At 66.4% G+C, this 55,459-nt stretch carries 56 protein-coding genes and 1 tRNA gene (1 of these 57 cut by a window edge); 30 read left to right on the forward strand and 27 right to left on the reverse strand.

Features of this window, described 5'->3' with window-relative positions:
* Nucleotides 1–905 (reverse strand): LysR family transcriptional regulator (locus AC0IW9_RS22400; RefSeq protein WP_471650526.1); only part of this gene is annotated, 905 nt, incomplete at its 3' end.
* A 134-nt stretch (nt 906–1,039) separates the two neighbouring features.
* Between AC0IW9_RS22400 and AC0IW9_RS22405 the strand changes: the two genes are divergently transcribed.
* Nucleotides 1,040–2,209 (forward strand): acyl-CoA dehydrogenase family protein, encoded by a 1,170-nt coding sequence (locus AC0IW9_RS22405; protein WP_471650527.1) that lies wholly within the window; start codon nt 1,040–1,042, stop codon nt 2,207–2,209.
* 3 nt (nt 2,210–2,212) lie between these two features.
* The gene (locus AC0IW9_RS22410) at nt 2,213–3,340 is read left to right on the forward strand and encodes a CaiB/BaiF CoA transferase family protein (protein ID WP_471650528.1); all 1,128 of its coding nucleotides are present in this window, start codon (nt 2,213–2,215) and stop codon (nt 3,338–3,340) included.
* A 235-nt stretch (nt 3,341–3,575) separates the two neighbouring features.
* On the opposite strand, the gene AC0IW9_RS22415 is transcribed toward AC0IW9_RS22410, so the two are convergent.
* Complete coding sequence (locus tag AC0IW9_RS22415; protein ID WP_471650529.1) at nt 3,576–4,460, reverse strand: N-formylglutamate amidohydrolase; 885 nt, start codon at nt 4,458–4,460, stop codon at nt 3,576–3,578.
* A 104-nt stretch (nt 4,461–4,564) separates the two neighbouring features.
* Here AC0IW9_RS22415 and AC0IW9_RS22420 point away from each other — a divergent pair.
* A tRNA-Val gene (locus AC0IW9_RS22420) sits at nt 4,565–4,639 on the forward strand.
* Nucleotides 4,640–4,870: 231 nt separating this feature from the next.
* On the opposite strand, the gene AC0IW9_RS22425 is transcribed toward AC0IW9_RS22420, so the two are convergent.
* The 4 genes from AC0IW9_RS22425 to AC0IW9_RS22440 form a co-directional block, all read right to left on the reverse strand.
* Nucleotides 4,871–6,019, reverse strand: a complete 1,149-nt coding sequence (locus AC0IW9_RS22425) for a thiolase C-terminal domain-containing protein (RefSeq protein WP_471650530.1) — start codon at nt 6,017–6,019, stop codon at nt 4,871–4,873.
* Entirely contained in the window at nt 6,019–6,435 is a 417-nt protein-coding gene (locus AC0IW9_RS22430; protein ID WP_471650531.1) for a Zn-ribbon domain-containing OB-fold protein, read from the reverse strand. The genes AC0IW9_RS22425 and AC0IW9_RS22430 overlap by 1 nt, the downstream gene beginning before the upstream one ends.
* A gap of 114 nt (nt 6,436–6,549) precedes the next feature.
* The gene (locus AC0IW9_RS22435; RefSeq protein WP_471650532.1) at nt 6,550–7,422 is read right to left on the reverse strand and encodes an MBL fold metallo-hydrolase; all 873 of its coding nucleotides are present in this window, start codon (nt 7,420–7,422) and stop codon (nt 6,550–6,552) included.
* 57 nt (nt 7,423–7,479) lie between these two features.
* Nucleotides 7,480–9,798, reverse strand: a complete 2,319-nt coding sequence (locus tag AC0IW9_RS22440) for a methyl-accepting chemotaxis protein (protein ID WP_471650533.1) — start codon at nt 9,796–9,798, stop codon at nt 7,480–7,482.
* 138 nt (nt 9,799–9,936) lie between these two features.
* On the opposite strand from AC0IW9_RS22440, the gene AC0IW9_RS22445 reads away from it, so the two are divergent.
* The 4 genes from AC0IW9_RS22445 (at nt 9,937) to AC0IW9_RS22460 (ending at nt 14,492) form a co-directional block, all read left to right on the forward strand.
* Nucleotides 9,937–10,575 (forward strand): flavin reductase family protein, encoded by a 639-nt coding sequence (locus AC0IW9_RS22445; protein WP_471650534.1) that lies wholly within the window; start codon nt 9,937–9,939, stop codon nt 10,573–10,575.
* 164 nt (nt 10,576–10,739) lie between these two features.
* The gene (locus tag AC0IW9_RS22450; RefSeq protein ID WP_471650535.1) at nt 10,740–12,335 is read left to right on the forward strand and encodes an ABC transporter permease; all 1,596 of its coding nucleotides are present in this window, start codon (nt 10,740–10,742) and stop codon (nt 12,333–12,335) included.
* A 232-nt stretch (nt 12,336–12,567) separates the two neighbouring features.
* Nucleotides 12,568–14,118 carry a sensor histidine kinase gene (locus tag AC0IW9_RS22455; RefSeq protein WP_471650536.1) on the forward strand — a complete coding sequence of 517 codons (1,551 nt, stop codon included), beginning with the start codon at nt 12,568–12,570 and terminating at the stop codon, nt 14,116–14,118.
* Nucleotides 14,115–14,492: a response regulator gene (locus AC0IW9_RS22460; protein WP_471650537.1), complete on the forward strand. Its 378-nt coding sequence runs from the start codon at nt 14,115–14,117 to the stop codon at nt 14,490–14,492. Before AC0IW9_RS22455 ends, AC0IW9_RS22460 begins: the two co-directional genes overlap by 4 nt.
* Before the next feature lie 7 nt (nt 14,493–14,499).
* On the opposite strand, the gene bfr is transcribed toward AC0IW9_RS22460, so the two are convergent.
* The 6 genes from bfr to def all read right to left on the reverse strand — a co-directional run bounded on the left by bfr (nt 14,500) and on the right by def (nt 18,380).
* Entirely contained in the window at nt 14,500–14,985 is a 486-nt protein-coding gene (bfr, locus tag AC0IW9_RS22465) for a bacterioferritin (RefSeq protein WP_471650538.1), read from the reverse strand.
* An 88-nt stretch (nt 14,986–15,073) separates the two neighbouring features.
* On the reverse strand, nt 15,074–15,268 hold the full coding sequence (locus tag AC0IW9_RS22470) for a (2Fe-2S)-binding protein (protein ID WP_471650539.1): 195 nt from the start codon (nt 15,266–15,268) through the stop codon (nt 15,074–15,076).
* A 19-nt stretch (nt 15,269–15,287) separates the two neighbouring features.
* Nucleotides 15,288–16,328, reverse strand: coding sequence for an extracellular solute-binding protein (locus AC0IW9_RS22475; RefSeq protein WP_471650540.1), 1,041 nt, complete (start codon nt 16,326–16,328; stop codon nt 15,288–15,290).
* 131 nt (nt 16,329–16,459) lie between these two features.
* Nucleotides 16,460–17,248, reverse strand: coding sequence for an HpcH/HpaI aldolase family protein (locus AC0IW9_RS22480; protein WP_471650541.1), 789 nt, complete (start codon nt 17,246–17,248; stop codon nt 16,460–16,462).
* 53 nt (nt 17,249–17,301) lie between these two features.
* Nucleotides 17,302–17,880, reverse strand: coding sequence for a COQ9 family protein (locus AC0IW9_RS22485; RefSeq protein WP_471650542.1), 579 nt, complete (start codon nt 17,878–17,880; stop codon nt 17,302–17,304).
* The gene (gene def, locus AC0IW9_RS22490; protein ID WP_471650543.1) at nt 17,877–18,380 is read right to left on the reverse strand and encodes a peptide deformylase; all 504 of its coding nucleotides are present in this window, start codon (nt 18,378–18,380) and stop codon (nt 17,877–17,879) included. The genes AC0IW9_RS22485 and def overlap by 4 nt, the downstream gene beginning before the upstream one ends.
* Nucleotides 18,381–18,597: 217 nt before the next feature.
* On the opposite strand from def, the gene rpsU reads away from it, so the two are divergent.
* The 6 genes from rpsU (at nt 18,598) to AC0IW9_RS22520 (ending at nt 23,816) form a co-directional block, all read left to right on the forward strand.
* Entirely contained in the window at nt 18,598–18,801 is a 204-nt protein-coding gene (gene rpsU, locus AC0IW9_RS22495; protein WP_007006360.1) for a 30S ribosomal protein S21, read from the forward strand.
* 79 nt (nt 18,802–18,880) lie between these two features.
* Nucleotides 18,881–19,813 (forward strand): hypothetical protein, encoded by a 933-nt coding sequence (locus AC0IW9_RS22500; RefSeq protein WP_471650544.1) that lies wholly within the window; start codon nt 18,881–18,883, stop codon nt 19,811–19,813.
* Nucleotides 19,814–19,891: 78 nt separating this feature from the next.
* Entirely contained in the window at nt 19,892–20,518 is a 627-nt protein-coding gene (locus AC0IW9_RS22505) for a glutathione S-transferase family protein (protein WP_471650545.1), read from the forward strand.
* A 30-nt stretch (nt 20,519–20,548) separates the two neighbouring features.
* Entirely contained in the window at nt 20,549–21,424 is an 876-nt protein-coding gene (locus AC0IW9_RS22510) for an MBL fold metallo-hydrolase (RefSeq protein ID WP_471650546.1), read from the forward strand.
* 13 nt (nt 21,425–21,437) lie between these two features.
* Nucleotides 21,438–21,986 (forward strand): carboxymuconolactone decarboxylase family protein, encoded by a 549-nt coding sequence (locus AC0IW9_RS22515; protein WP_471650547.1) that lies wholly within the window; start codon nt 21,438–21,440, stop codon nt 21,984–21,986.
* A gap of 636 nt (nt 21,987–22,622) precedes the next feature.
* Complete coding sequence (locus AC0IW9_RS22520; RefSeq protein WP_471650548.1) at nt 22,623–23,816, forward strand: pyridoxal-phosphate-dependent aminotransferase family protein; 1,194 nt, start codon at nt 22,623–22,625, stop codon at nt 23,814–23,816.
* Between the two features lie 40 nt (nt 23,817–23,856).
* Here the strand turns inward: AC0IW9_RS22520 and AC0IW9_RS22525 are convergent, their stop codons facing one another.
* Both AC0IW9_RS22525 and AC0IW9_RS22530 read right to left on the reverse strand, forming a co-directional pair.
* Nucleotides 23,857–24,954 (reverse strand): mandelate racemase/muconate lactonizing enzyme family protein, encoded by a 1,098-nt coding sequence (locus tag AC0IW9_RS22525; protein WP_471650549.1) that lies wholly within the window; start codon nt 24,952–24,954, stop codon nt 23,857–23,859.
* Nucleotides 24,951–26,174 (reverse strand): MFS transporter, encoded by a 1,224-nt coding sequence (locus tag AC0IW9_RS22530; protein ID WP_471650550.1) that lies wholly within the window; start codon nt 26,172–26,174, stop codon nt 24,951–24,953. Before AC0IW9_RS22530 ends, AC0IW9_RS22525 begins: the two co-directional genes overlap by 4 nt.
* A gap of 91 nt (nt 26,175–26,265) precedes the next feature.
* On the opposite strand from AC0IW9_RS22530, the gene AC0IW9_RS22535 reads away from it, so the two are divergent.
* Nucleotides 26,266–27,453: a CaiB/BaiF CoA transferase family protein gene (locus AC0IW9_RS22535; RefSeq protein ID WP_471650551.1), complete on the forward strand. Its 1,188-nt coding sequence runs from the start codon at nt 26,266–26,268 to the stop codon at nt 27,451–27,453.
* A gap of 18 nt (nt 27,454–27,471) precedes the next feature.
* On the opposite strand, the gene AC0IW9_RS22540 is transcribed toward AC0IW9_RS22535, so the two are convergent.
* From AC0IW9_RS22540 to gloB, 4 genes are read right to left on the reverse strand one after another with little or no spacing between them, the layout of a single operon-like run.
* Nucleotides 27,472–27,636, reverse strand: a complete 165-nt coding sequence (locus AC0IW9_RS22540; protein ID WP_471650552.1) for a hypothetical protein — start codon at nt 27,634–27,636, stop codon at nt 27,472–27,474.
* Between the two features lie 53 nt (nt 27,637–27,689).
* Entirely contained in the window at nt 27,690–28,658 is a 969-nt protein-coding gene (locus AC0IW9_RS22545) for a Bug family tripartite tricarboxylate transporter substrate binding protein (RefSeq protein WP_471650553.1), read from the reverse strand.
* A 57-nt stretch (nt 28,659–28,715) separates the two neighbouring features.
* Entirely contained in the window at nt 28,716–29,120 is a 405-nt protein-coding gene (locus AC0IW9_RS22550) for a cupin domain-containing protein (protein ID WP_471650554.1), read from the reverse strand.
* A 32-nt stretch (nt 29,121–29,152) separates the two neighbouring features.
* Nucleotides 29,153–29,881 carry a hydroxyacylglutathione hydrolase gene (gloB, locus tag AC0IW9_RS22555; RefSeq protein WP_471650555.1) on the reverse strand — a complete coding sequence of 243 codons (729 nt, stop codon included), beginning with the start codon at nt 29,879–29,881 and terminating at the stop codon, nt 29,153–29,155.
* Between the two features lie 79 nt (nt 29,882–29,960).
* On the opposite strand from gloB, the gene AC0IW9_RS22560 reads away from it, so the two are divergent.
* The 4 genes from AC0IW9_RS22560 (at nt 29,961) to AC0IW9_RS22575 (ending at nt 35,042) form a co-directional block, all read left to right on the forward strand.
* Complete coding sequence (locus AC0IW9_RS22560) at nt 29,961–30,731, forward strand: class I SAM-dependent methyltransferase (protein WP_471650556.1); 771 nt, start codon at nt 29,961–29,963, stop codon at nt 30,729–30,731.
* A gap of 51 nt (nt 30,732–30,782) precedes the next feature.
* Nucleotides 30,783–32,177, forward strand: a complete 1,395-nt coding sequence (locus AC0IW9_RS22565; RefSeq protein WP_471650557.1) for a dipeptidase — start codon at nt 30,783–30,785, stop codon at nt 32,175–32,177.
* Nucleotides 32,178–32,236: 59 nt separating this feature from the next.
* On the forward strand, nt 32,237–33,853 hold the full coding sequence (locus AC0IW9_RS22570) for an ABC transporter substrate-binding protein (protein WP_471650558.1): 1,617 nt from the start codon (nt 32,237–32,239) through the stop codon (nt 33,851–33,853).
* Between the two features lie 106 nt (nt 33,854–33,959).
* On the forward strand, nt 33,960–35,042 hold the full coding sequence (locus AC0IW9_RS22575; RefSeq protein WP_471650559.1) for an SMP-30/gluconolactonase/LRE family protein: 1,083 nt from the start codon (nt 33,960–33,962) through the stop codon (nt 35,040–35,042).
* A gap of 74 nt (nt 35,043–35,116) precedes the next feature.
* Here AC0IW9_RS22575 and AC0IW9_RS22580 read toward each other — a convergent pair whose 3' ends face one another.
* Together AC0IW9_RS22580 and AC0IW9_RS22585 are read right to left on the reverse strand one after the other, a co-directional pair.
* Nucleotides 35,117–36,292: an acetyl-CoA C-acetyltransferase gene (locus AC0IW9_RS22580; protein WP_471650560.1), complete on the reverse strand. Its 1,176-nt coding sequence runs from the start codon at nt 36,290–36,292 to the stop codon at nt 35,117–35,119.
* Nucleotides 36,293–36,371: 79 nt separating this feature from the next.
* Nucleotides 36,372–37,211 carry an alpha/beta fold hydrolase gene (locus AC0IW9_RS22585; protein WP_471650561.1) on the reverse strand — a complete coding sequence of 280 codons (840 nt, stop codon included), beginning with the start codon at nt 37,209–37,211 and terminating at the stop codon, nt 36,372–36,374.
* A 705-nt stretch (nt 37,212–37,916) separates the two neighbouring features.
* Between AC0IW9_RS22585 and phaR the strand changes: the two genes are divergently transcribed.
* The 3 genes from phaR (at nt 37,917) to AC0IW9_RS22600 (ending at nt 39,845) form a co-directional block, all read left to right on the forward strand.
* Nucleotides 37,917–38,522 (forward strand): polyhydroxyalkanoate synthesis repressor PhaR, encoded by a 606-nt coding sequence (gene phaR / locus AC0IW9_RS22590; RefSeq protein ID WP_471650562.1) that lies wholly within the window; start codon nt 37,917–37,919, stop codon nt 38,520–38,522.
* Between the two features lie 109 nt (nt 38,523–38,631).
* Nucleotides 38,632–39,093 carry a helix-turn-helix domain-containing protein gene (locus AC0IW9_RS22595; protein WP_471650563.1) on the forward strand — a complete coding sequence of 154 codons (462 nt, stop codon included), beginning with the start codon at nt 38,632–38,634 and terminating at the stop codon, nt 39,091–39,093.
* 452 nt (nt 39,094–39,545) lie between these two features.
* Nucleotides 39,546–39,845 carry a LytR C-terminal domain-containing protein gene (locus AC0IW9_RS22600; protein ID WP_471650564.1) on the forward strand — a complete coding sequence of 100 codons (300 nt, stop codon included), beginning with the start codon at nt 39,546–39,548 and terminating at the stop codon, nt 39,843–39,845.
* A 17-nt stretch (nt 39,846–39,862) separates the two neighbouring features.
* On the opposite strand, the gene mltG is transcribed toward AC0IW9_RS22600, so the two are convergent.
* The 6 genes from mltG to fabD all read right to left on the reverse strand — a co-directional run bounded on the left by mltG (nt 39,863) and on the right by fabD (nt 46,166).
* The gene (gene mltG, locus AC0IW9_RS22605) at nt 39,863–40,768 is read right to left on the reverse strand and encodes an endolytic transglycosylase MltG (RefSeq protein WP_471650599.1); all 906 of its coding nucleotides are present in this window, start codon (nt 40,766–40,768) and stop codon (nt 39,863–39,865) included.
* 109 nt (nt 40,769–40,877) lie between these two features.
* Nucleotides 40,878–42,161, reverse strand: coding sequence for a beta-ketoacyl-ACP synthase II (gene fabF, locus AC0IW9_RS22610; protein WP_471650565.1), 1,284 nt, complete (start codon nt 42,159–42,161; stop codon nt 40,878–40,880).
* Nucleotides 42,162–42,204: 43 nt separating this feature from the next.
* Entirely contained in the window at nt 42,205–42,441 is a 237-nt protein-coding gene (locus AC0IW9_RS22615) for an acyl carrier protein (protein WP_471650566.1), read from the reverse strand.
* Nucleotides 42,442–43,007: 566 nt separating this feature from the next.
* On the reverse strand, nt 43,008–44,399 hold the full coding sequence (locus AC0IW9_RS22620) for a tetratricopeptide repeat protein (RefSeq protein ID WP_471650567.1): 1,392 nt from the start codon (nt 44,397–44,399) through the stop codon (nt 43,008–43,010).
* Between the two features lie 60 nt (nt 44,400–44,459).
* Nucleotides 44,460–45,197 carry a 3-oxoacyl-[acyl-carrier-protein] reductase gene (gene fabG / locus AC0IW9_RS22625; RefSeq protein WP_471650568.1) on the reverse strand — a complete coding sequence of 246 codons (738 nt, stop codon included), beginning with the start codon at nt 45,195–45,197 and terminating at the stop codon, nt 44,460–44,462.
* A 9-nt stretch (nt 45,198–45,206) separates the two neighbouring features.
* Nucleotides 45,207–46,166: an ACP S-malonyltransferase gene (fabD, locus tag AC0IW9_RS22630; RefSeq protein ID WP_471650569.1), complete on the reverse strand. Its 960-nt coding sequence runs from the start codon at nt 46,164–46,166 to the stop codon at nt 45,207–45,209.
* A gap of 196 nt (nt 46,167–46,362) precedes the next feature.
* On the opposite strand from fabD, the gene AC0IW9_RS22635 reads away from it, so the two are divergent.
* The 9 genes from AC0IW9_RS22635 (at nt 46,363) to yghU (ending at nt 55,276) form a co-directional block, all read left to right on the forward strand.
* Nucleotides 46,363–47,871, forward strand: coding sequence for a sensor histidine kinase (locus tag AC0IW9_RS22635; RefSeq protein ID WP_471650570.1), 1,509 nt, complete (start codon nt 46,363–46,365; stop codon nt 47,869–47,871).
* Nucleotides 47,868–48,239: a response regulator gene (locus tag AC0IW9_RS22640; protein ID WP_471650571.1), complete on the forward strand. Its 372-nt coding sequence runs from the start codon at nt 47,868–47,870 to the stop codon at nt 48,237–48,239. Before AC0IW9_RS22635 ends, AC0IW9_RS22640 begins: the two co-directional genes overlap by 4 nt.
* Nucleotides 48,240–48,386: 147 nt before the next feature.
* A complete protein-coding gene (locus tag AC0IW9_RS22645; RefSeq protein WP_471650572.1) occupies nt 48,387–49,631 on the forward strand; it encodes an MFS transporter in 1,245 nt (414 codons plus the stop codon).
* A complete protein-coding gene (locus tag AC0IW9_RS22650; protein ID WP_471650573.1) occupies nt 49,632–50,660 on the forward strand; it encodes a PepSY-associated TM helix domain-containing protein in 1,029 nt (342 codons plus the stop codon). It begins immediately after the preceding gene.
* A complete protein-coding gene (locus AC0IW9_RS22655) occupies nt 50,657–51,304 on the forward strand; it encodes a trimeric intracellular cation channel family protein (RefSeq protein ID WP_471650574.1) in 648 nt (215 codons plus the stop codon). Before AC0IW9_RS22650 ends, AC0IW9_RS22655 begins: the two co-directional genes overlap by 4 nt.
* 109 nt (nt 51,305–51,413) lie before the next feature.
* Entirely contained in the window at nt 51,414–52,415 is a 1,002-nt protein-coding gene (locus AC0IW9_RS22660; protein WP_471650575.1) for a Bug family tripartite tricarboxylate transporter substrate binding protein, read from the forward strand.
* A 5-nt stretch (nt 52,416–52,420) separates the two neighbouring features.
* Nucleotides 52,421–53,380, forward strand: coding sequence for a tripartite tricarboxylate transporter substrate binding protein (locus tag AC0IW9_RS22665; protein ID WP_471650576.1), 960 nt, complete (start codon nt 52,421–52,423; stop codon nt 53,378–53,380).
* 1 nt (nt 53,381) lies between these two features.
* The gene (locus AC0IW9_RS22670; RefSeq protein ID WP_471650577.1) at nt 53,382–54,350 is read left to right on the forward strand and encodes a Bug family tripartite tricarboxylate transporter substrate binding protein; all 969 of its coding nucleotides are present in this window, start codon (nt 53,382–53,384) and stop codon (nt 54,348–54,350) included.
* Between the two features lie 56 nt (nt 54,351–54,406).
* Nucleotides 54,407–55,276 (forward strand): glutathione-dependent disulfide-bond oxidoreductase, encoded by an 870-nt coding sequence (yghU, locus tag AC0IW9_RS22675; RefSeq protein WP_471650578.1) that lies wholly within the window; start codon nt 54,407–54,409, stop codon nt 55,274–55,276.
* Between the two features lie 59 nt (nt 55,277–55,335).
* On the opposite strand, the gene AC0IW9_RS22680 is transcribed toward yghU, so the two are convergent.
* Nucleotides 55,336–55,459, reverse strand: the 3' portion of a protein-coding gene (locus AC0IW9_RS22680; protein ID WP_471650579.1) for a heterodisulfide reductase-related iron-sulfur binding cluster. 719 nt of this gene lie beyond the right edge of the window; only the last 124 of its 843 coding nucleotides appear in the window; its start codon lies beyond the right edge, outside the window; the stop codon is at nt 55,336–55,338.

Below are 55,459 nucleotides of genomic sequence, written 5' to 3' on the forward strand. Positions count from 1 at the left end.
CGCCAATCCCCCGCCGCCGCCCGCAACCCCACCTCCTGCTCCAGCAGCCCCAAAACCACGGTCACGGCGCGCGATGCCACCCGGTCCGGCGGCAGCGCCAGCACCACCTCCCGCCGTGGCACTGGCCGGACCAGTGGCGCCACCCGCAGCCGTCTGGCCGCTTCCTCCGCCCGGATGGCCGAGCGCGGCAGCACTGCCTGGCCCAGGCCGCTTTCCACCAACTCTTTCAGCACCCCGAAGCTGTCGGCCTCGAAGGCGACGTTCAGGGCGATGCCGGCCCGTCCAGCCGCCGCTTCGACGATGCGGCGCAGGCCATGCTGGCGGCTCGGCAGCACCAGTCGCTGGCCGGCAAGATCGGCAAAGGGCACCGGTTGCGGCCCGATTCCGCTCTCCTTTGCGCCGACCAGCACCATCTCCTCGATCAGCAGCGGCGTGACCCGCAGGTGCAGCGCCGGTGCCGGGCCATAGAGCAAGGTCGCGTCGGTCACCCCGCGCTGGACCCATTCGATCAGGTGGCCGGTATAGCCCTCGACGATCCGCAGCGAGATGCCGGCATGTTCCAGCGCCACCCGCCGTGCCAGCGGCCCGGCCAGGACCGAGGCGATGGTCGGCATCATCCCGAGTGCCACCTGACCACTGACGGCGCCGGCCAGGCTGCGGACCTCGGCGATGGCCCCCTCAAGCTGGCGAACCGGGCCGTCGATGCGGTCCAGCAGCGCGATGCCGGCCTCGGTCAGTTGCATCCCACGGCCGTGCCGGGCGAACAACGGCACGCCGACCTCCTCCTCCAGCAGCCGGATCTGCCGGGACAGCGCGGGCTGCGCCAGATGCAGCCGGTCCGCCGCCCGGCTGAGCGAGCCGGCCTCGGCCACTTCGCGGAAGGTGCGGAGCTGCTTCAGGTCCATGGGGCCAAGGTATAGCAACCTGTTATGGGTGGTATCGGTGTTTTCGAATTCCTCGATGCCTGCGAAGGGCCCAAGGTGCGCCGCCTTGCCACCAGGGTGGCCCCGCCCTAATCCCGAGTCCCGGAGGACACACCATGGACCAGCAAATCGTCACCGCCGATCCGCATGCCGAGATCCGCGAGGAAGTCGGCAAGCTCTGCGCCCGCTTCCCCGGCGAGTATTGGCGCCAAGTGGACCGTGACCGTGCCTATCCGACCGCCTTCGTCACCGCCCTGACCGAAGCCGGCTATTTGGGTGCGCTGATCCCCGAGGAGTTCGGCGGCGCCGGTCTGCCGCTCTCGGCGGCCGCGGCGATCCTCGAGGAGATCCATCGCTCCGGCGGCAATGCCGGCGCCTGCCACGCCCAGATGTACATCATGGGCACCATCCTGAAGCACGGCAGCCCGGACCAGAAGAAGCGCTACCTGCCGAAGATCGCCACCGGCGAGCTTCGCCTGCAGGCCTTCGGCGTGACCGAGCCGACCAGCGGCACCGATACCACCGCGCTGCGCACCTTCGCCAAGAAGGAAGGCGACAAGTACATCGTCAACGGCCAGAAGATCTGGACCTCCCGCGCCGAGCATTCCGACCTGATGCTGCTGCTGGCCCGCACCACGCCGCGCGGCGAGGTGGCGAAGAAGACCGATGGGCTCTCGACCTTCATCGTCGACATGAAGTCGGCGCTGGGCCGCGGCCTTACCATCCGCCCCATCCGCACGATGATGAACCACAACACCACCGAGGTCTTCTTCGACAACATGGAGGTCCCGGCCGAGAACCTGGTCGGCATCGAAGGCAAGGGCTTCCGCTACATCCTGGACGGCATGAACGCCGAGCGGCTGCTGATCTCCTCCGAGAGCATCGGCGACGCCAAGTGGTTCATCAAGAAGGCGGTGGACTACAGCAAGGAGCGCGTGCTCTTCGGCCGGCCGATCGGGCAGAACCAGGGCGTCCAGTTCCCCATCGCCAAGGCCTATGCCCAGATGCGCGCCGCCGAGGCGCTGCTGCGGCTGGGCCTCGCCAAGTTCGAGGCCGGCCAGCCCTGCGGCGAGGAGGCCAACATGGGCAAGATGCTCTGCGCCGATGCCGCCTGGGCCGCCGGCGAGGCCGCCATCCAGACCTTCGGCGGCTTCGGCTTCGCCGAGGAATACGACGTCGAGCGCAAGTACCGCGAGGCGCGGCTCTATCAGGTGGCACCGATCAGCACCAACCTCATCCTCTCCTACGTCGGCGAGCACGTGCTCGGCATGCCGCGGAGCTACTGAGCCATGGCGAGCCAACCGCTGAAGGGCCTGCTCGTCGTCTCGATGGAGCAGGCGGTTGCCGCGCCCTATTGCGCCAGCCGCCTCGCCGATGCCGGCGCCCGGGTCATCAAGATCGAGCGGCCGGAGGGTGACTTCGCCCGCGCCTATGATGCCGTCGCCCTCGGCCAGTCCAGCTACTTCGTCTGGCTGAACCGCGGCAAGGAAAGCGTCTGCCTGGATATCAAGGCGCCCGGCGACAAGGCGATCCTGGAGGCGCTGGTCGCCAAGGCCGACGTTTTCATCCAGAACCTTGCCCCCGGCGCCATGGGCCGGGCCGGCTTCGGCAGCGCCCAGCTGCGGGAGAAATATCCGCGGCTGATCACCGTCGACATCTCCGGCTACGGCGATGAGGGCGAATACGCCTCGATGAAGGCCTATGACCTGCTGGTCCAGGCCGAAACCGGCCTCGCCGCCATCACCGGCCGGGCCGAAGGGCCGGGCCGCGTCGGCGTCTCCGCCTGTGACATCGCCTGCGGCATGCACAGCCACGCAGCGGTGCTGGAGGCGCTGATCGAGCGCGGCATCACCGGCCGCGGCAAGGGCATCGCCGTCTCGCTGTTTGACGGCATGGCCGATTGGATGACGGTGCCGTTGCTGCAATACGAGGGCACGGGCAAGACGCCGCCGCGCATCGGCTTGGCGCATCCTTCCATTTGCCCCTATGGCGCCTTCGAGACCAAGGACGCCCAGCTCGTCCTCATCGCCATCCAGAACGAGCGCGAATGGGCCAGCTTCTCCGAGCATTTCCTGGATGAACGGGACTTGCCGAAGCAGGAAGGCTTCCGCTCGAACAACGAGCGGGTGGCGCACCGGCCGATGGTCGATGCGCATATCGGCCGGATGTTTGCCAAGCTGGATCGCGATGCCTGTGCCGCCAAGTTGCGGCGGGCCAATGTCGCCTATGGCTTCGTGAACGATTGCGAAGGGCTGCGGGACCACCCAGCTCTCCGACGCGTCACAGTTGAGACGGAGAAAGGCCCGATCGCCATTGGCGCGCCGCCTGCCCGGCTTTCGGATGGTGCCCGTAACCTGGGGCCGGTGCCCTCCCTCGGCCAGCATAGCGCCGCCATCCGTGCCGAATTCGGGGCCTGAGCGTCCGGTGCAGCCTTACGGGACCCATGCGCTCAAGGAAATGCTGCACTGCAAAATAGCACTTGCCAAACGTCCGCGCCGGACCTAGATTGTGCATCGCAGCAACACGGCGGTTGCCGGGTTGTCTGTCTTTCTTGGACGTTTCCTCCCTAAACTCGGCGGTGGCGCAAGCCACCGCCCTTTTTTTGTCTGCCGTCCAAGGTGGCTGGCGGCGATGCCATTCAACTAGCGCGGCTCAGCGCAGGAAACGCCAATCCGCTGCGGCCAGGGTTGCGATGAGCCTGGTTAGATCCGCTTGCAAATGTGCCATGCGCGGCAGTCGTTCGATCCTGGCCTCGTCCATGTACAGCGGCCGGGCGATTTCGATCTGGAGGGCATGCACGCCTTCGCGCGGCCGGCCGTAATGCCGGGTGACATATCCGCCGGCATACGGGTCGTTCCGCCGCACCCGGTACCCCATGCCCAGCAGGACTTCCTCGACCAGTCGCGTCGCCTTGGGCGCGCAGGCGGTGCCATGTGCGTCCCCCAGCACGAAATCGGGCGGTGCGGCTGCTTGTGCCGGATGGGTCGGCATGGAATGGCAGTCGATCAGCAGACAGGTACCGAATTCGGCCCGGGTTTCCGCGATCAGGGCTGCCAGCGCCGCATGATAGGGCTGCCAATACCGACGGATGCGGTCCTCCGCTTCCTCGAAGCGCAATTTGTGCCGATAGACCGGCTCGCCTGTCGCCACCACGCGGGCGATGGTGCCAAGCCCGGCACCGACCCGTGGGCTGGCCGTATTGACCCAGGGGGGCAGCGGCCCGTCGAACATCCCAGGGTCGAGTTCCCAAGGCTCCCGGTTCACGTCGCAGAAAACCCGTGGGAAGGTGGCTGCCAGCAATGGCGTCCCATGCTCGGGTGCGGCAGCGAAGAGTTCGTCCACGAAGCCATCCTCCGACTTTCGCAACGCGACCGGGTCCAGGCGGGCGGTGGCAACGAAATCGGCAGGATAGGCACGCCCCGAATGTGGTGAGGCGAAGATGACCGGTACCCCATGGACCTCAGGCCTGGCCAGCCAATAGGGCGGAGGCATGGCATCGAGCGGCGGCACGGCATTGAGGTTCAAGGGAAGATCCATCGGCGCCCCGATCAAGCCACAGGTGCCGATAACTGTCACCTTTTCTCGGCGAGAGTGGCTTGCCCCGGAGCGACGGGCGGGCTAAACAGCCGCTCCGCGAGCGTGGGCGCATAGCTCAGCGGTAGAGCACTACCTTGACACGGTAGGGGTCACAGGTTCAATCCCTGTTGCGCCCACCATTCTTTCAAGAATGATGAGAATTTCGCTTCCGCATAGCATTTGTGCATTTAAAGCATCTGTACCTGCCTTGCACAGGTATTGCTATATTTCAAATATATCAAATTGCTTAAATACTTGCATTGAATGCGGAGTGAGCGATTATTTTGCTGCACGCAAGAATAGTATTTTGAATTTAGATTAAATACCTCTTTATCGAAAGAGGGGCGGCACCGTAGTGCCGCCCGCTCCGCTCAGGGTCGCTCGTTCGAGAAGACCACAGTCCCGCTCGCGCTGAACATGCCGCCGACACCATGGCAGACAGAGACCTTCGCCCCCGCCACCTGCGCCGGCGCGGTGCCACGCATCTGCCGGATGCTCTCCTGCAGGGCAAACATGCCGTACATGCCCGTATGGGTGTAGCTCAGCCCACCGCCATTGGTGTTCAGCGGCAGCTTGCCGCCCGGCCGCGTATTCCCCTCATTGATGAAGCCCGCCGCCTCGCCAGGCTTGCAGAAGCCCAGGTCTTCCAAGCCGTACAACGGCAGGTGGGCAAAAGCATCGTAGATCATCATGTGATCCACGTCCTTCCGGTCGATGCCCGCTGCCTCGATGGCAGTCGGCCCGGCAACGCGGAAGGCGCGGGACGAGGTGAAGTCCTCCATCTGCGAGACCATGTTGGTCTCGACCGATTCGCCGCTGCCAAGGATATAGACCGGCTTCGTCGGAAAATCCTTCGCCCGGTCGCTGCTGGTCAGGATCAGCGCACCGCCGCCATCCGTCACCAGGCAGCACTGCAGGATGCGGAAGGGATAGGCGATCATCCGGCTGCCAAGCACGTCATCGACCGTGATCGGATCCCGGAACATGGCGCGCGGATTCTTGCCCGCCCATTCGCGTGTCACGACGGAGACCATGGCCAAGTCCTCGTGCGTATAGCCGCGCGCCTTCATGTAGCGCAGCACCGGAATGGGAAACAGCGTCGGTGGGCCGAAGGGGCCGTAGGGCACCTCGAACTGCCCGTTCAGGCTTTCCGGCTCCGGCGGCCGCGGCGTCGCATTCACCCGCGAATTGCCGCTCTCGCCATGGGTGATGAGGATGGTCTTGGCATAGCCGGCATGGATGGCCGCCGCGGCATGGCGGACATGCAGCATGAAGGAACAGCCGCCGACACCCGTACCATCCACCCACTTGGGGGTGATGCCGAGGTAATGCGCGATCTGCTGCGGCATCATCGGACCGACACAGGCGACACCATCGATGTCGGACGGCTTCAGGCCGCATTCCGCCATGGCATTCAGCGCGGCATCGGCATGCAGCATGATCTGCGACATGCCCGGCACCTTGCCGATCTTCGTCGATTCGGCGGCGCCGACGACGGCGATCTCTCCACGACCGATCATCACTTGGACTCCGTCGCAGGCCGGAACAGCGGCAAGGTGATGCTGTCGTCCAGCGGCGTGAAGGCGACCTCCATGGGCATGTCGAGCACCAGCGCCTCAGGGGTCTGTGGGCAGTCGATGATATTGGTCATCATCCGCGGCCCTTCCTCCAACTCGACCACCGCGATGGCATAGGGTGGGGTGAAGCCTGGCACCGGCCGATGGTGGATGACGTAGCTATGCAGGGTCGCACGGCCGGAGGCCTCGAAGACCTCGACGTTGCGGGTGCCGGTATAGGGGCTGAAGGGGCGCGGCGGGAAATAGGCCTTGCCCGTGTCGCCGCAACGCTGCAGCAGCAGCTTGCCGTCCTTGCAGCCATCCCAGAAATGCTTGGTTTCCGGCGTGGCTTTCGGCTTCGGCCGATCGGGTGAGAGCATGCCCGCGTTCCTCCTGTGGTTCGGTTGCGACGCGGCGCAGCCTGCCACGGCAAGCTGGCTCCGGCCACCCCAGGGGAAGGGAAGCCTGGGGAGGCGCATCTCCCCAGGCGGTCGCTACAACGCGGTGGCGAAAGCTTCGGGCAGCAGGGCATAGCCCTCGCCGTGGCGCAGTAGATGGAGGAAGCCAGGAAAATGCATATGCATCCCGGCCGTCGCCAGTCCATCCGTCGCCACCATGTCGAAGACCCGCCGCCGCGTCGCGGCTGCCTGCACCGGGTCCACGTCGAAGGCCATGGTCACCTCCGGCCGCGGTACCTGGATTTCCGGGACATGGATGATGTCGCCCCAGATCAGCAAGCTTTCCTTGCCAGACGCCAATAGATAGCCGCTGTGACCTGGCGTATGCCCGGGGAAGGGCATAGCGGTCACCCCGGGGAAGACTTCGCCGCCGGTGAAGGTTCGGGTTCGGCCCCGATAAGGTGCCGCCTGATCTCGCGCCGCCTGGAAGTTACGTTGCCGACCCATTTCATCCGCTCGGGACATGGCTGCATCATCATGCCAGTACGCCATTTCGGCCGCGTGCATTACCAGTTCCGCGTTCGGAAATAGCGCCTTGCCGTCATTTGCAAGCCCGTTGGAATGATCGGGATGCATGTGGGTCAGCAGGACCGTATCGATGCTGCTTGGGTCCACGCCCGCGGCGGTTAGGTTTTGGAATAGCTTGCCGCCGGTCGCCGCCATCGCCGGGCCACATCCGGTATCAACCAGTGCGGTCCGTCCGCCGGAATGGATCAGGAAGGTATTCACCGCCGTCCGCCGCGGCACCGGGCGGAAGGCATCGCGTAGCAGCTGTGCTGCTTCCTCCGCCGGGATGTTCTGGATAACGGCCATGGAGCCGTCCAGATGGCCATCGCCGATGGCGGTGATGGTGATGTCGCCGATGCGGCGATGATAGACTGCCGCCACCTGTTGGGTCGGGATGCTCATGGGCTTTTCGCGCCTCCTCCGGAAGGCGCGAAGGCTAATCCGCCCGTACGCGGCCGGCTATGCCCGGCGAATATTAACCAGGAAGCTTCCGGCCCGATCCCGCAACGTCCCGGCATAGCCTGAGAGACCTTCCGCTGCACCCAGAAGGCCTGCTGAAGCTTCACCCGTCTCCCGCGCCGCCCGCTGCACGTCCTGGATCCGCAAGGCGACGGCCGAAGTACCCTCCGCCACTTGGGTGGCGCTGCGGGCAATCTCCTGGGTCGCGCTGCCCTGTTGCTCGACCGCGGCAGCAATCGCCGTGGTCACCTCATTGATCCGCTCGATGGTCCCGCCGATCGACCGCAGAGCCGTCACGGCATTTCCGGTCGCTGACTGGATGGCACCGATCTGGGTGGAGATTTCCTCCGTCGCCTTGGCGGTCTGCCCGGCCAGCGCCTTGACTTCGCTGGCCACCACGGCAAAGCCCTTGCCGGCCTCGCCCGCCCGCGCTGCCTCGATGGTCGCATTCAGGGCGAGCAGGTTGGTCTGGCCAGCGATATCGCCGATCAGCCGAACGACGTCGCCGATCTTTTGGGCTGCCAGGGCCAAGCCTTGCACAGTTTCATCCGTGGCCCGCGCCTCGGCGGCCGCTGCCCGTGCCACCGTTGCGCCCTCTGCCACTTGGCGGCTGATCTCGGCAACGCTGGTCGCCAGTTCCTCGGCACTGGCCGCCACGGCCTGCACATCCGCCCCCGCCCGGTTGCCGGCTTCCGCCACCGCCTCCGCCTCCCGGTCGCTGGTTGCGGCGGTGCCGGTCAGGGCCTGGGCCGCGTCCTGGACCTGCGCCGCCGCTGACGCCACGGCCTGCACCACGCCGCCGATGTCAGCCTCGAACTGGTCCGCGAGCCGCGCCTGAGCCGTAGCCATGGACCAGACCAACATGGTGCTGACATAGGCACCATTGGCGTCGCGGATCGCACTAATGGCCAGATCGATCACCTCGTCGCCCAGCCTAATGCGGGACTTGTGCGGTAGGCGCTGTGGGTCGGAGAGAATGGCCCGCTGATGCGACGGATTCCTGTGCAGTATGTCGATGCTCTGGCCAGGCATCGAGTCGACGGAACAGGGCAAAAGGTGTTCGATGCTGCCGAGCAATGCCTGGCTGGCCGGGTTCATACTCGTGACACGGAACTCATTATTCGGATCGGCCGTCATGACAGCGATTGGCATTTGTTCCAGCATCTGTTGCTGGGCGAAGGCCCGCTGCACCGTCCCGCGCAAGTCCTCCAGTGCTTCGGCAATGCTGCCGATCTCATCTTTGCGGCCCTGGTCGGGCACGGTTACATCGGCATCTCCGCTGGCGATCGCCCTGATGGTACCCACCAGCCGCCGCAGCGGAGTGCCGATCGCCCGGGCATTTATCCAACCGGATAGCACCAACAGCAGTGCTACCGCGCCGCCAATCCACAGGACGCTCTCCTCCAACGCCTCGCCACTGGCCGCGCTTGCTGCCGCCCGCGCCGTCGCCTCGCTGGTCAATAGAGCCTGCACCTCATTCACGCTGGTCTCCAGGCGCTCCCGGGCCGGGGTGCTACGCTGAGTTCGCGCCATGATCGCAGCTTCCGCGAGCTGAACCACCCGGCTGGCGGATTGCGCCAAGTCAGCGGCAATGGCGGTGATCCGCCGTAGATCGCTCGTCGCCGTCGGCGCTACAGGGATAGAGCCCACTGCCCGCTGATGCACGCGCAGTTGCGCCGCGGCACGCCGCACCCGCCGCGCCTGGCCTTCTTCTCCGGTTGCCAGGAAGCGCTGCGCGCCCAGCCGCACTTCATTTACCGCGGCATGGAAGACGGCCAGCCGCTGCCGCGCATCCTCCCGTGCCTCCGGCGGGACATCCAGCTCCATCATGCTGGAGACCGCCTCGTAGGCTTGGTCATAGTTCGAACTGGTACGCGCGAAGGTCTCGTCGCGTTCGTTGATGAGCTGTTTGCGTAGTCCCGCCTGCTCCTGTGCCGAGGTGCCGTATTCCTCCAGTGCCTGCAGTGCCTGTGCCAGCCGATCCCGTATCGCAGGCGTCGGCGCCAGCGCCAGCGCCGCTTCCAGTGCCACCTTCGACGCCTGCGCCTCGGTCAGCATGCGGCCGCCATGGTCATTCGCCGCATTGTCCGTCTGCGACATCAGTACCTCGCGCAGGGCCGTCGCGGTGCGGCCCACATGAGTCGCCCCCCGTTGTGCGGCGAGTTGGGCGGCGACCGCCGCGCGCTCCGCCATCTGCTGTTCCTGCACGATATTGAGGTTGAGGCTGACCATCCAGACCATGCCTCCCAGCAGCAGCACGGCGAGGATGACGCTGGCGGCCAATTTTCGGCCGACTGACAGATCTCGGAAAGGGCGCATGGTTGTTCTCCTGAGCTCCTGACCATGCACCTGCCGGCTTTAACAAGCGGCAAACGGCTACTCGACAGCCACGCCGCCGCAGGCCAACGTCCGTAAGCCCTACCTGGCCACTCGTGCCATCCCACAAGGACGCCACCGATGCTCTTCGACTTCGAGACGTTGTCACCGCAGGATTGCTACAAGCTGGTGGTCTCTTCGGTCGTCCCCCGACCCATTGCCTGGGTCGTGACGCAAGATGCGGAAGGCGTCACCAATGCCGCGCCCTATTCCTTCTTCAATGCCTTTTCATCCAATCCCGTCGTCGTCGGGATCGGCTGCGGTCCCAAGGCCCCGGATGCGCTGAAGGACACCGCGGCGAATATCCGCGCCACCGGTGAGTTCGTCATCTGCCTGGTGCCAGAGACGGCGGTCCACCAGATGAATGCGACCGCAGTCGATTTCGAGCCTGGTGTCGACGAGATCGCCGAGGCTGGGCTGACCCGCCTCCCCTCATCCAAGGTTAAGCCGCCGCGCATCGCCGAGAGCCCGGTGGCGCTCGAATGCGTCACCTACCAGCTCGTCCCCGCCGGGGAGCACACCATCGTCCTCGGCCGCGTCGTCGCCGTGCATATCGCCGACGACTGCGTGCTGGACGCGGCCAAATGCTACGTCGATACCCCGAAGATGAATCTGGTTGGCCGCATGCATGGCCGTGGCTGGTATGCCCGCACCACCGACCGGATCGAGGTCCCACGCTTGTCGCTGGCGGAATGGGAAGCCAAGAAGGCGGCGGAATAGCGCGGCTGCGCATTCCACTTTCGGTCCTTCCATGCTAGCAGCCGCCTGAGACGCATTCGCAGATGTCAGGTGCCCCCCAAGCCGCCGGCCAAGCTCCGGGATCGGCGCTTCGCCCCGCCCCACGGCTGCCCCGCGCCAGGGCCGTGCGCGCTCCGGCCTGGGCCATGCTTTCGCTGCCTTTCGCCGGATTGATCGCCGCGCCGCTGGTGGCCGTCCTCATCGCCGCCGCCGTCCCGGCCGGGGCTGTCTGGCGTCATATTGCCAGCACGACCTTGCCGGAGATGCTGACAAATTCAGCCCTACTCGCCCTGCTGGTCGGACTGCTGACCGCCTCGGCGGGCGCCCTTGCCGCCTGGCTGGTCACCGCCTGCCGTTTTCCGGGCCATCGCCTGCTGGAAATCGCGCTGCTGCTGCCCATGGCCATGCCCGCCTATGTCTGCGGCTATGCCTATACCTGGCTGCTTGATGTTGCTGGTCCAGTACAATCAGCCTTGCGCGATGCGACCGGCCTGCGCTGGGGCCAGTATTGGTTTCCCGAAATCCGCAGCCTGCCCGGTGCGGCGCTAATGCTGGGCATGGTGCTTTACCCTTATGTCTATCTGCTCTGCCGCAGCGCCTTCCAGCAACAGAGTGTCTGCTTGGTCGAAGCCTCGCGTACCCTTGGTTATTCCCTCTCCGGCTGCTTCTTTCGCCTTGCCCTGCCCATGGCGCGTCCAGCGATTGTCGGCGGCGTGGCCCTTGTCCTGATGGAAACCCTGGCGGATTTCGGCACGGTCCAGCATTTCGGCCTTCGTACCTTCACGACAGGGCTTTACGAGGCTTGGTTTGGCTTGGGCGACCGTGGCGCCGCCAGCCAGCTCGCGGCCTGCCTCATGGGGTTGGTGGCGCTATTGCTGCTGGTGGAGCAGCTCACCCGCGGCGGCCGGCGCTTCCATGCCACTACCAATCGCCAGCCTCCGCTTCGCCCGGTCCGACTGCATGGCTGGCGGGCAGCAGCGGCTTGCGCTGTTTGCTTCATGCCGGTGGTTCTCGGCTTCCTGGTTCCGGCAGGGGCGCTATTCACGCTCATGCTCCAGGTAGGGGACCCGCTGGCGCCCGGCCGCTTCCTGCCCTTCGCCCGCAATTCCTTGCTGCTTGCCGCCTGCGCCGGCGGGTTGGCCGTGGTGCTGGCCGGGCTGTTGGCTTGGGCGGCGCGGCTGCATCCCCGCCCCGCTCAACGAGCTGCGTTGCGCGTTGCCGGCCTAGGCTATGCCATTCCAGGCTCTGTCATCGCAGTCGGCACGCTGGTGCCGCTTGGCCTCTTTGACAATGCACTGGATGGCTGGATGCGAGCACGTTTCGGGCTCTCAACCGGTTTGCTGCTCTCAGGTGGCATCGCCGCTTTACTCTTTGCCTACCTTGTCCGTTTCCTGGCCGTTGCCCTCTCCGCTGTTGAAGCCGGCCTTGCTCGCATCCGTCCCAGCCTCAGGGAAGCCGCACGCGTGCTCGGTGCTCGGCCCGGCGCCGCCGTGCTGCGGGTGGAGCTACCCATGGCGCGCGGCAGCCTGCTCACTGCATTCTTGTTGGTTTTCGTTGATACCATGAAGGAATTGCCTGCTACGCTCATCATCCGCCCCTTCGACTTCGATACATTGGCGGTTCGCGTGCACGGTCTTGCGGCTGATGAAAGGTTGGCCGAATCGAGCACCGCTGCTCTTCTGATCGTCGCCACCGGCCTGCTTCCGGTCCTCGCCCTGACCCGCGCGATGCGACGGCCCTGACAGCAATCAACAAGGACGGCAATCAAGCTCGCGAAATGGATCGATTGACGACCATTCCAGTTCGTGTTCCTCAGCCAACGATACTATCCATGGCGACGCACTCACTCTTGATCTCGCTAAAGCCAATGCGTTCGTTTCGCTTCTTCATTCACGTTAAGGTTGTACCCACCTATGGGGTTCAAGCAATCTGAGACGTTCCAGCAGCCTGTACTGAGCGGTGGTGCAAGATTCCATGCCCAATCTGGCGACCTTTTTTGATACCGAAGCCCTGGCTCCGCACGGGGTATGCCTGCTCTGGCGTCCTGAGCTCATGTGGCTGCACCTCATCTCCGATGCGCTGACCGGCCTGGCCTATTGGTCGATTCCCATCGTTCTGATGATCATAGCGCTGCGTCGCCGCGATCTGATTTTCCCCTGGGCGATCGAACTCTTTGCCGTCTTCATCTTGGCCTGCGGTGCCACGCATTTCATGTCGATCTGGACCCTTTGGAATCCAGATTATGGGATCCAGGGTGCCGTCAAAGCAGTCACCGCCGTCGTTTCCGTCGCAACCGCGATCGCACTCTGGCCTCTGTTGCCTCGGGTCTTGGCACTGCCTTCGGCCGCCACCCTGGCCGCAGCCAATGCCGCCCTTTCCAGCGAGATTGCCGAACGGCGCGAGGCCGAGGCTCGCAGCCGGCGCAGCGAAACCCGGCTCGCCGGCTTCTTCGAACATCTGGCCGATGCCCTATTCGTAGTCCGCGCCGAGGCCGGCACCTTCGTCTTCGAAACGGTGAATCCCAGCTTCTGCAAGCTGTTCGAAACTCCACGAGACGCGATTGAAGGCAGCAGCCCCAGGCAATTGTTGGAAGATGCGGCTGCCGATGAACTGCTTGCAGCTTTCGCAGCGACCCTCGCCGCTGGCAGCGTGCGGGATTGGGAAAGCGCCGTCACTGGTGGACAGGGCACCCGCTTCTGGCACACCGTCTTGGTCCCCTTGCCGGTGGTGGTGGGTGAGCCACAGCGCCTTCTTGGCAGCCTGCGCGACGTAACCGAGTTACGGCGCCTACAGGCCGATCTGATCGAGACCGCCCGTCGCGCCACCATCGGTGCCATGTGCGCCGGCGTCGCGCATGAGATGAGCCAGCCTGTCAACATCATCAGCCTCTGGGCCGATCGCGCCCGCGCCACCATGGATGCTGCTGCTGATCGCCCGCGCAAGGCGATCGGCGTCATTCTCGGCCAGACCAGGCGGCTCGGTGCCCTGCTGGAGCGGATGCGGGAGTTGGCATGGGATACCCCCAGCGAGGCCGGCACCTTCGACGCTGCTGCTGCTGCCAGTGCCGCCGTGGAGGTTGCCCGCCGCGCCTGGGCTCTGGATCGGGTCGAAATCACCTTCAAGGCGCAGCATACGGTGCCACTGCATGGCCATGCCGCGCAATTCGAACAGGCGTTGCTCAACCTTCTGGAGAATGCCAAGGATGCCGTCCTGCGCCGCCGACGAAGCGAACCGGATGCGCCAGCCCAAATTCAGGTCAGTCTCGATGTGGGTCCGCAGCCGGAGCAGATCACCTTGTCGGTGCAGGATACTGGCGGCGGCATCCCAGCCGCCTTGGGCTCCCGCATTCTGGAACCTTTCGTGACGACCAAGGATCCGGGTGAGGGCACGGGCCTCGGGCTACCGATCGCCGCAGGCATCCTGCGCAGCATGGGAGGCCGGCTCGGTTGGTTGAATCGCGGCGCCGGGGCAGTCTTCCAGGTCGCACTGCCGCTTGCCGGACAGCCAGAGGAGCATCCGGCATGATGAACCGCCTGCGCATCCTGATGGCCGAGGATGAATGGCTGGCCGCCGAGGTGATCGAAGAAGGCTTGGTCGATGCCGGCTTCGATGTCTTGCCTGCCCGCGACGGCGAGGCAGCGATGGAGCTTTTCTCCGCCGGTGCAGGTTTCGACGTATTGCTGACTGACCTCCGTATGCCTCGGCTCGACGGGCGGGAATTGATTGCCCGCCTACGCGCCAGCCGACCGGATCTGCCGGTCGTCGTCATGACCGGCTTTCCCCCGGCCGGCGGCAGCGCCGGCCTGCACGACGGCAGCGCCCCGCTGCAACTGCTAACCAAGCCAATCGAGCTAGGGCGGCTCATCACCGCCCTTCGCAGCGTCGCTGGCCAGGCTTGAAGCGTTGCTATTCCTGGTCGGGGGCAGCAGCGCTGTTCAGGAGGATGTAGCGCTCGATCCCGATCAGCTTGATGAGGTCAAACTGACGGTCGAGGAAGTCCACGTGCTCCTCCTCATTCGCCAGGATCTTGAGCAGCAGGTCGCGCGAAACGAAATCGCGCACGCTCTCGGCATAGACGATGCCCTCGCGCAGATCCGCCGTCGCCTTGTCTTCCAATGCGAGGTCAGCCCGTAGGATCTCCTCCACCGTCTGCCCAACCAACACCTGATTCAGACGCTGCACATTGGGCAATCCGCCGAGGAACAGAATGCGCTCGATCAGCCAATCGGCATGGCGCATCTCCTCGATCGATTCCTTGTATTCATGTTCGCCGAGCTTGGTCACGCCCCAGTGGCGCAGTACCCGGGCATGCAGGAAATACTGGTTGATCGCGGTCAGCTCGTTGGTCAGCTGGGTATTCAGATGCTCGATGACCTTGGGGTCGGCTTTCATCGGGGTCAGCTTTCACGGCGGCGCCGGTACGAATTGAACCACGGGCCAATCGGGCCCGTGGCGTACGGCTGTATAGCAGATTGAAGGTTCAGGAAGCCTGAGATTGCGCTGCCGTACCGGGCGAGGCCAGGTCCCGGATCATGCCCAGGATCGCCCGCGTGCAGGTGCCGCACTGCGCCTTGCAGGCGCAATGGGCATAGACGTCGCGGGGTTTACGAGCGCCTTGTGCCACGGCATCCGCCAGCTGCTTGTCGCTGAGAGCATTGCAGAGACAAAGGATCATCGGATTGTCTCCCGCCCGCTCAGCGCCAGCCGGCACGCTGCATGATCTGCAGCGCCTGCGTGGCATTCGCATTGGTTTTTTCCGCGTCTACCGCTTCCGGCCGGAAGCTGCCCATGGCAGCCAGCGCCGGATGCAACGGCGCCTCGGCCACGGCGGGGTATTCCATATTACCCAGGGCAAACATCGCCTGTGCCGCATCACCCGTGAGATATTCCAGGAAGCGGGTCGCAGCCGCCCGGTTCGGCGCAGTCTTCACCAGCCCGGCGCCGGAGATATTCACGTGCGTTCCCCGGTCGCCAGCTCCCTGGTTCGGGAAGATCACCCCGATCCGCGCGAATAGCGCCTTGTCTTCGGGCCGCTCGGACGCGCCGATGGCAGCGAGATAATAGGTATTGGCGATGGCAAGCTGGCACTGGCCTGCCGGGATGGCGCGAAACTGGTCCCGGTCGCCACCCTGCGGCGGTCGCGCCAAATTAGCGGCGAAGCCTCGTGCCCAGGCCTCAGTCCCCTCTGCCCCATCGGCGGCCAGGATGGAGGCGCCGAGGCTGGTGTTATAGGGATGATTGGAGCTGCGGACGCAGATCTGCCCCTTGAAGCGGGGATCAGCCAGGTCCTCGTAGCGTGTCAGCCCCACCGGAACGCCCCGTTCCCGATCATACATCACGACGCGGGCGCGCTTGGAGACAGCGAACCACATCCCTTCCGGGTCACGCAGCCCAGCAGGAATACGCGCCTCGATCACGGCCGATCGGAAAGGCGCCAGTACGCCGGCGTTGGCGGCGCGGGCCAGCCGGGCGGCATCGACAGTGATGAAGACATCGGCCGGGCTATTGGCACCCTCGTTGCGGATGCGTTCGATGAGCTGATCGGCATCGCCCTCGACCAGCCGTACCCGGATTCCGGTTTCCTTGGTGAAGGCGTCGTAGAGCTTGCGGTCCGAGTCATAGTGACGGGAGGAATAGAGGTTGACCTCCTCCGCCGCCGCGGCGGGACGGATGCCGCAAGCCAGCAAGGCGGCAGCGGCAAGGCCGAACAGGCGGCGCGGCGGACAGGCGGGCATGCAGGCTACTCCGAGCTGGTTCGGCAATTGATAAGGCTAATGAGAACCATTCGCAAGTTCTTCTCGAAGCCCTCAGCGCAACGATAGCCAAACTTTGCGCTATGCAGCTTGATCCGGCGCAACCCTTGGGTTCAGTTCGGCTGCAACCCGCGCAGGAACTTGGACCGCCCGGCCGCCGCGGCCATCAGCAGATTATGATCCGAGCCGCTGAGCACGAACCGCGCCCCGAGCTTGATATAGTCCGATGCCCAGGTCTCATCGTAGACCCCGCCCATGCCCATCACCTTGCCCGCCGCCATGCAGGCCGCCGCCACCTTGGCGTAGGCTGCCCGCACATCCGGGTGGCCGATCTGCCCGGCGATACCCAGCGAGGCCGTCAGGTCCGAAGTTCCGATCAGCAGCACGTCGATCCCCGGTACCGCCGCGATCGCGGCGGCATTCTCGACCGCCTCCGGCGTCTCGATCATGCAGGCGACGAGGATGTCGTGGTTAAGCTCGGCCTGCGCCTCAGCAGCGCTCGGCGGCTGCATGTTGTAGGCGAAAGGCGGACCGCCCCAGGACCGGGTGCCAAGCGGCGGGAAGCGATAGGCCGCGGCCACCATCCGGGCCTCGGCCGCGGTATCCACATGCGGCACCACAACGCCCATGGCGCCATTGTCGAGCGCCCGGGTGCCCTCGAAGAGCGCCTCCTTGCAGCAGCGCACGATAGGAGTGACGCCCTGGTTCAGCGCAGCGATGGCAATCTGCGTCGCCTCCTGCACCGAGGCCGCACCATGCTCCATGTCGATGAAAAGCCAGTCGTAGCCGGTGGCCGCGGCGATCATGCCGACTGCGCTGCCGCGCAGATGATGGACCCCGAAGCCGAGCGCGAACTGTCCAGCGGCCAGCCGCTGCTTGGCGTGATTCGGCACGATGGCCATGGCGCTTCCCCGTTCGTTGGGACAAGCGCACCACGCGGCCGGCGTGCCGTCAATCAGGCAGCATGCCGGCGCCTGCCAAGCCGAGCCACCCCAGCCAGCCGCCGGTCAAGGAATTCCATTGCCTCGCCAAGCGCTGGGTCGTCGTTCCGCATCCAAAAGGCCAGCGTCGTACCATAGACCCCGGCTAGGGTCGCCCGCCGCGTATACCAAGAGAAATCGGCGGAAGTATCGCCCGCAGCATGCCACATGGCATCCACTGTCGCCGCTGTGGTCCGCAGTGCGACGGGAAGGTTGTAGGGGATTGCCAGTAGGCTGAGTGCCCGCCGAAGCGCGACCTTGTGCGGCGCCACCGCGGTCAACCGCAGCTCCACCACGCGGCGAATCCGCGCCGGCACCCGTAGCCCGGCAACGCCTTCTGCCGCCGCGGCGTCAATCATCTCTCGGTTGGCCAAGTCGATCCAGGCCGCGACCGCGCCGGGGGCACCGGTCGGAAACCAGCTTTCGGCCAACGCCGGATCTTCACCGGCTGCCGCCAGCCCGGACCGGATCACAGTCCCATTCCAGCCTTCCGCCCCGGCCAAGGGCAGCATAGCGCGGATCGCCGCATCACGGATGGCACTGTCATCATTCATCGCGGCTGGCTCCCGGCCGCCCGGGCCAGCTCGTCGGTAAAGCCGAATAGGGACAGATCCGGCATACGCATCGGGTAGAGTATTCCGTCCAAGTGGTCGGTTTCGTGCTGCATCACCCGGGCGGTCATGGCCTCCGCCTCGCCTTCCACTGGCTCGCCCTCGGCATCCAATCCGCGGAAGCGGATGCGCTTGGGCCGCAACACGGACCCACGCAGCCCAGGAATCGACAAGCAGCCCTCCCAGGCGGACTCGGTCTCCTCGGTGATCGGCGTCAGTTCCGGGTTCACCAGCGCCGCCACGCCATTCGGCCCGCGCCAGACGAAAAGCCGCAGCGGAACATGTACCTGAGGCGCCGCTAGGCCTATGCCGGCCGCATCCAGCATAGTTTCCGCCATATCGGCGATCAGCCGGCGGATTTCTGGATGGGTCGGATCATCCACCGCCTCCGCTTCCCGCAGCAGTACCGGGTGGCCCATGCGGGCAATCTTCAGAATAGCCAAGTCCTGCCTCCCTGCCACAGCATTTGCTTCGCCAAGGTAGGCATGCGGCCTGGAATGCGGGAGGGGGCTTCCACCCTCCCCGGCACCTATGTTAGGAAGGGTCCCTCCGCATCAGGGTGGGGATGGCGAAGGTGGTCCGGGTTATCCGGGCCGCCTAAAGCTGCGCCTCTGATGCGGCGATCCGTATTCTCCGCCAAGCCACAGGAGGTTGGGCCGCGTGCAAGTCGTCGTCCGTGACAACAACATCGATCAGGCGCTGAAGGCGCTCAAGAAGAAGCTGCAGCGCGAAGGTGTGTTCCGCGAGATGAAGCTGCGCCGGCACTATGAGAAGCCGTCCGAGCGCCGTGCCCGCGAAGCCGCAGAGGCTGTCCGTCGCGCCCGCAAAGTTGAGCGCAAGCGGCTGGAACGCGAAGGCTTCTGAGCACAAACGCGGCGCAAGCCGGGTTACGACGATGAGCATGCAACCGCGGCACGGGCTTCCCCGTGATCCGCGGTTTTGCATGTTGGGGCTCTGGTTGCTGGCCGCCATTCCTGCTGCCGCCCAACCGGCAAGGCCTGATAGCTACGTCATCCAGTCCGCATGTCTTGACCAAGCCGGGAGTCCCCTCCCAGGCCGCCTTCCCTTCGAGCCAGGCTGCGACAGCACCCGCTCCCTTCGCACCGGGGAGCCACTGCCCTATCGCAAGCATGACTGGCCCGGCGCCGCCGATGCCCTGCCGCGCGGCTACCAAGCCAGCGATTCACTTCTTGGCACCCTGCATGGCGCTCCCGCAGCAATCCAGACCTTCGACTTCGGCAATACCCCCCGTGCCTTCGGCCACAAGGACCCGGGCGACGGCGGCCAAGTCATCCCATTGCCGGCCAATGGCGAACTCTCTGCCGCGATGACGGAGGATGCATCTGGTGCCCCGCAGTGGTTCCAATCCGCCACGTGCCAAGCCGGCTGGCTGCTTGCCACCCCACCCTTCACCGCCGATTGGCAACAGCGCCTCATCGGCCTGAATATCACCAGCGGGCCGGAGGTCTGCCCCAGCCGCCTCAACCCGAGCCTCACCCGTTGGCGCAGCGCCCGCATAGACCTACCCTGGCGCGAGGCCAGCAACGGCCACACCGCCACCGCTCCGGCCGAGGTGCTGGTTTCCGAGCATTTCAGCGGTACCGCCATCGCCATCGCGGATCATCTTGAGCGCTTTTGGTTCGCCCGCGGCCTGGGACTGGTCCGCTGGGAACGTTGGGAAAACGGCCCGCGCGGCCACCTCGCCGCCCGCACCGCCATGGCGGACCACCTTGCCCACTCCGGACGCTGCCCACCCATCGCCTTCGGTGAGCCACCCGATCCCGGCTGGCAGATGGTGGATTGCCGGACCTGGACCAACTTCGTCCGCGAAGCCCCGCTGCCGGCGTTGGACTGGCCAGCCCCCACGCTGCGATAGCGCGCGATTGCCGGCTGCGGGGGCTTCAAGCCGCCCAGCGGGCATCGCAGTATGCCTTGGCAAAGGGGAGAATCGGCCATGTCCGCAACGCAGACGACCATGAAATTGCATTGGTCCTCCCGCTCGCCTTTCGTGCGGAAGGTGATGCTGGCGGCGCATGAACGCGGCCTGGATAGCCTCATCGAGCGCATCCCCACCGTGGTCGCCTTGACCAGGACCGATCGCGGCCTGTTGCCCCGGAATCCTCTCGGCCGCATCCCCACGCTCTTGCTGCCGGATGGCCGGGTATTCTTCGACAGCGTCGTCATCTGCGAATACCTGGATACCTTGGGCGAAGCTCCACGGCTTTTCCCCAGCGGCGCAGCGCGGATCGATGCACTGCAGCGCCATGCGCTCGGCACCGGCTTCATGGAAATGCTGCTGCTCTGGCGGGGAGAGGTGCTGCGCGAGGCGCCTTCAGCCGTCATCCTCGATGGCTTCGAACTCAAGCGCGCGGCAGTACTGGCAGCACTCGAGCCGATGGTCCCGGCCCTGGAAGCGATTCCCTACGACATCGGCCACCTCACCATCGGTGCCGCCCTCTCCTACCTCGACTTCCGCTGGCCCGAAGCCGGCTGGCGCAAGGACCATCCGGCGCTGGCCGCCTGGCATGCCGCCTTCAGCGCCCGCCCCGCAGTCATCGCCACCGCTCATGTTGATGCCTGACTCTTCAGAAGCCAGCCAGGAGCCGAGCTCATGCAGGAACTACGGATAGGCGACGTCACCATCACCAGCATCGTCGAGAGGGACGGCCCATGGCGCACGCCGGAAACCATGTTTCCCGGCTACGACCCCATCCTCGGTGCGAAGCATCTGGCTGAAATGGACCCTGTCGTCTTCGACGCCGCCAGCGGCCGCATGGTCATCACCTACCAAACCTTCGTCATTCGCACGCCGAAGCATACCATCCTGGTCGATACCTGCACCGGCGAGGACAAGGGCTACCCGGCACCCATGGACTTCCCGAAGCAGCCCTGGCTGGATGGCTTCGCTGCCGCCGGTTTGCGCTTCGAAGACATCGATTATGTCTTCTGTACCCATCTCCATATCGACCACTGTGGCTGGAATACCCGGCTGGTGAACGGACGATGGGTGCCAACTTTCCCCAAAGCCAAATACGTCTTTCATAAAGGCGAATACGCCGCCTGGGAGGAAGCGACGACGCGGGGCGCACAGCCACCCGGTAATGTTTGGGAGTATAACTGCGAGCCGGTCGTCGCCGCCGGCCAGGCGCTGCTGGTCGACGATAATTTCTCGCTGGATGACACGGTCTGGCTTTCACCGACGCCGGGCCATTCGCCTTGCCACTGCTGCGTCAATATCTCCTCCGGCGGACAGCGCGCCGTGGTCACCGGCGACCTGATGCACCATGCTCTGCAGGTCCGCGAGCCCGGCTGGTCCACCATCTTCGACTGGGATGCGGCCCAAGCCGCCGAAAGCCGCCGCGGTTTCCTCGCGGAAGTCGCCGAGACGCCTACCATCGTCCTGCCGATCCACTTCCCCGGGACCACTGCCGGCCGGGTCAGCGCCGGTGCAGACGGCTTCCGCTACAAGTTTCTGCAACCCGAATAACAAGGAAACGTCCATGGCACGCCTCCCTTACCTGGAGAAAGCCGACCTCAAGCCCGAGGACCAGGGCCTGCTTTCGCGCGACATCAATCTCTACAAGACGCTGGTCCATAATCCGGATGCGATGCGCGCATTCTCGGGACTCGGCCAATACATTCGCTACAAGACCAAGCTGGATGCGCGCCTACGCGAGCTTGCCATCCTTCAGGTCGGCTGGCTGGCCCGGTCCCCCTACGAATGGTCGCACCACGTGAAGATCGGCTACGACTTCGGCGTCACCGACAGCGATATCGAAGCACTGATCGTCGAAAGTCGCGGCGAAACCAGCGACCTCGAGCCCCTGGCCCGTCTGGTGTTGAAGGCGGCCCGGGAAGTGCATGACGGCCCTGGTGTCCACTACGACACCTTCGCCGCGTTGCGCGCCGAACTGCCGAATGACTGCATCATGGACTTGGTCGTGACCTGTGCCTTCTACTGCGCGGTAGTCCGTACCCTTGCCTCCTTCGAGATCGACGTGGAGAAAAGCTACATGCCCTATTTGAAGAAGTATCCATTTCCTGTATAAATCTTCTGGCTTGGTGGATTAAACAGCCTTCAGTTGCTTACTCCATTGGCAAGGCGCCTGCTCCCCTCACCACCATGGGAGCATGTCCTTGCCAATAGCCTTCGTGGACCAGGGCTGGTGACACCGCAGGTGTTTGTGGGCCTCGGTGCCAGCACTCTCGTCTGCGTTTCCACGGTCTTGCCTCCGTCCTCGGCTGGCCACGAGAGTTGCGCCGCCCACGCCAAGCCGGCAGGCAGGTTTGGCCGTGGCCTACTGGTGCACCCTTGGAAAGCATTCCCAGGGGAAGCTGCCACGCTGCTGGCGCTGATTCCGGCTGGTGCACTGGTCCGCCTGGAAATGGTGGATGAGGCCAATGCCATGGCCTGTGCTTAGGCCGCACACGCCCCGCTGGCGGCCAAGGGCCAGCGTATCGAGGAAGATACCGTTTTCACCGTGCGCGGGGTCCATGGTACCGGCACCCTGCACTTCCACGCCGGTAACCGCCACGTTCTTCTGGTGTTGCAACTACCGAATGGTCTTGGAGAGACCGGAACGGGGCAAGGTCCGATCCCGCCTAATCTCCCCCCTGGGCAACCGCCCCCAGGCATGGGATGACCAAGGGCAACCGCAGCGATACCCTGAGGGGACTGGACGCCAATGAGCGCGACGCAACCTGCCAAGAAGCCCCGTGGCCGCCAATTCTTCGCCAATCCCGGGCCGACCAATATTCCGGATTCGGTGTTGCTGGCCGGCGCCCACCAAACCATGGACTTCAACGACAGCAACTTCATCGAGGTCTATGACGCCTGCGTCGCCGGCCTCAAGCGGGTGCTGAAGACCGAACAGAACATCTTCCTCTATACCGGCTCCGGCCACGCCGCCTGGGAAGCCTGCCTGGTCAACCTGCTCTCGGCCGGCGACACGGTGCTGATCATCGAGAGCGGCTATTTCTCCCTCTCCTGGGCCAAGATGGCCGAGGATCTGGGCATCGAGGTCCGCAGCGTCACTGCCGACTGGCGCCGCGGCGTCGACATCGCCGCGGTGAAGGCCGCGCTGGTCGCCGATACCGACCGCGTCATCAAGGCCGTCTGCGTCGTCCACAACGAGACGGCGACCGGCATGACGATTCCGGTGCAGGAGGTCCGCGCCGCAATCGATGCCGCCGGCCACCCGGCGCTGCTGATGGCCGATACGATTTCCTCGCTCGGCTCGCTCGATTTCCGCATGGACGAATGGGGCGTCGATGCCGCGGTCGGCGGCAGCCAGAAGGGCCTCATGCTGCATACCGGCATGAGTTTCAACGGCGTCTCGAACAAGGCGATGGAGGTCCACAAGACCTCAAAGCTGCCGAAGCACTACTTCAACTGGACCAACATGTTGGCCCGGCCGCACAAGAGCTTCGTCGGCACCGTGCCGATCAGCTTCTTCTATATGCTGCAGGAATCGCTCCGGCTAATCGAGCAGGAGGAAGGGCTGGAGAATGTCTTCCTCCGCCATTCCCGTCTGGCCCGCGCTGTCCGTGCCGCAGTGCAGCATTGGTCCGGCAATAACGGCCCGCAGCTCTATTGCCTCAACCCCAGCCGCTATTCGGACAGCGTCACCGCCATCCTGATGCCGGAAGGCAGCAATGCCGACGTGCTGCGCAACATTGCGCTGAAGACCTATAACGTCTCGCTTGGTGGCGGCCTGGGTCCGCTCGGTGGCAAGGTCTTCCGCATCGGTCACCTCGGTGACCTGAACGAGCCGATGATTCTCGGCACTCTGGCGACGGTGGAACTGGCGATGAAGGTCGCAGGTATTCCGCATACGCCGGGTGGCGTGGATGCAGCGATCGCGCAACTGGCGGGATAGGCAGGCCCGGGGAGAATGCCTTCTCCCCGGGTTTTTCCTATTATTTCAGTACAAAGTCTTTCATCACTTCCGGCTTGAACGCCAGCCCATGCCCCGGCGTCTCCGGGGCCGTGATGATGCCGCTGCTAATCTTCGGATGCGTCACCCAGACATCGTCGAGCAGCCCCATCTGCTCCGCCCAGATCCCGTTCGGGATGCTGGCGAGGATATGCACGTTCAGTTCCGGAAAGAGATGCGGCGCCATCGTCATGCCCCAGGTCTCGGCGACCGTGGCGATCTTGCGCAACTCCGTCAGGCCGCCGCGCATCGGGTCCGGTTGCAGGATCGGCAGGCGCGGGTTCTCGAAGAAGGGCTTCAGGTCGGCCCGGCCGAAATGCGTCTCACCGCCGACGACGCGCAGGTCCAACGCTTCGGCGCAGCGGGCATAGCCGGCGAAGTCGTCGGCCAGCACCGGCTCCTCCAGCCAGTAGACGTCGAATTCCTCGAAGGCGCGGCCGGCGAGGATCGCGGTATCGGCGCTCCAGCCCATGTTCACGTCGATCATGATCTCGACATCGGGGCCGACCGCGTCCCGCATCCGGCGGACGTTGTCGATATCGGTCCGCACGTCACCGATATGGGCGACCTGCATCTTGATCGCCTTGTAGCCCTGCTCGACGTAGTACTTCGCCTTGGCGATCATCCCGTCGCCCAGAGCACCACGGAAGCAGCCGCTGCCGTAGATCGGGATCTCGCTGCGGTAGTGCCCCCACAGCCGGTGCAGCGGCAGCCCGGCGGACTTGCCCACCACGTCCCACAGCGCGATGTCGATCGCCGATTGCGCCATCATCGCCACGCCACCACGACCGCCGGTCAACGTCGTGCGCCACAGGTCTCGCCAGATCGCCTCCACGTCGGTCGCCTGCCGGCCGATGATGCGCGGCGCCATGGCCTCGGCGATGCAGGCGCCGATGGTGCGCTGCAGCGGCAAGGTCAGAAGATGCAGGTAGCCCATGCCGGTGATGCCGGAGGCGGTGACGACCTCCACCACCACCAGGTCCCGCGTGGCGCCCAGCGCATGGCCGAACAGCCAGGGATCCTCCTGCCAGGGCATCTGCAGCAGGGTGGTCCGCACCTCGCGGATCGTCAGGTCATTCATGGATCGTCGCTCCCCTGGACATGCTTCCACAGCCTGCGCGTGAGCAGCAGGGCCAGCAACCCCTCGGCCCCGCTGATGACGCAGGCCCATTGCGCACCGAGCGCATCGGCCAGCAACCCGATATGCACGAAGCCGATCGGCCCAAGGCCGATGCAGACCGAGAGCAGCCCGAGCACCCGGCTGCGCACCTCGGCAGGCGCCAGCATATAGACCAGCGTCGCTTGCATGATGCTGAACCCCGCCTGGCCGAAGCCGGCAAACAGCAGTGCCGCCCCTGCCAGCGCCGGATGCGGCGCCAGCGCGAAGCCCATCTGTGCGACGAGGTAGAGCGCCATCCCGCCGATATAGCAGCGCGCGTAGATCGCGGGCTTGACCCAGGCCGCCATGGCCAGCGCCCCGGCGAAAGCGCCGACGCCATCCATGCTGGCGAGCACCCCGATCGCCTCCGGCCCCAGATGAAGGTGGTCCTGGCCCACCACCGGGATCAGGCTGGTGAAGGGCCAGCCGAAGACGTTGAAGATCACCGTGACAACCAGGGTGCCCACCAGCCGCCGGTCCCGCCGCACCACCGCGACACCCTCCGCGATGCGCGCCAGCACGCCCTCCCCGCTCGCCGGTTGCACCCCGCTGCGGTAGCGCAAACGCAGCGTGGCGACGACGGCGATGAGGTAGAGCAGCACGGAGATGACGAAGGCGCCCTCGATCCCCACCGTGGCGAAGATCAGGCCGGAGAAGGTCGGACCCAGCATTCGGCTAGCGTTGTTGCTGCCGACATCGGCGGACATTGCCGCGCCCATGCGGGCTTGGCCCACGACCTGGCCGATCATCATCCGCCGCACGGGATTATCCGCTGCCCAGCCGAGCCCATTGAGGAAGCTGGCGACCGCCAGATGCCAAACCGCGAGCATCCCAAGCCAGGCCAGCACTGCCAGCGCCAGGGAGACCAGCAGACTGGAGACCACAATCCCGAGTAGCGCCGTGCGCGCCTCCACCCGTTCCGCCATGGCTCCCAGCAGCGCGCCGAACAGTCCCATCGGCAGGATGCGCAGCATGCCCATCATGGTGACCAGAAAGGCCGAACCCGTGGCCTGATAGACGAATAGGCTGACTGCCAGCAGTTCCAGCCATCGCACCAGGAAGACGATCAGGCCGACGCACCAGAGCCGGCGGAAATCCGGCACGGCGAACAGGCGCGGCGATGCCGCCGCGGAAGCGGTCACGCTGGTCGTTTCCCCCAAAGCTTCACGGCAGGATGGCGCCAATCGGCGCGCACGGCCATAGTCACTCGGCCAAGAAAGGGAGAAACGAGCCATGCGGCCATTCGAGGGCATCCGCATCATCGACATCACGCATGTGCTGGCCGGCCCCTTCGCCGCCTACCAGCTTGCGTTGCTCGGCGCCGACGTGATCAAGATCGAGCACCCCGACGACCCCGACCAGAGCCGCGACAGCGGTCCCGACCTCGCCGGCAACCTGGCCAACATGGGCAGCTATTTCGTCACCCAGGGCTCCAACAAGCGCTCCATCACCCTGGACCTGAAAACCGAAGCAGGGCGCAAGGTGCTGTATAAGCTGGTGGCGACCGCCGATGTGCTGGTCGAGAATTTCCGCCCCGGCGCCTTCGATACCCTCGGCCTGGGCTATGAGGCGCTCTCGGCCATCAACCCGAAACTGATCTACTGCTCCATTTCGGCCTTCGGCCATGGCGGCGTGCGCGGCAATCAGACCGCCTACGACCATGTCATCCAGGCAACCTCCGGCATCATGGCCGCGACCGGCACGCCGGAGGTGAACCCGATCAAATTCGGTGCCCCGGCGATCGACTACGCGACCGGCACGATGGGCGCCTTTGCCCTCTCCGCCGCGTTGTTCCAACGGGAGAAGACCGGCCGTGGCCAGCGCATCGACCTCGCCATGCTGGACGTGGCGCTGATGATGCAGGCAAGCCATGTTGCCGCCTATCTCCGAACCGGCAAGGGCGCCAAGCCATCCGGCAACAAGCATGTCCATGCCACCAACAGCGCCTACCAGACCAAGGATGGGATGGTGATGCTGGGTGCGAGCAACCTTCGCCAGCAGAAGCGGCTCTGGGCCGCGCTCGGCCGGCCGGAACTGGCCAAGGCGGACAATCCTACCCGCACTGCCGACCGAGACCATGAGGAAGCGGTGCTGGCCGATATCATGCTGACCCGCAGCGCGGATGAATGGGAGGTCTATCTACAGTCGAAGCACGTCCCTGCCGCCCGGGTCCGCCGCATGGAGGAGACGCTGGCCGACCCGCATCTCGCCAGCCGTGGCGTGGTGCACATGTTTCCGGGCGGCGCACCTGGCCTTCCCGGCCCCTTCGGTGTGCCGGTCGCTGCCTTCAAGCTGGCGCATGGCGGGCCGCAGATCGATAGCCCGCCTCGGGTCATGGGCGCCGATACCGACGAGGTGCTGCAGGAACTCGGTTACGACGCAACCGGGATCGCCGCGCTCAGGGCTCAGAAAGCCATCTGAGCGCGACTGCCGGCGCCGCTATGCCACAGGCGCCGGCTTGTCTCGTGGCTGTTCCAATGCCGGATCATGCCCCATGGCCAGCACCAGCAGCGCCAGCGGAAAGCTTCCCACCGCCTCCCGCATCCATCCCAATGCATAGGGGACGACGCAGCCGGAGAGATTGCTGATCGAGTTGATCAGCACCTGGATTCGTCCGTGGTCGCGCGACGCACGGAAGACGAAAATGCTCGTCGAGGCTATTCGCCGCGAATACCGGCCTGCAAAGCGGTTTCCCGGGTCCTCGCCCGTTCCTCCCGCAGCCAGGCGGCGAGCCCGGCCGGGGTGCGTACCGCCTCCTCCGAGAGTTGCGCGCCCACCTCCGCCTGGCGCTCCCGATAGGAGGCGTCGGCCAGCGCCGCATTGGCAGCCGCCGCCAAGGCACGAATCGCGGTCTCCGGCGTGCCGCCAGTCGTCATCAGCGCCGCCCAGCTGCCGCCGGTCAGGCCAGGGAAGCCCTGCTCGATCAGGGTGCTGATGTCCGGCACCAGGGGCGTCCGGCTCGGTCCCGTCGTAGCCAGGATACGCACAAGCCCGCCGCGCCAGGTCGGCACGGTGGTCGAGACTTCTCCCATGACCACCTGCACGTTGCCGGCGATGAGATCCGGGATGGACTGGCTGCTACCGCGATAGGGTACGTGGGTCAGGCGGATGCCGGCCGCGGCCATGAATTGTTCGATCAGGAAATGCGTCGCGCTGCCCTGGCCGGAGGAACCGATGGTGATGTCGCCGGGCTTTGCCTTGGCCGCGGCGACCAGATCCGCGACGCTGCGGATCGGGCTATCCGCCTTCACCGCCAGGGTCAGCGGGCTGCGGCTGACCAAGGCGATCGGCGCCAGCTCCGTTTCCACATCATACGGAATGCGGGGCTGGATGACGGGGTTCACGGTCAGCGGCCCGTTCGAGCCGAGCAGGATGGTGTGCCCATCCGGCCGTGCCTTGGCAACCGCTTCCGCCCCGACGGTGCCGCCGCCGCCGGCGCGGTTCTCCACCACGATGGGCTGGCCAAGCACCTCTCCCATGCGGCTGGCGACAAGGCGGCCCTGGATGTCGGAGCTGGTGCCGGCGGCGAAAGGCACGATCAGCCGTAGCGGGCGATCGGGGAAGGCCGGCTGCGCCCGTACGGCCAAGGGCAGCGCCGAGGCCAGCAATACGTGTCGTCGCAGCATGCCGCCGCCCTCCCCCGGTTTCGTTGCAGCCATCCTGGGATGCCTGCAGGCCGGGGTCTAGCCGGGTGACCAACCCGGCGCCGCCATCTCAAAGCCGGTGAAGTCGAAGGCCGGGCTGACTGTGCAGCCGACCAGAACCCAGGCACCGAGTGGCCGCGCCGCCTGCCACCAGCCGGCCGGCACCAGGGCAAAGGGCTGCTCCCCGGCCCCAAGGTCCGGCCCAAGCAGCCGTTCCTCCCGGCCCGACCCATCCGGCGAAAGCCCCAGCACCAAGGGGCTGCCAGCATACCAATGCCAGGCTTCCGCCGCATCCACCCGGTGCCAATGGCTGCGCTCGCCCTCCGCCAGGAAGTAGTAGATCGCGGTCCCTGCCCCGCGGACGCCACCGGCCGGTGCATCCCGCCAGATCTCGCGGTAATGCCCGCCCTCGGGATGCGGCTGCAGGCCGAGACCAGCGATCACCGCCGCTGCCGCCAGCCCCGGATCGCGCAGGTTCAGCGGAAGCTGTCCTTGGCCGAACGGATCGCTGCCAACCGCGCCACATCCTTGGCCCGCACGAAGGGATTCTCAGCCTTCTCCTGCGCCAGGGTTGTCGGCACCGTCGGCTTCCCTGCCGCCCGCTGTGCCGTCACCTCGGCGCTGCGAGCCACCAGAGCGGCATTCTCCGGCTCCACCGTCAACGCGAAGCGGGCGTTGCTTTCGGTGTACTCATGGCCGCAGCAGACCAGGGTCGTCTCCGGCAGCGCCGCCAGCGCCTGCAGCGAGCCATACATCTGTGCCGCCGTCCCTTCCAGCAACCGCCCGCAGCCCAACGAGAACAGCGTATCGCCGCACAGCAGGACATCCCCATCGGCAAAATGGAAGGCGATATGCCCGACGGTATGGCCCGGCGTATCGATCACCACGCCCTCGGTCGCGCCGACCGTCACCGTCTCGCCGGGCTTCAGCGCGATATCCAACTTCGGCAGCCGATGCGCATCAGCCGCCGCCCCCACGACCTTGGCTCCGAAGCGTGCCTGTACCTCCGCCACCCCGGCCACGTGGTCGCCATGGTGATGCGTCAGCAGGATCAGGTCGCAGCGCCCCCCCGCGGCCTCCAGCGCGGCGATGATCGGCCCGGCCTCGCCCGGATCGCATAGCGCGACAGTGCCGGTCGCGTCATCGCGCAGCATCCAGGCGTAATTGTCAGACAGACAGGGGATGGCAGTGACGGAAACCGGCATAAGGTTCTCCTTCAGCCCGGCGCTTGTCCCCACCCGGCCACGGTGCCAAGGGAAACGCGCTCCGGATGGTGCATGGCCCATGAAATCATCGGGCCGATTGCTCTATATCCCTCCCATGCGCCACGAGGTCCACGGCCTGCGGGATTTCTACGCCACCCCGGCGGGGCTGGTGGCTGCGCGCCTGTTGCGGGACCATCTGCGCACCATCTGGCCTCGGCTACCGGGTCAGGCGGTCCTCGGCCTCGGCTATGCCAGCCCTTTCCTCCGGCTCTGGCGGCCGGACCAGCCGGGTGGCGGCGCCCGCTGCATCAGCCTCGTCCCGCCGCATATGCCGCATTGGCGCTGGCCTCGCAGCGCCGCGAGCCGCACCGCGGTGGGGGAAGGCGAGTCCCTGCCCTTTCCCGACCTCAGCTTTGACCGCATCCTGCTGGTGCATGGCCTGGAACATGCCGAAAACGTGCGCCGCATGTTGCGGGAAGCCTGGCGGGTGCTCAAGGACGATGGCCGCCTGCTGGTGGTCGCACCCAACCGCCATGGGCTCTGGGCGCACCTGGAACGCACCCCCTTCGGCCATGGCCAACCCTATTCCACCGGTCAGCTCGAACGCCTCCTGCGCCGGCAGATGTTCGCTGTCACCCGGCGGCAGCCCGCGCTCTTCGTGCCGCCCTTCCAGGCCAGGATGTTGTTGCGCGGCGCCATGGTCTGGGAAAGGCTCGGCAATCGGCTTCTCCCCGGATTTGCCGGGGTCACTCTGATGGAAGCCACCAAGGATTTTTCCGAACTGATCCCCACCGGGGCGGTCCCCGCCACTATCCGACGTCGGCGCGTCGTGGTTGCCGAAACCGCCTAGCTGGCGAACCGCGCACGGGCGCAACATGACAGGCGTCGCGGAGCCCAAGCCATGTCCATCCCCTGGTCTCGCCTGCTCTCCCCTCACGTCGCGGAGGGAACCCCGGTCGAGATCGAGGGCTGGAACGCCCTGCCGAATACGCTTGGCAATGGCCGCACCCTGATCCTCGCCGCAGAGCCACCCTGTTGCCCCGGCTGCCCCCTTGACCCCATCCGCATGGTCGAGGTCCTGGCCAGCGCGCCCATCCCTGCCTCTCGTGGCAAGCTGCGTCTGACCGGCCACTGGCACCGGCTGCCGGAGTGCGATCCGTCCGGCTGGCGCTGGCAACTGCGGGAGGCCCGCTTCGCTGGCCTGGCCGCTGCACCTGGGCCCTGGATGGCCCGCCGCGCTTTGCTCGCCAGCCTACCACTCGTTTGCGTCGCCGCCACCACTGCCTGCACCACGCCGCCCGCTGCGGCCGCGACCGCCGCGCTACTGGCCACGGCTCAACCGATGGATCTGCATAGCCACGCCGGTCGCGTCATCCTGGGCCGCCTGCGTCAGCGGCCGCCCGAGCCCATCGCCGCGCCCATGCGGGAAGGCGGGATGACACTGATCGCCTTGGCGATGGTGGCCGATACCCCCACCACCCATGTCACCCCCGATAGCCGCATCGAGGCCTTCCGACCGCCTGAGCCGGGCGAACTGGCGCGGCATGGCGAAGCCGCCTTCCACCGTCTCACCACCATGGCGCGGGACCAGGACTTGTTCCTTGTGACCGATCGGGCCGGCCTGCATGCCGTCACCAGCCACCGCACCGGCCCGGCCATCCTCGTTGCCGCCGAGGGCGCGGATTTCCTCGTGGGCCGACTGGAAGCATTGGAGGACGCTTTCCGCAGCCACTTCCTTCGCCACCTGCAACTGGTCCATTACCGGGTCAACGAACTTGGCGACATCCAGACCGAGCCGCCGGTCCACCACGGCCTGACCGCCTTCGGCGCCGAAGTGGTCCGCGCCTGCAACCGGCTCGGCATCGTGGTCGACGTGGCACATGCCACCTTCCTCACCACCAAGGCGGTGGCAGAGGTGAGCAACCAGCCCCTCGTCCTTTCGCATACCTCCATCACCCAGCGGCCCGGCCCACGCTCCCGCCAGATCACCGCGGATCATGCCAGGCTGGTCGCTGCCACCGGTGGGGTCATCGGCCTTTGGCCGCCAGCCACCATCTTCCCCACCCTCAGCGCCTATGCTGAGGGCTTGGCCCGCAGCGTGGATGTCGTCGGGATCGACCATGTCGGCATCGGCTCCGATATGCAGGGCCTGCTCTCCCCCGCGTGCTTCGCGGATTACCGCCAGACCCCAGCCCTGGCCGAGGCATTGCTGACGGCAGGCTTCAACTCAGCCGAAGCCGCCAAGGTGCTTGGCGGCAACTATGCTCGGGTCCTTGAGATCGTGCTGCCCGCGTAACCGGCACGCCGCTTGCTGACCTTTGGGCAATCCATCAGTCCGGGGTCCACGAAATGTCCTTGTCTCGCCGCGCCCTCCTTCGCGCCTCCGGCCTTGCCGCCCTGCCCGGCCTGCCCAACCCTTGGGCAGTCAGCCCCGCCCATGCGCAGGCTGCCGAGCGCGTCATCCGCTACGGCATCTCCATGGCCGATATCCCGCAGACCACCGGCCAGCCGGACCGCGGCGCCGGCGCCTACCAATTCACCGGCTATACCCTGTACGACCCGCTGGTCGCCTGGGAGATGGATGTCGCGGACCGCCCCGGCAAGCTGGTTCCCGGTTTGGCCACCAGTTGGGATGCCGACCCCGCCGACCGCAAGAAATGGACCCTTAAGCTTCGCCCCGGCGTCAAATTTCATGACGGCTCAGATTTCGATGCCGATGCCGTCGTCTGGAATTTCGAGAAGGTGCTAAATCCTCAGGCACCGCATTTCGACAATCGTCAGGCGGCGCAGGTCCGCCCCCGGCTTCCCAGCGTTGCCTCATGGCGAAAGCTCGATGCCATGACTGTCGAGGTCACCACCAAAGCGGTAGACAGCATCTTCCCCTATCAGCTGCTGTGGTTTCTCATCTCGTCGCCGGCGCAGTACGAGAAGCTTGGCCGCAGCTGGGAGAAATTTGCCTTCGAACCCTCGGGCACCGGTCCCTTCCGCCTTGCCCGGCTGGTACCCCGCGCCAGTGCTGAGCTGGTTCGGAATACCGGCTACTGGGATCCGAAACGCGCGCCCAAAGCGGACCGCCTCATCCTGGTCTGCGCGCCAGAGGCCGTCACCCGCAGCAATGCCCTGCTGACCGGGCAGGTGGATTTCATCGAGACCCCAGCGCCTGACATGGTTCCTCGCCTGAAGCAATCCGGCGCGCGGATCATCGAGAACGTCACGCCCCATGTCTGGAACTACCATCTCAGCCTGCTGGAAGGCTCGCCGTGGCGCGACATCCGGCTGCGCAAGGCGGCCAACCTCGCCATCGACCGGGACGGGGTAGTGGCACTGATGAATGGGCTGGCGAAGCCGGCAGTGGGCGTGGTCGATCCGACCTCCCCCTGGTTTGGCAACCCTAGCTTCAAGATTAAACACGATCCGGCCGAAGCGAAGCGCCTGCTGGCCGAGGCCGGCTACTCCACCCGCAACCCGCTGAAGACCAAATTCATCGTGGCAACTGGCGGCAGCGGCCAGATGCTGTCCATGCCGATCAACGAATACGTCCAGCAGTCGTGGCGCGAGGTCGGCATCGAGGTCGAGTTCAAGCCGGTTGAGTTGGAGGTGCTCTATACCTGCTGGCGCCAGGGTGCGACCGGGGAACTGGCCAAGGATGTCACCGCCAACAATGTCGCCTACGTGACCAGTGATCCGTTGTACGCCCTGATCCGCTTCTTCCACTCGAAACAAATTGCGCCGACCGGGGTGAATTGGAGCCACTATAGCGACGCCGAGATGGACCGGCTGATCGATACCGCCACCAGCACCTTCGACGCAGCCGAGGTCGACCGGCTCATGGCGAAGGTCCACGAGAAGGCGGTGGACGAAGCGCTGCTGGTCTTCGTCGTGCACGACACCAACCCGCATGTCGCGACCAGCAAGATCCGGGGCTATACCCAGGCGCAGCACTGGTTCCAGGACCTGACGACGCTGGCCTGATGTCACCCGGTCGCGAGCAACCGCCGCCAGGGTTGCCGCGGTCACCATCTCCCATGCGACCCTTCCCCAGGCCGTCCGCACGAGGCGGCCTGGGGAAGGAAACACCATGTCCGAGACACCGATCGCGCGCCGCGGGTTGGGCCTGCTTGCCGGCGCCCTGGCCGCTGGCGCCGCCGTGCCTGCCCATGCCCAGCGCAGCTACGACCGCGGCGCCGCCCCGGTCCGCTACCCCGATGCCGATATCGTCGCCATCGACCCCAAGCGCTTCAAGGCGATGCTCGGCAATACCGCCATCCGCCGCATCGGCACCGGCTACGGCTGGGCCGAGGGCCCCGCCTGGCATGCCAATGGCCGCTTCCTGATCTGGTCCGATATCCCCAACGACGAATGCCTGCGCATGGTGGAGGAGGATCACTCCATCCATCGCCGTTTCCGCAGCCCCTCGGGCTTCTCCAACGGCAATACCTTCGACCGCGAGGGCCGGCAGATCGCCTTCCGCCACTTCCACCGCGACGTGCTGCGTTACGAGCCGAACGGCACCACCACCGTGCTGGCGGCGCGCGGCCCGGACGGCGCCTTCAATGCCCCGAACGACGGCGTGGTCCACCCTGAGGACGGTGCCATCTGGTTCACCGACCCGGGCTATGGCGCGCTGATGAACTATGAAGGCAACCGCACCGCGGAATCCGCCAATAGCCCCCGCCCTTTCATCAAGGAGGCGATCTACCGCATCGATACCGGCGGCCAGGTGGCAAAGGTCGCCGACCAGCCCTTCAAGCCGAACGGCCTCTGCTTCTCACCCGACTACAAGCGTCTCTATGTCGCCGACAGCGGCAAGACCCACTACGAGGAGGCGAAGAACATCATCTGGGTCTACGACGTGGACGGCGCGCGGCTGACCAACCCGCGCACCTTCTGCGACATGGAGTTGGGTGGCAAATCCGGCTTCGGCGACGGCATCCGCTGCGACGAGGCGGGCAACCTTTGGGTTGGCGCCGGCTGGGTCGGCGAGGGTTATGACGGGGTGCATGTCTTCGCCCCGGACGGCCAGCGCATCGGCCAGATCCGGCTGCCCGAGATCTGCGCCAACCTCTGCTTCGGCGGGGCGCGGCGGAACCACCTGTACATGACGGCGAGCCAGTCACTTTACATGGTGCCGGTGGAGACGCGGGGCGCGCATTTCTGCTAAGTGTAAGAAGAAAAGCTGGAGAGAAGGTATTCTCTCCAGCCTCTCATCTATTTCTTTTGGTCAAGTCGAGCGATTCAGATACGCTCGAGGCACATCGCCACGCCCATGCCGCCGCCGATGCAGAGCGTTGCCAGGCCACGCTTGGCCTCGCGCCGCCGCATCTCGAACAGCAGCGTGTTCAGCACCCGTGCACCGCTCGCACCGATCGGGTGGCCGAGGGCGATCGCCCCGCCATTCACGTTTACCTTCGAGGTATCCCAGCCAAGGTCCTTGTTGACCGCGCAGGCCTGCGCCGCGAAAGCCTCGTTGGCTTCGATCAGGTCGAGTGTATTGATATCCCAGCCCGCCTTGGCCAAGGCCTTGCGGCTCGCCGGGATCGGCCCCGTCCCCATGATCGAGGGATCGACGCCCGCCGTGGCCCAGGAAGCAATGCGCGCCAGCGGCGTGATGCCGCGGCGCTTGGCCTCCTCGGCCGACATCACCACCAGCGCCGCGGCGCCGTCATTGATGCCACTGGCATTGCCCGCCGTCACCGTGCCGTCCTTGGAGAAGGCCGGGCGCAGCTTCTGCAGCACCGCCAGGTTGGTCTCCGGCCGCGGATACTCGTCATCGCTCACGACGACGTCGCCCTTCCGCCCCTTCACCGTCACCGGGATAATCTCATCCTTGAAGCGCCCGGCCTGCATCGCCGCGGCTGCCTTGGCCTGGCTGCCGGCGGCGAATTCGTCCTGCTGCTCACGGGTGATCTGGTACTTGGTCGCCACGTTCTCGGCGGTGGTGCCCATATGGTAGCCGTGAAAGGCATCCCAGAGCCCATCCTTGATCATGGTATCGACCAGTGCGAGGTCGCCCATCTTTTGCCCGGCGCGGAGCTGCTGCGCATGCGGCGCCTGTGTCATGCTCTCCTGACCGCCGGCCACCACGATGCTGGCATCGCCGGTGGCGATCTGCTGCGCCGCCAGCGCCACGGCCCGCAAACCGGAGCCGCAGAGCTGATTGATCCCGAAGGCGGTCCGCTCCACCGGGATGCCGGCCGCGACGGCGGCCTGCCGCGCCGGGTTCTGCCCCGCGCCTGCGGTCAGGATCTGACCGAGGATCACCTCGTCCACCTCCTCCGGCGAAACGCCCGCCCGCTCCAGCGCAGCGCGGATGGCGATGGTGCCGAGGGCATGGGCGGTCATGCTGGCGAAGGCGCCGGAAAAGCTGCCGACCGGCGTCCGTGCCGCGGAAGCGATAACGATATCGGTCATGACTGGGTCTCCCACCCGCGATGAATAGGCTGTTTATGCGCCGCAGTCTGGCCCGCGTCCCCCCTGCCTACAAGTCAGCCTAGGCCGGAAGCCCGTGGAGCCAGTCACACAGCGGCCGCCATAGCGCCGCCTCAGCCGTGCTGCCGGCCACCATGCCGATATGGCCGGCCGCCGCGCGATGTACCAGGGCGTCCGGCAGCGCCGCCGCCAAGGCCATGGCACTCGCAGGCGGTACGATCCGGTCCCGAGACGGGATTGCGAGGAACGCCGGCTTTCGCAGCCGTCCCGGCACCACCGCCTCCCCAGCCACCCGCCATACACCCCGCGCCGGCGCATTGGCGCCATACCAGCCGCCCAAACATTCCCGTGCCACAGGTGCCGCCAGAGCCACACCGTCGTTCAGCCAGTCCTCCAACGCCACGAAGCGCCGTGCCCGGTCCGAAGCGGGGTCCAGCTGGGAGAAGGCGCGATACTTGGCGGCGATCGAGAACGGCTCCAGCCCTGCGAAGATCGCTTGGATGACATCCACCGGCAGCGCCCCGGCCGCTGCCAGCATCGGCTCCAGCCCTGGCAGCAGTGCCCCCATGGCCCGGGCTTGGCCGGGGTCCGCCGCCCAGAAATCCCAAGGCGTCGCCAGCAATGCCAGTGCCCGCACCCGCTCCGGCCGCCGCTGCGCCGCCGCCAATGCGAGCAACCCGCCCATGCAATAGCCTGCCAGCACCACAGGCCCGGTGACCGCTGCCAGAGCCCGTTCCAGGCGCCCGGCGATGTAGTCGGTCAGTCCGAAGCCCCGCTCCACAGCCCCAGGCTCCCCCCAATCCAACAGCAGAGGCCGTATCCCCTGCCCAGCCAGGAAGCGCAGCAGCGACCCTCCCGGCAACAGGTCCAGCACCTGCGCCCGATTGATGAGGGAGGGCACGAAAACCACCGCCTGCCCATTGCCCCCACCATAGTCCAGTAACCGGCTACCACCTTCGGCCCAGATGGCCGGCGGATCTGGCAGTTCTCGCCTCCAGGGATACGCCCGATAGGCCGCAACCCCCGCCAACAGCCTCGTATCTGCCCGACCCATTGCTTGCCATACCGCTGCGGCGAAGGCCTCAGGCCGGTGGCTTCCGGCGTCGAGTGCTGCGGCGATCCGCGCTACCCCCGCTTGCCCTGTCTTCGAGCGCGGCCAAGCGGCTTTCCAAGGCATCGATCCGGGCGCGGAGGCCGGCGTCAGCGCCAACGGCAGGTTGGCCATCGCCATGCCCCGGCGCAGCATCTGCAGCGCCAGGTGCAGCGCCATCGGCCGTGGCCCGCGCCGCGTCATCGGTACCCTGCAGACCAAGGCTCGGCCAACCGGCGATCAGCCAGCCAGCCCCCGCCGTCATGGCCTGGCGCCAGAGCACAGCCAAGTCGGGGTCTGCCGCCAGCGCCGCGATTTCCTCCTGCCAAAGCTTGATCCAATCCTCTGCCAAGCGATCGAGCGCCGGGTCATCTCCCGCCGGCAAAGCCCCTGGCTCCGAACAATTCACGACCCAGCAGTCCCTTGGTGTGCAATGCAAAAAACACGCTTACGCCGCGGCCATCGCGCCGTGCTAGGTTGCAGAGCCTGTCACGCAACAACCGCATCGGAAACGCCATGGCCGAAAGCACTGCCCGCGCCGAACCCGCGAACGACGCGACGTCCGCCGCGCCGACGCAGCCCGTCGTGGTCAAGAAATACGCCAATCGCCGCCTCTATAACACCGAATCCTCAAGCTATGTGACGCTGGAAGACCTAGCGGGCATGGTGCGCCTGGGCCGTGATTTTGTGGTCTACGACGCGAAATCGGGCGACGATATCACCCGCTCCGTCCTTACGCAGATCATTGTCGAGGAGGAATCGAAGGGCCGCAACTTGCTGCCGGAAGGCTTCCTGCGGCATTTGATCGGGTTCTACGGAGATAGCTTGCAGACGGTGCTGCCGCGGTACCTAGACGTCGCCATGAACGGCTTCGCTCGCCAGCAGGTCCAGATGCGTCGGTCCATGGAACAAGCCATGGGCGGTTTCATGCCCTTCCCCACCATCGAGGAAGTCAGCAAGCAGAACATGGCCATGATGGAACGGGCGATGAGTCTTTTTGCACCCTTCCGGGCACCAGAAGCTCCACAAACCGTTGAGTCGCTCAAGGCCGAGGTTGAGTCCCTCCGCCGTCAGCTGGCTGAGGCGCAGCGAACCACGCCGGATTCCTCGCGCGGCGGGTGATGTCCGATCGCGGCGCTGACCTCACGCGGTCGTCACGCGCCATGGTGGAACGGGACCGGTGCCACGGCATTGCCCTTGGTGAGACATTCACCGGCCTAAGGGATACAATATGCCATCGACCACCGATACGGACGCGCCCCGCCCCGGCGCCGCCAAGGTTGGCCAGCGTGCCAATGCCGCGGATCGCCATGTCGGCGCGCGAATCCGCGAACGACGGGTGATGATGGGCCTGTCCCAGCAACAGCTCGCCCGTATGATTGGCGTGACCTACCAGCAGGCCCATAAGTATGAGCGCGGTCTCAACCGCATCTCAGCTGGCCGCCTGTTTGAGATCGCCCAGGTCCTGGCCGTTGCCGTTTCCTGGTTCTTCGAGGGCCTCACTGATGACGCCGAGCCGAACGAGGTTTCGCCCCGTCAGCGCATGTGTTTGGAATTGGCGCGAAATTTTGCGCTGATCGACAACGAGAAGCACCAGGAGGCGTTGAGCCAGATGGCCCGTGCCCTCGCTGCGCAAAGCCTTGCTGAAAACCCCGCTGCTGCCGCCGCTCTGGAAGTTGGCGAGCGGCACTGAACAGCTGAACCTGGGTCCTTTCTCCGCTGCGTATGAAGCCTCCGCCTGCCGCCTCACTGGTTCGTCCGCCTCGGCGGTCTGGCCGACTCGTCCTGGCCAGTGTCCTGTTGGGCCTGACTGGATTGGCGGGCGGCTTGATGCTTGGCCATGGGCTTCGTCCCGCGTCAGTTATCAGCACCCCTGCTCCATCCCTGCCAGCCCCTGGGCCGGCAGTGGATGCTGGAGCTCTGGCCAGCCTGCAGGCTGAAGTCGCACGGCTCCGCTTTGCGCAGGAGGAGGATCAGGCCAGGCTGGCAAGCTTGACCCAAGCGCGTGTGGCAGCTGAGGCGGAATTAGCAAGCCTGCGCCGGGACCTTGCGATCGCCCGGCGAGATGCAGTGCCGGCGCCCGCAGCCCCTGCGGCAATCACTGCTGCACCTATGCCACCGACACGCCCGGCACGGGCAGAAACCTTGCCTGGCACCAGCCAGCCCCGTGTCTTCATCCACATGCGGGCCGGCTCTGCCGTTGCCGCAGATGTTGCGGCCAGCCTGGTCCAGCCCTTGCGGGAAGCAGGCTTCGACTTGGGGGAACTACGCCCGGTCACCAATACGCCATCCCAGCGTGTGGTTCGCTATTTCCACACCGAGGACGCCGCCGCCGCCGCCCGCCTCGCCGGTCGGCTTGGCCGAGGCTGGGCGATTCAGGATTTCCGCGGTTACGAACCTGCTCCTGCATTGCAGACGCTGGAAATCTGGCTACCCGATCGTTGATCTGTTGGCGGGCGACGCTACCGCGCGGCTTGCCCTTCCGAGCGACGCCGCTCAATCTCCCGCCACCGCGCCACGTTGCGGTTATGCTCATCCAGGCTACGGGCGAAGGCATGCCCGCCTGAGCCATCTGCGACGAAATACAGGTCATCGCTGCTCGCCGGCCGGGTCACTGCGCGCAATGCCGCCAATCCAGGGGCAGCGATCGGACCGGGCGGTAGACCCTTCACCCGGTAGGTATTGAAAGGATTCTCCCGGTCGAGATCCGCCCGGGTCAGCGGCCTTTCCAATGTGCCTCCCGCTGCTGCAGCATAGGCAACAGTCGGATCGGATTGTAACGGCATTCCAAGGCGCAGCCGGTTCAGGAAGACCGCGGCAATCCTCGGCCGTTCCTCTGCCAGAGCTGTTTCCCGTTCGACGATGCTAGCCAGGATCAAAGCCTCTCGCGGGTTGGCCAATGGCAGGCCCTCAGCCCGTCCGGCCCAGCTCTCAGCCAGCGCTTGGTTCATCGCCGCCTCAGCCCGGCGCAGCAGTCCAGCCTGGTCATCGCCCCATTGATAGGCATAGGTCTCTGGCAGCACCGCACCCTCGGCCAGCGTCGGGGCCTCCCCAGTCAGCCCTTCGGCTCGGCCAAGCAGGGTGGTAATCTGCCGGGCTGTCAGCCCTTCCGGGATGGTCAACCGACGCTGCACCGGCCTCGCATGCCGCAATATCTCCAGTATCTCCGCAAGTGAGGCACCGGCTGGAATGGCAAATTCCGCTGCACGCAAGGGTCCTTGCCCACGGGTCGCCCAGGTCGCCAAGGCGAAAAGCCTTGAGTCATCGACGACGCCCGCGCCCTGGAGCGCTGCGGCAATAGCCTCGGTCCCTCCTCGGGGAATGACAATCTGCAGAGGTGCCACCAAGGGCCCGGGCGCGCGGTACATCCGCTGTGCTTGCCAAGCTCCGGCGCCGACCAGCAGCCCGAGGACAAGCAACGCCGCAATGATACGGCGCAGGACTCGCCTCAAGGCCAATACTCGTTAACGAAGCCGTTCAGGGCGCAGCGCGGAAAACGATGCTGGCATTGGTACCGCCAAAGCCGAAGCTATTCGACAGCGCCACCTTGATCGGCCGTTCCTGCGCCACCTTGGCCACGCGGTCGATCGCACTCTCGCGCGACGGCTTGTCCAAGTTGAGGGTTGGCGGAGCAACACCATCGCGAATGGCCAGGACCGAGAAAATCCCCTCCACGGCACCCGCGGCGCCAAGCAGATGGCCAATCGCCGACTTGGTGGAGGACATGGCCAGCCCCGAGGCCGCATCGCCCCAAAGCCGTTCGACCGCGCTCAACTCCAGGTCGTCGCCCATCGGCGTGGAAGTGCCATGTGCATTGACGTACTGCACTTCATCCGGCGCAACCCCGGCACTGCGCAACGCTGACCGCATGGAGCGAAAGGCGCCATCGCCAGTCTCGGAAGGAGCGGTGATGTGGTGGGCATCGCCCGACATGCCGTAGCCGATCACCTCGGCATAGATCTTCGCACCACGCGCCTTGGCATGCTCATATTCTTCGAGCACGCAGACACCAGCACCTTCACCCATCACGAAGCCATCGCGACCTTCGTCCCAGGGGCGGGAGCCTTCGCTTGGGCGGTCGTTATAGGCCGTGGAGAGGGCACGGGAGGCGCAGAAGCCGGCCATGCCGATCTCGCTCACCGCGGCCTCGGCTCCACCGGCCACCATCACATCGGCATCACCAAAAGCGATCAGCCGCGCCGCATCGCCGAGGGCATGCACGCCTGTCGCACAGGCGGTCACCACCGCGTGGTTGGGACCCTTGAAGCCATAACGGATGGATACATGACCGGAGGCTAGGTTGATCAGTGCGCTGGGTATGAAGAAAGGCGAGACACGCTTGTGCTTGCCCTCCCAAATCAGCCGGGAGCTTTCAAAGATGGTGGTCAGGCCACCGATGCCGGAGCCGATCATCACGCCTGTCGCGCATTGATCTTCCTCGGTCTGGGCCACCCAGCCGCTATCCTCCACCGCTTCCACCGCCGCCACGACGGCGAGCTGAATGAAGCGATCCATCTTCTTCTGATCCTTGACCGGGATCCATTCAGCGAGATCGAGCTTCCCTTCGGCCTTGGCACCCACGGGCACCTGGCCTGCGATCTTCGCGGATAAATCTTTCACGTCGAAAGACTGGATGGCGGCAATGCCGCTCTCGCCCGCAACCAGGCGCTTCCAGACCCTTTCGACACCCAAACCGAGCGGGCACGCGATGCCCATGCCGGTGACGACAACCCGCCGCGGCGCGGCACCGTGTGCGAACACGCTCAGCCTCTCCCTGCGATCAGTCCAGTATCAGAACCGAGGTTCAGGACTTCTGACCATCGATATAGGCGATGGCGTCCTTCACCGTGGTGATCTTCTCCGCCGCATCGTCCGGAATTTCCACGCCAAAGGCTTCTTCGAAAGCCATGACAAGTTCCACGGTATCGAGGCTGTCGGCGCCCAGGTCATCAATGAAGGAGGCGTCCTCGGTCACCTTGGCCTCGTCCACGCCGAGGTGCTCGACGACGATCTTCTTAACCTTCTCGGCGGTCTCGCTCATCGCGTGCCAGTCTCCAGAAATACGCTGCCCCGGCCGGGGGGCCAGAATTGGACGGCCTGCATGTGCCCCGGCCGGCCAGACCGAGGACGCCCCAGACGGGGCGCCAGCCCGGTTCGGGCGGGAGCAACACGGAACCCGGAGGGGGCGTAGGCGGTGTTTGCGGCGCTGTCCAGCCCCTTTGGCAAGACGCTCCACCGAGGCCACCATACTGCGGCGCAGCATTTCGGCAGCAGACCCTAGCGGCGATCCACCATCAAGAGCGCCAGCCGCGCCAAGCCTTGCATGGCCTCAATCGCCAGGCAGGGTGATGCTAGGCAGGCAATGCCCGCCAGCATCGCGGTATGGGCATCTCCTCCCTGACCGAGCACGGCAAAGGGTGCCGAAAGAGCGGCTACACCCAACAGTAGCCAGGGCCCTTCCCGCCAGGGGTCCGCTTCAGCCCAGGTACGCCGGAATAATCCCACGCCTAAACCTCCGCCGGTTTGTGCTGCGGCACCTGCCACACGCCTCAGCGAGGCCAAGCGCTGGAGGTTGCAACGGACAGCCGGCAAGACTGCGTGCGCGGATCATGCGCCACCCCGGCGCCTCAAGGCCACAACGACCTCTGCGACCACCGCCTCCCAGTCGCCAGGCTTTGGCTGCCGGAACAGTCGTAGTGAGGGATACCAGGGGCTATCGGCACGCCCGAGCAGCCATCGCCAGTCGGGCACCGCCGGGAGCAACGCCCAGGCTGGGCGGCCGAGTGCTCCCGCCAAATGCAGCGGAGCGGTATCGACGCTGATCAGCAAATCCAGCGCAGTCAGTGCGGCTGCGGTCTCAGCAAAATCTTCAAGGTTGTCGGCAATATCCACCAGTCCAGGCAGCGGTGGGGCAACACAACGTCCGGGCCCGCATTGCAGGCTGAACAACCGCACGCCCGGTATCCCCGCCAGCGGCGCAAGCCTAGCTGGTGCCAGGGAGCGGTTGGCATCGTTGCTATGCCGCGGATTGCCGGCCCAGACCAAGCCAACTGCCAACCCCGCCTTGCCTCCATGGCCGATTCGCCGTCGCCAGCGCGCCACCGCAGCCGGCTCCGCGCCCAAGTAGGGTGTCGCGGCCGGAATATCGCCCAACCCTTGCCGCAGCACTCGCGGCACCGATAGCAAGGGCAGGGTGTAATCGATCGGTGGCAGAACCTCACCACAAGCCACCACCGTAACCCCCGGTCCCTCCAGGCTCCGCATCAACCGCTTCAGCGCTGGTTGAACTCCTAGCACCACCTGACCGCCACGCGCGGCCAGCAGCGGCGCATAACGGGCGAATTGAAGGGTATCTCCCAGCCCCTGCTCCGGCTGCAGCAGCAAACTGCGACCGGCCAGCGGCCTTCCATCCCAGATCGGCCGAGGGATCGTCGGACGCGGTCCCACTTCGGAAAGCGACCAGCGTGCCTCGAAGTCATCCCAGCCTCCGGGCATGTCCCCAGCCTGCAACCGTGCCATGGCTCGGGTCCAGCGTGCTGCGGGAAAATTCGGTCGAGATGCCAGCGCCGCATCCAGCAACCGTATCGCTTCTCCGGGGCGGAGATCCCAGCTGGCCAGCCGCGCGAGGTTGTTCAGCGCCTCCGGCATACCGGGATCGAGTGTCAGAGCGCGGCGTAGCAGCGCCTCGGCACCCGACAAGTCGCCCTGCCGCAGCAACAGCGCGCCCAGCCCGTTGCAGGCCCCTGCATCGCCCGGCGCCAGCGCGAGCACCTCACGATACCGCGCCATGGCTCCGACCAGATCGCCCGCCAGGTGCTGCGCCACGGCCAGATCGAGCAGCAAGGCCGGGTCGCCCGGGCAAGCCGCCGCCGCGACTCCCAAAGGAGCTAAAGCGGCCATCGCCTCACCCCGGCGCAGCATTGCCCGGCCGACAGCGGCCAGGGACACTTGTCGCTGCTGAGCGTCAGCGGGATCGAGGGGGTCGAACAGCGGGATCATCGGGGAGGTAGCCTGGGCCACCTCCCCTAGGAAAGTTTTAAACCGAGAGGCGCAAGCGCCTCAGATCATCGCCATGCCGCCATTCACATGAAGGGTCTGGCCCGTCGTCCAGCCCGCCTCGACACTGGCGAGGAAGACCACGGCCGCAGCGATGTCCTCCGGCGCGCCCATCCGCCCGGTCGGGATACGCTCCATCAGCTTGGCCTTTTGCGTCTCATTCAAGGCATCGGTCATTGCTGTTTTCACAAAGCCTGGCGCCACGACATTCACCGTGACCCCGCGGGTCGCGACTTCCTGTGCCAGGGACTTGCTCATCCCGATCAACCCGGCCTTGGCAGCGGCGTAATTCGCCTGTCCGGCATTGCCGGTGACCCCGACGATGGAGGCGATCGAGACGATCCGCCCCCAACGGCGCTTCATCATCCCGCGCAGCCCGGCCCGGGCCAAACGGAAGGGCGCGGTCAGGTCCACTTCAAGAACCGCCGCCCAATCGGCGTCGCCCATCCGCAGCGCCAGCATGTCCCGGGTGAAGCCGGCATTGTTCACCAGGATGTCCAGCGAACCGAGCGCGCCCTCCACCTGCTCCACGAGGGCCGCTGGCGCGGCTGGATCGGCGAGGTCGGCGGGCGCTACCAGGACCCCCTCCCCCAGGTCGGCGGCCAGCGCCTCCAGCTCAGCCGCGCGGCGGCCGGTGATAGCCACCTTGGCACCCTGCGCATGCAGGGCGCGGGCGGTGGCGGCGCCGATGCCGCCCGTCGCGCCGGTGACGAGGGCGACCTTGCCATCGAGGCTAAACATCGGCGTCTCCTAGATCGTCTTCAGGAAGGCCTCGACATCGGCCGGGGTGCCGATGGCGGAGGCGGTCGCCTCGGGGGCGTTGCGCTTCATCAGCCCGGTCAGCACCTTGCCGGTGCCGACCTCGACGAAACGGTCGCAGCCCATGGCGGCCATGGCGGCGACGCATTCGCGCCAACGCACCGTGGCGGTCACCTGCTGGACAAGCAGCCGGCGGATCTCGCCCGGATCGGTCGCCTTGGCGGCACTGACATTGGCCACAACCGGCACCACCGGGGCGGTGATGGTCGCCCCATCCAGCGCCTCGGCCATGGCATCGGCCGCCGGCGCCATCAGGGCGCAATGGAACGGAGCGGAAACCGGCAGCGGCAACGCCCGGCGTACCCCAAGCCCCGGGGCGGCAGCAATGGCCCGCTCGACTGCGCCGGCAGCGCCGGAGATCACGATCTGACCGCCGCCATTGTCATTGGCAATCTCGAGAACCTCGGCCTTCTCCGTCTCCGGATCGATCTTCGCGGCCTCGCAGATGGCCAGGGCCTGGGCGGTGTCGGCACCGAGCAGCGCCGCCATGGCGCCGGTACCCGCCGGAGTCGCAGCCTGCATGGCATCGCCACGCAGCCGCAGCAGCTTGGCAGCCGTGGAAAGGTCGAAGGCACGGGCGGCGGTCAGTGCGCTGTATTCGCCCAGTGAATGGCCGGCGACCAGCGCAACCTTGGAGGCGAGATCGAAGCCGCCCTCCTTTTCCAGCACCCGCACCACGGCAACGGAAACCGCCATCAAGGCCGGCTGGGCATTGGAGGTCAGGGTGATATCGATGGCCTGGCCCTCGAACATCAGCTTCGAGAGCTTCTGCTTCAGCGCGTCATCGACTTCCTGGAAAACCTCCCGCGCGATGGGAAAGGCTTCGGCGAGGTCGCGGCCCATGCCGGGGGCCTGGCTACCCTGGCCAGGGAAAACAAGGGCCAATGCCATGGCGGTTCCTCGGAGTTTCTTGCAGCGATTGAAGGCGGCGGCGGTAGCCCGGTGTCATCGTTGTGTCAACGGAGATGGCCATGGCGCAGCTGCCTCGCACTTGCAACAGCGCAGCTTCCCAAGCAACGTGCCGGCCGCCAGCTTTTCGGTTTACCGCATGCCCCCTTCGCCCACGCGGCCTGTATGAGAGAGAGTGATGTCCTCGGCCGATGCCTTCCCCGGCGAGATCATGGTCGGCCAGGCGCTGCCGCGACGCGCCTTCACCCTGGTTCTCGCCCTGCTGGGCCTTTATGTTGTCGCCGCCCTCGCCGTGCTGCCGTTCGCCGCCGGGCCGGGACCCGAGATCAATGCCATCACGCCGGTCTTCGCCGCCGTGGTTCTCGTTACTGAACTGGCCACGAGCTTCCTGGTCTTCGTGCGTTTCCACGAAGTCCGGAGTTGGTCCATGCTGCTGCTTAGCTGTGCCTGCCTTTTCGCGGCACTGATGGCGGTGCTCCATCTCCTGACTTTCCCGGGTGCGATCCTGCCCGGACGCGGCGCCATCGGCAGCCCACAATCGGCCGCTTGGTCCTTCGTGCTCTGGATGGCCGGCTATGCCGGATTGAGTCTCGCCGCCGTAGTATCGGCGGCCTTTGCCCCGCAGTGGCAGGTTCCGCATGGCTTGGCGATACGTCACGGCGTCCGGGCTGCGGCCATGACGGTCGCGCTCGTGCTGGGCTGCGGCCTTGTCGTGACCCAGCAGGCGGAAACGCTGCCTACCCTTATGGCCGGCGCGACCTGGACGCCCCTCAATGCCGCCATCACCTATACGGCGCTAGGCATGGTGACGGCGGCCATCCTGTTGATCTTGCTGCGGGTCGGGCAGCGGGATGCAATCTTCCTTTGGCTCGGCCTAGCGCTGACCGCGCTGCTGGTCGCCAATATTCTCTCCCTCGCCGGGGCTGGACGCTATTCGGTAGGCTGGTCGCTGGGCCGGTTGAGCTGGGTGCTTTCCGCCTCCGTGCTGCTGCTGTTTTTCATGGGCCAGTTCGTCCGCCAACAGCGCGCCCTTGCCCAGACCAAGGCCACGCTGGAACGGCGCGTCGCGGCGCGGACGGCAGATCTCACCCAGGCCCTCCGGCAGCGGGACCTGTTGCTCCGGGAGGTCTACCACCGGGTGAAGAACAACCTGCAAATCGTCGATGCACTGATTGATTCTGAGGCACGGCGGATCGGCGACCCCGCGGCGCAGGAGGCCTTTAGCCGTATGCGCCGGCGAATCTTCACCTTGGGCCAGGCGCATCAGCAGATGATGATATCGCCCGACCTCCGCAGCTTCAATATCGCACCCTTCCTAGAGGAATTGGTAACGAGCATCGGCCGGGCCGCCGCGCCGGATGCCGGGGTCACGCTGGAAGTCGCGGCAGATCCCGTCCCGGTGGATCTCGACTTCGCCATTCCCCTGGGCCTCATCGTCTCGGAACTGGTCTCCCTGGTAGTCCAGCAGGCCGGCGTCCAATCAGTGCTGGTTGCCTTCCGCCAGGACGTGGCCGGCGGCCGGACCGCTACGCTGACAGTGACCGGCGATGGCGCGCAGGCGGCAGCCGAGACCGTGCCTGGCAACCGACTGATTGCGGGGCTGCTTCGCCAGCTCGGTGGCCGTCTGGACGCATCTTCCGGGGCCGTTGGAATCGGGATCGGCCTCCCCATTCCGGAGGTTCCATGACCCGTGTCAGTGGCCGCGTGCTTGTCGTCGACGATGAGTTCCTCATCGCCGAATTGCTGACCGTCATGATCGAGGACATGGGGCTGACGGTCTGCGGCAGTGCCGCGACCGCGGCCGAAGCCAAGGCGCTCGCCACCGAGCACCGGCCCGAGCTGGTGCTGATGGACGTCCGGTTGCAGGGACAGGAGGATGGCATCGACGCGGCAAAGCACATCCACCACCACGTCGGCTCCCGCGTCATCTTCATCACCGGGTCACGGGAGCCGGACACGGTTGCCCGGATCGAGACCGACCATCCCGCCGCCGTGCTCTTCAAGCCAATCACCTTCGAGCAATTGCGCCAAGCGGTCGGCAAGGCAAGGCTGTAGCGAAGCGGCTCGAACGCCGACGGCAAACTCAGTGCTGATCAACGAAAAGCTGATCGCTGTTGCACGCCGTAACCGGCGAGGCTAACCGGAATGGGCCGGATACCGCCAGCGCCCTCGTGGCGTCGTGAAAACGATCGGGGCTTTCGCATGACCAGTATGCCCGAGACCGCAGGGGCCGAAGCCGTACCACCCGCCCGGAACGCCCGCATCGTCGCGCTGATCGGCACCGGCCATTTTCTCTCGCATTTCTACATGCTCTGCCTGCCGCCGCTCTTCCTCATCTGGCGGACCGAATTTGATGTCTCCTACGCGACTCTCGGTCTTTCCGTGGCGCTGATGGCTGGCACCACCGCAGTCCTGCAAACACCGGTCGGCTTCTGGGTGGACCGCTGGGGCGCCCGCCCCTTCCTGGTCGGCGGCACCCTGCTGATGGCGCTCTCGGTCGCCGCCATGGCCTTCGCCCCGGCTTTCTGGATGATCCTGCCGCTGGCCATCCTGTCCGGCATCGGCAATAGCGTCATCCACCCGGCCGATTACGCCATCATGGCCGGCAGCATCGAAAAATCCTTCATGGGTCGGGCTTTTGCCCTGCATGCCTTCACCGGCAATCTAGGCTTTGCCTTCGCCCCGCCGGTTATCGCCCTGCTGCTGACCGTGATGGACTGGCGAATGGCGCTGCTGACCGTGGGCCTCGCCGGCATGCCGGTGGTGGCAATGATCCTGGCACAATCGGGCGTGCTGCAGGACCAGGCCAAGCCGCAGAGGAAGGAATCCGGCCCGGCCGGCCGCGCCCTGCTGCTCAGCCGACCGATGCTGCTCTTCTTCGCCTTCTTCCTGCTCAGCTCGATGGCCGGCTCCGGCATCCAGGCCTGGATGGTCACCGTGCTGGGCAGCCTTTGGGGTACCCCGGTGCTCGCCGCCTCCGCCGCGCTCACCGGCTACATGGTCGGCAATACTGGCGGCAACCTGATCGGCGGCTGGATCGCCGACAAATCGAAAAGCAACCTGTTGGGCCTGGTCACCATGCTCACCCTGCTGGCCATGGCGGTGCTGCTGGTGCTGGGCCTCATGCCGCTGCCGGCCCCGGCCCTGCTCGCCGTTGCCGTGGTCGGCGGTCTCGCCCTCGGCATCTCCCGCACCCCACGCGATGTGATGCTGAAGGATGCCTGTCCGCCGGGCGAGGTCGGCAAGGTCTTCGGCTTCGTCTCCTCCAGCCTGCCGCTTGGTTCCGCCATCACCCCCGTGCCCATGGGCCTGCTGATCGACCTCGGCCATCCCGGGCTGGTGCTGCCGGTGGTGGCTGGGCTGCTCGGGCTTTCGCTGCTTTGCGCCGGTAGCGCCCGCGGCTCGGCCCGCGCCGCCGCTCCGGCGCAGGTCCTGCCGGCCGAATAGATGCGGCGGCTGCATCGCTGGTTAGCGCTGGCCTTCGGGGCCTGGTTCGCTCTGCTGGGACTCACTGGCGCGGTGCTGGTCTTCGAGCCGGAGATCGAAGCGTGGTCGGTGCCCCACCCCAGCCCCGGTCAGGCCTTGCCGCTCGATGAACTGACCGCCGCCGCCCGGACCGCTGGGCCACCCGGCCTCCTGCGGATCTGGCCCGGCAACCGCTTCCGGGCTGATTTCCGCGACGAGCATGGCCGCACCACCCTTTATCTGGACCCTGCCTCCGGCGCGTTGCTGGGGGAGGTCCGCCAGGGCGCCCACCTCGTCAATTGGATCCATGCCCTGCATCGCGGGCTGCTGCTGGGCCGGCCGGGGGATGTGCTGGTCGGGCTGCTCGGCCTGCCGCTGCTGGTCCTGCTGGGGGCCGGACTTGGCCTCTGGTTCAAGCGGGATGTGCTGCCATGGCGGGAGAAGCTGTTCTCTGACGCCCGCCTGCGCGGTCGCCGCAGATTGGCCAACCAGCATCGGGCGCTCGGCTTCCGTGCCGCCCTGCCGCTGCTGATTGCGGCGCTGACCGGCATCGGCATGGCCTTCCCGCAAACCCTGCAATGGGCGCTTTATCGGGTCTTCCGCGACATTCCGCCGCCGCTGAGCCTACCCGGGGAAGGCCCGGTCGACCTCGCCGGCGCCGCCGCCCTGGCGCTTGCCCAGCGCCCCGGTTGGCGCGTCGCCTTCATCGACCTGCCGCAACCCGGCCAGCCGTCGCTGCACGACATCGAACTCGTCCCCGCCACGCCATGGCCCGGCCAGGGCACCACGGTGCGGGTCGATACCGCGACCGGCGCGCTGGACGCGGTGATCGCCGCCGGTCCGGTCGGGCGCATTCGCGGCTGGATCGTCGCCCTGCACGACGGCACCGTCTTCGGCCTGCCGCATCGCCTGGTCATGCTGGTCATCGGCCTGCTGCCGCTGGCCCTGGGCTGGCTCGGCTTCCGGCTCTGGTGGCGCGCCCACCAGGCCCGTCGGCGCCTTGGGGCATGATCGGTGTCGAGACGCTGCTCCGCTGGCTGGACCTCGCCGGCATCGCCGTCTTCGCAGCCTCCGGCGCCCTCGTCGCCTCCCGCAAGCAGATGGATGCGGTGGGCTTCATCCTCATCGCCGCCGTCACCGGCATAGGCGGCGGCACCATGCGGGACTTGCTGCTGGGCCGCACCCCGGTCTTCTGGCTGCGCGACCCGGCGCTGCTCGCGGTCGCCAGCAGCATCGCCGTGCTGATCTTCTTCACCGCCCACCGGGTGGAAAACCGCTTCCGCGCCTTGTTGTGGGCCGATGCGGTCGGGCTCTCGCTCTTCGCCGTGCTTGGTGCCGAGACGGCGCTGATCGCCGGCGCCAATCCCTGGGCCGCGGTGCTGCTCGGGGTGATGACCGCGAGCTTCGGCGGCGCGCTGCGCGACGTCATCTGCAACGAGATCCCGCTGCTGCTGCGCAAGGAGATCTACGCGCTCGCCGCGCTCGCCGGCGCCGCGGTCTTCGTGCTGCTGCGGTTGGAGGGCGTCTGGCGCGAGACCGCGCTGCTCGCCGGCATGGGCGTGTGCTTCGCCATCCGCGCCGCCGCCATCCTGCGCGGTTGGTCGCTGCCCGCCTACAAGGGGCGGCCGGGGCGGGATTATCCGGATCGCGGCTGACACCCGCCACGGCAGGGAATGCCCCCGGTTCAGCTTGCGGCCCGGGTCCGGCCCGACCTAGGCTGGCCGCCGCAGGGCACGCCAGAACGGCCCGTGGGAGGAAACCACCATGCAGCGAAGGAGCCTCGCCGGCCTTGCCGCGAGTATCGTGGCCGCACCCCTGGCGACCCCGGGCCTGGCACGCGCCCAGGCAACCTACCCTGCCCCCTACCCCGATCGGCCGATCCGCTTCATCGTTCCCTTTCCCCCCGGCGGCGGCACCGATGTCTGGGCCCGGATGGTGGCGGAGGGGCTGCAGGCCGAGCTCGGCCAGCCCATCCTGATCGAGAACCGCGGCGGCGGCGGCGGCATGATCGGCACCGAGGCCGCGGCCAAGGCGCCGGCGGATGGCTACAACCTGCTCTACAACATCACCACCCATGTCCAGGCGCCGGTCACCTTCCGCCGCTTCCCCTACGACCCGGTGGCGGATTTCTTCCCCATCGGCCGGCTCGGCACCACCGCCATCACCTTCTGCGTCGGCCCCTCGGTGCCGGCCGAGGTGCGCGATCTCGCCGGCTTCGTCGCCTGGGGCCGCGGCCGGCCGCTGGCCTTCGGCAACTACGGCCAGGGCTCGACCGGCCATGCCTTCGCCGTGCTGCTGGCCGAGGAGGCGAAGCTGCAGGTGACCCAGGTCGCCTATCGCGGCGAGGCGCCGATGCTGCAGGACCTGCTGGCCGGCAGCTTCCACGGCAGCTTCAACAGCATGACCGCCTCGGGCGAGATGATCCGGGCACGCCGCATCCGGCCGCTGGCGACCGGCGGGCCGGACCGGGTGCCCTCGCTGGCCGCCGAGGTGCCGACCCTGATCGACCTCGGCTATTCCCGCCGCTTCGACTTCACCGGCTTCACCGGGCTCTTCGCCCCGGTGCGGGTACCGCAGGCGGCGAAGGACCGATTGGTCACCGCCTTCCGCCGCGTCGCCACCAGCGAGGCCATGTTGCAGCGGCTGCGGGCCATCGACACCACCCCGGGCTACGAGGACCCGGAGACCTTCCGCGCCTCCATCCAGCGGACGCTGCGGCAATGGGCCGAGCTCGCCGAGGCCCTCAATCTCTACGCCACCGGATGACCCGCATGAAGCGACGTAGCTTGTTTGCCGTGCCAGCCCTGCTTGCCGCCCCGGCCATTGCGCAGACCACCCGGCCGGACCGCCCGATCCGCTTCGTCGTCCCCTTCCCGCCCGGCGGGGCGACCGACATCTGGTCCCGCCTTATCGCCGAGGCGATGGCGCCCGAGCTCGGCCAGCCCATCGTCATCGAGAACCGCAGCGGCGCTGGCGGCATGGTCGGCACCGAATCCGTCGCCAAGGGTCCGGCCGATGGCCATACCCTGCTCTTCACCATCAGCCCCTTCATCCAGTCGCCGGTGGTGTTCCGCCGCTGGCCCTACCAGCCGCTCGAGGATTTCGCGCCGATCGGCAAGCTTGGCACCACGCCGCTGCCCTTCTGCATCCGTCCGGAGATCCCGGCGACGACGCCGGCCGAATTCAGCGCCTTCGCCCGCGGCAAGGATCTGTCCTTCGGCTCCTATGCGACAGGCTCCTCCGGCCATGCCTTCGCCCAACTCTATTCCGACGTGGACAAGCTCGGCATGACCCATGTCGGCTATCGCGGCGAGGCGCCGATGCTGACGGATATCCTCGGCGGCCGCATCGCCTGCGGCTTCCACAGCATGACCGCGGCGGGGGATTTCATCCGCTCCGGCCGCCTCCGCCCCATCGCCACGCTCGGCCGCCGCCGCGTGCCCTCATTGCCTGACCTGCCGACCTTCACCGAGCTGGGCTATCCGGCCCAGTTCGGCATGTCCGGTTTCATCGGCCTGTTCGCTCCGGTGCGGGTGCCGGCACCGGTTCTCGCTCGGCTTGCCGCGGTCTTCGGCCAAGCCATGGCCAACCCGGCGGTACTGCGCCGGTTGACCGAGATGGACACCATCCCCGGCTACTTACCCCCTACCGAATTCCGCGCCGAGATCACCGCCCAGCTGGCGGAATGGAGCGCGCTGGCAACCGCGATGAACCTGACGGTGGATGGCTGACATGACCTCACGACGTGCCCTGCTCGCCCTGCCCGCCCTGCTGCCCGTGCGCGCCTTCGCCCAGGGCACCTTCCCCGACCGGCCGATCCGCTTCATCGTCCCCTTCCCGCCCGGCGGCGGCACCGATACCTGGGCCCGCATCGCCGCCGAGGGCATGCAGCCCGAGCTCGGCCAGTCCATCATCATCGAGAACCGCGGCGGCGGCGGTGGCCTCATCGGCACCGAGGCCGCGGCCAAGGTCCCGCCGGACGGCTATACGCTGCTGTTCACCATCACCACCCATATCCAGACGCCGGTGGTCCTCAAGCGCTTCCCCTACGACCCGGTGGCGGATTTCGCCCCCATCGGCCGGCTCGGCACTACCTCCATCCTGTTCTGCGTCGGCCCGCGGGTGCCGGCCGGCATCACCACCATGGCCGAGTTCACCGACTGGGGCCGCGGCCGCGACCTCTCCTTCGGCTCCTATGCCCCCGGCTCCACCGGCCATGCTTTCGCCCTGATGCTGGCAGAGGAGACGAAGCTCGAGATGACGCATGTCGCCTATCGCGGCGAGACGCCGATGCTGCAGGACATGCTCGGCGGCTCCATCCACGGCGGCTTCCACAGCATGGCCGCCGCCGGGGAGATGATGAAGGCGGGCCGCGTCCGTGCGTTGTGCAGCACCGGCACCGCCCGCGTGCCCTCCATGCCGCAGGTGCCGACCCTGCAGGAGCTGGGCTTCTCCGAACGCTTCAGCTTCAGCGGCTTCTCCGGCCTACTCGCCCCGGCCCGCACCCCGCCCGCCGTGCTCGACCGCTTGGTGCAGGCCTTCCGGGTGGCGGCGGCGAAGGCCGACACGCACCAGCGCCTGCTGGCGATCGACACCATCCCCAGCTACCAGGACCCTGCCGCCTTCAAGGCGCAGATCGCGCGCAACCTGCGGGAATGGACGGAGATCGCCACCCGGCTCAATCTCACCATCGAAGGGTAACCGGAGCGGTCGCCCCGACCATATCCTCCGCGACGCCCCATGAGGAGATCCACGCCGTGAGTGACGCCCCGGAATACACCCCCGCCAAGGTCTGGACCTGGAACAAGGCCAGCGGCGGCCGCTTCGCCAATATCAACCGCCCCATCGCCGGTCCGACGCATGAGAAGGAGCTACCGGTCGGCAAGCATCCGCTGCAGCTCTACTCGCTCGGCACGCCGAACGGCGTGAAGGTAACGGTGATGCTGGAGGAGCTGCTGGCCGCCGGACATACCGGTGCGGAATACGACGCCTGGCTGATCAAGATCGGCGACGGCGACCAGTTCGGCAGCGGCTTCGTCGGCATCAACCCGAATTCCAAGATCCCCGCCCTGCTTGACCGCAGCGGGCCAGAGCCGATCCGGGTCTTCGAGAGCGGCGCCATCCTGATGCACCTGGCGGAGAAGTTCGGCGCCTTCCTGCCGACTACGCCGGCGAAGCGTGCCGAATGCCTGTCCTGGCTGTTCTGGCAGATGGGCAGCGCACCCTATCTCGGCGGCGGCTTCGGGCATTTCTACGCCTATGCGCCCTTCAAGATGGAATACCCGATCGATCGCTTCACGATGGAGACGAAGCGTCAGCTCGATGTGCTCGATCGCAGGCTGGGCGAGAGCGAGTATCTCGGCGGCAGCGACTATACCATCGCCGACATTGCGGTCTGGCCCTGGTATGGCGGTCTGGTGAAGGGCTGGCTCTATGGCGCTGCCGAATTCCTCGACGTGCAATCCTACAAGAATGTGCAGCGCTGGGCCGATGCGATCCATGCCCGTCCGGCCGCCAAGCGAGGCCGGATGGTGAACCGTGTCCAAGGCGACCCTTCGAGCCAACTCCACGAACGTCACGACGCCAGCGACTTCGAGACGAAGACCCAGGACAAGCTCACGTCCTAGGGCCGAAACAGAAGAATGGGACTTGGGGAAGTACGGCGATGCTTCTTCCCCAAGCCTGCCTAGGCCAGGGGCGCCTTGCGCAGTTCCGGCTCGACCAGACGGGTAAAAGGTATTTCGCCCACTGCCTCTATCGCTGCCTCGCCCAGCGCCGCTCGTGGATCGGCTGCATTGCGCATGGCCTTG

This window comes from Belnapia sp. AC561 (assembly GCF_979252845.1).

Bases quoted from the DNA above. Each gene is read 5' to 3' on its own strand.
- AC0IW9_RS22525 (WP_471650549.1), bottom strand. From the start codon at position 24,954: ATGAATGACCTGACGATCCGCGAGGTGCGGACCACCCTGCTGCAGATG.
- AC0IW9_RS22435 (WP_471650532.1), bottom strand. From the start codon at position 7,422: ATGAGCATCCCGACCCAACAGGTGGCGGCAGTCTATCATCGCCGCATC.
- AC0IW9_RS22580 (WP_471650560.1), bottom strand. From the start codon at position 36,292: ATGACCGATATCGTTATCGCTTCCGCGGCACGGACGCCGGTCGGCAGC.
- fabG (WP_471650568.1), bottom strand. From the start codon at position 45,197: ATGTTTAGCCTCGATGGCAAGGTCGCCCTCGTCACCGGCGCGACGGGC.
- AC0IW9_RS22640 (WP_471650571.1), top strand. From the start codon at position 47,868: ATGACCCGTGTCAGTGGCCGCGTGCTTGTCGTCGACGATGAGTTCCTC.
- AC0IW9_RS22415 (WP_471650529.1), bottom strand. From the start codon at position 4,460: ATGGATCTTCCCTTGAACCTCAATGCCGTGCCGCCGCTCGATGCCATG.
- gloB (WP_471650555.1), bottom strand. From the start codon at position 29,881: ATGCCGGTTTCCGTCACTGCCATCCCCTGTCTGTCTGACAATTACGCC.
- AC0IW9_RS22635 (WP_471650570.1), top strand. From the start codon at position 46,363: ATGTCCTCGGCCGATGCCTTCCCCGGCGAGATCATGGTCGGCCAGGCG.
- AC0IW9_RS22670 (WP_471650577.1), top strand. From the start codon at position 53,382: ATGACCTCACGACGTGCCCTGCTCGCCCTGCCCGCCCTGCTGCCCGTG.
- AC0IW9_RS22565 (WP_471650557.1), top strand. From the start codon at position 30,783: ATGTCCATCCCCTGGTCTCGCCTGCTCTCCCCTCACGTCGCGGAGGGA.
- AC0IW9_RS22455 (WP_471650536.1), top strand. From the start codon at position 12,568: ATGCCCAATCTGGCGACCTTTTTTGATACCGAAGCCCTGGCTCCGCAC.
- AC0IW9_RS22645 (WP_471650572.1), top strand. From the start codon at position 48,387: ATGACCAGTATGCCCGAGACCGCAGGGGCCGAAGCCGTACCACCCGCC.
- AC0IW9_RS22505 (WP_471650545.1), top strand. From the start codon at position 19,892: ATGTCCGCAACGCAGACGACCATGAAATTGCATTGGTCCTCCCGCTCG.
- AC0IW9_RS22510 (WP_471650546.1), top strand. From the start codon at position 20,549: ATGCAGGAACTACGGATAGGCGACGTCACCATCACCAGCATCGTCGAG.
- AC0IW9_RS22450 (WP_471650535.1), top strand. From the start codon at position 10,740: ATGCTTTCGCTGCCTTTCGCCGGATTGATCGCCGCGCCGCTGGTGGCC.
- bfr (WP_471650538.1), bottom strand. From the start codon at position 14,985: ATGAAAGCCGACCCCAAGGTCATCGAGCATCTGAATACCCAGCTGACC.
- mltG (WP_471650599.1), bottom strand. From the start codon at position 40,768: ATGTACCGCGCGCCCGGGCCCTTGGTGGCACCTCTGCAGATTGTCATT.
- AC0IW9_RS22665 (WP_471650576.1), top strand. From the start codon at position 52,421: ATGAAGCGACGTAGCTTGTTTGCCGTGCCAGCCCTGCTTGCCGCCCCG.
- AC0IW9_RS22545 (WP_471650553.1), bottom strand. From the start codon at position 28,658: ATGCTGCGACGACACGTATTGCTGGCCTCGGCGCTGCCCTTGGCCGTA.
- AC0IW9_RS22595 (WP_471650563.1), top strand. From the start codon at position 38,632: ATGCCATCGACCACCGATACGGACGCGCCCCGCCCCGGCGCCGCCAAG.
- AC0IW9_RS22655 (WP_471650574.1), top strand. From the start codon at position 50,657: ATGATCGGTGTCGAGACGCTGCTCCGCTGGCTGGACCTCGCCGGCATC.
- AC0IW9_RS22500 (WP_471650544.1), top strand. From the start codon at position 18,881: ATGTTGGGGCTCTGGTTGCTGGCCGCCATTCCTGCTGCCGCCCAACCG.
- AC0IW9_RS22515 (WP_471650547.1), top strand. From the start codon at position 21,438: ATGGCACGCCTCCCTTACCTGGAGAAAGCCGACCTCAAGCCCGAGGAC.
- AC0IW9_RS22425 (WP_471650530.1), bottom strand. From the start codon at position 6,019: ATGATCGGTCGTGGAGAGATCGCCGTCGTCGGCGCCGCCGAATCGACG.
- AC0IW9_RS22440 (WP_471650533.1), bottom strand. From the start codon at position 9,798: ATGCGCCCTTTCCGAGATCTGTCAGTCGGCCGAAAATTGGCCGCCAGC.
- AC0IW9_RS22535 (WP_471650551.1), top strand. From the start codon at position 26,266: ATGCGGCCATTCGAGGGCATCCGCATCATCGACATCACGCATGTGCTG.
- AC0IW9_RS22660 (WP_471650575.1), top strand. From the start codon at position 51,414: ATGCAGCGAAGGAGCCTCGCCGGCCTTGCCGCGAGTATCGTGGCCGCA.
- AC0IW9_RS22520 (WP_471650548.1), top strand. From the start codon at position 22,623: ATGAGCGCGACGCAACCTGCCAAGAAGCCCCGTGGCCGCCAATTCTTC.
- AC0IW9_RS22460 (WP_471650537.1), top strand. From the start codon at position 14,115: ATGATGAACCGCCTGCGCATCCTGATGGCCGAGGATGAATGGCTGGCC.
- AC0IW9_RS22445 (WP_471650534.1), top strand. From the start codon at position 9,937: ATGCTCTTCGACTTCGAGACGTTGTCACCGCAGGATTGCTACAAGCTG.
- AC0IW9_RS22575 (WP_471650559.1), top strand. From the start codon at position 33,960: ATGTCCGAGACACCGATCGCGCGCCGCGGGTTGGGCCTGCTTGCCGGC.
- AC0IW9_RS22485 (WP_471650542.1), bottom strand. From the start codon at position 17,880: ATGAATGATGACAGTGCCATCCGTGATGCGGCGATCCGCGCTATGCTG.
- AC0IW9_RS22470 (WP_471650539.1), bottom strand. From the start codon at position 15,268: ATGATCCTTTGTCTCTGCAATGCTCTCAGCGACAAGCAGCTGGCGGAT.
- AC0IW9_RS22480 (WP_471650541.1), bottom strand. From the start codon at position 17,248: ATGGCCATCGTGCCGAATCACGCCAAGCAGCGGCTGGCCGCTGGACAG.
- AC0IW9_RS22620 (WP_471650567.1), bottom strand. From the start codon at position 44,399: ATGATCCCGCTGTTCGACCCCCTCGATCCCGCTGACGCTCAGCAGCGA.
- AC0IW9_RS22430 (WP_471650531.1), bottom strand. From the start codon at position 6,435: ATGCTCTCACCCGATCGGCCGAAGCCGAAAGCCACGCCGGAAACCAAG.
- AC0IW9_RS22410 (WP_471650528.1), top strand. From the start codon at position 2,213: ATGGCGAGCCAACCGCTGAAGGGCCTGCTCGTCGTCTCGATGGAGCAG.
- AC0IW9_RS22405 (WP_471650527.1), top strand. From the start codon at position 1,040: ATGGACCAGCAAATCGTCACCGCCGATCCGCATGCCGAGATCCGCGAG.
- AC0IW9_RS22650 (WP_471650573.1), top strand. From the start codon at position 49,632: ATGCGGCGGCTGCATCGCTGGTTAGCGCTGGCCTTCGGGGCCTGGTTC.
- phaR (WP_471650562.1), top strand. From the start codon at position 37,917: ATGGCCGAAAGCACTGCCCGCGCCGAACCCGCGAACGACGCGACGTCC.
- AC0IW9_RS22560 (WP_471650556.1), top strand. From the start codon at position 29,961: ATGAAATCATCGGGCCGATTGCTCTATATCCCTCCCATGCGCCACGAG.
- AC0IW9_RS22475 (WP_471650540.1), bottom strand. From the start codon at position 16,328: ATGCCCGCCTGTCCGCCGCGCCGCCTGTTCGGCCTTGCCGCTGCCGCC.
- AC0IW9_RS22615 (WP_471650566.1), bottom strand. From the start codon at position 42,441: ATGAGCGAGACCGCCGAGAAGGTTAAGAAGATCGTCGTCGAGCACCTC.
- fabD (WP_471650569.1), bottom strand. From the start codon at position 46,166: ATGGCATTGGCCCTTGTTTTCCCTGGCCAGGGTAGCCAGGCCCCCGGC.